Below are 55,389 nucleotides of genomic sequence, written 5' to 3'. Positions count from 1 at the left end.
GCGCAGATCTTCGGCGGCGGCGACTACGCCATGCGTGCCTGGCTGGATCCGGACAAGGTGGCTTCGCGCGGCCTGACCGCCAGCGACGTGGTGCGTGCCATGCGCGAGCAGAACGTGCAGGTCTCGGCCGGCCAGCTCGGTGCCGAACCGTTGCCGAACAGCCAGTTCCTGACCCTGATCAACGCCCAGGGCCGCCTGAAGACCGAAAAGGAATTCGGCGACATCGTGCTCAAGAGCGGCACCGATGGCGAGATCGTGCGCCTGGCCGACGTGGCCCGCCTTGAACTGGGTGCCGGTGACTACACCCTGCGCTCGCAGCTGGATGGCAAGAACGCGGTCGGTATCGGTATCTTCCAGTCGCCCGGTGCGAATGCGCTGGAGATTCGTGACCAGGTCATCTCGACGATGGACGAGATGCAGAAGACCATGCCGGCCGACGTGAAGTACGAAGCGGTGTATGACACCACCATCTTCGTGCGCGACTCGATCAAGGCCGTGGTCTCCACGCTGCTGGAAGCCATCGCCCTGGTGGTGCTGGTGGTGATCCTGTTCCTGCAGACCTGGCGTGCCTCGATCATCCCGTTGATCGCGGTGCCGGTGTCGGTGGTGGGTACCTTCGCCGCGCTGTACCTGCTGGGCTTCTCGATCAACACGCTGAGCCTGTTCGGCCTGGTGCTGGCGATCGGCATCGTGGTCGACGACGCGATCGTGGTGGTGGAGAACGTCGAGCGCAACATCGAGGAAGGCCTGTCACCCACCGCTGCGGCCCACCAGGCCATGCGTGAAGTGTCCGGCCCGATCGTGGCGATCGCGCTGGTGCTGTGTGCCGTGTTTGTGCCGATGGCCTTCCTGTCCGGCGTCACCGGCCAGTTCTACAAGCAGTTCGCAGTCACCATCGCCATCTCCACGGTGATCTCGGCGATCAACTCGCTGACCCTGTCGCCGGCCCTGGCCGCGCGTCTGCTGAAAGCCCATGGTGCTCCGAAGGATGCGCCGAGCCGCCTGATCGACCGCCTGTTCGGCTGGGTGTTCCGTCCGTTCAACCGCTTCTTCAAGTCCAGCTCGGAGAAGTACGAGCGTGGCGTGGCCCGCATCCTCGGCCGTCGTGGCGCGGTGTTCGTGGTCTACGCGATCCTGCTGGTCGGTACCGGCGTGATCTTCAAGCTGGTGCCGCCGGGCTTCATCCCGACCCAGGACAAGCTGTACCTGATCGCCGGTGTAAAGCTGCCGGAAGGTTCGTCGATCGCGCGCACCGATGAAATGCTGCGCAAGGTCGCCAAGATCGCCCAGGAAACCGATGGCGTGGCCCACACCATCTCGTTCCCGGGTCTGAACGCGCTGCAGTTCACCAACACGCCGAACACCGGTGTGGCGTTCATCCCGCTCAAGCCGTTTGCCGAGCGCCATGGCCGCACCGCCGCACAGATCAATGCCGAGATCAACCAGAAGATCGCCGGCCTGCAGGAAGGCTTCGCGTTCGCGATGATGCCGCCGCCGATCCTCGGCCTGGGCAACGGCAACGGCTACCAGATGTTCATCGAGGACCGTGGCAACCTGGGTTACGGCGCGCTGCAGAATGCGGTGCAGGCAATGCAGGGCACCGTTGCGCAGACGCCGGGCATGGCCTTCCCGATCAGCAGCTACCAGGCCAACGTGCCGCAGCTGGATGCCGAAGTGGACCGCGTCAAGGCCAAGGCGCAGGGCGTGCAGCTCACCGAGCTGTTCGACACCCTGCAGACCTACCTGGGTTCGGCCTACGTCAACGACTTCAACCAGTTCGGCCGTACCTGGCAGGTGATCGCCCAGGCCGACGGTCCGTTCCGCGAGACGGTCGAGGACATCGGCAAGCTGCGTACCCGCAACGACCGCGGCGAGATGGTGCCGATCGGTTCGATGGTCACCATCAAGCAGACCTTCGGCCCGGACCCGGTGCTGCGCTTCAATGGCTATCCGGCAGCAGACCTGGCCGGTGAGGCCGACCCGCGCCTGCTGTCCTCGGCCGAGGCGATGAACAAGCTGACCGAGATCGCCGGCAAGGTGCTGCCGGTGGGCATGACCACCGAATGGACCGACCTGAGCTACCAGCAGGCGACCCAGGGCAAGGCGGCCTTCATCGTGTTCCCGGTGGCGATCATGCTGGCCTTCCTGGTGCTGGCCGCGCTGTACGAGAGCTGGTCGCTGCCGCTGGCGGTGATCCTGATCGTGCCGATGACCCTGCTGTCCGCGCTGTTCGGCGTGTGGCTGACCGGTGGCGACAACAACGTGTTCGTGCAGGTCGGCCTGGTGGTGCTGATGGGCCTGGCGTGCAAGAACGCGATCCTGATCGTCGAATTCGCCAGAGAGCTGGAGATGGGCGGCAAGGGCATCGTTGAAGCCGCGCTGGAAGCCTGCCGCCTGCGTCTGCGCCCGATCGTGATGACCTCCATCGCCTTCATCGCCGGTACCGTGCCGCTGGTGCTGTCGCACGGCGCGGGTGCCGAGGTGCGCTCGGTGACCGGTATCACCGTGTTCGCCGGCATGCTGGGCGTGACCCTGTTCGGCCTGTTCCTCACCCCGGTGTTCTACGTGGCCCTGCGCAAGTTCGTCACCCGCAACGGCGGTGGCCAGCTGGTGCAGCACGGCGAGCCGACCATCCACCACTGACATGGAACCCCGTCGCCGCCGGTCACTGGCCGGCGGCGGCTTTCCACCCACAAGGCATGCATCCATGAATACCCATCAGAACAAGATCGCGCTGGTCACCGGCGCCACCCGTGGCATCGGCCTGGAAACCGTGCGCCAGCTGGCCCAGGCAGGTGTGCATACGCTGCTGGCCGGTCGCAAGCGCGATACGGCGGTGGAGCTGGCACTGAAGCTGCAGGCTGAAGGCCTGCCGGTCGAAGCCCTGCAACTGGACGTGACCGACGCGGCCAGCATCGCCGAAGCGGTCGAGCAGGTGCGCCAGCGTCACGGCCGCCTCGACATCCTGGTCAACAATGCCGGCATCATGATCGAGAACCCGGCGCAGGCGCCGTCGGAGCAGTCGCTCGACACCTGGAAGCGCACCTTCGACACCAACGTGTATGCGCTGGTCGCAGTAACCCAGGCATTCCTGCCGCTGGTCAAGCAGGCCAAGTCCGGGCGCATCGTCAACGTGTCGAGCATGCTCGGCTCGCAGACCCTGCACGCGGATCCCTCATCGGGCATCTACCACTTCAAGATTCCCGCCTACAACGCGTCCAAGGCCGCGGTGAACAGTTGGACCCTGAGCCTGGCCTACGAGCTGCGCAACACCCCGATCAAGGTCAATACCGTGCATCCGGGTTACGTGAAGACCGACATGAACGGCGGCAACGGCGAAATCGAAATCGCCGAAGGCGCGCGCTCCAGCGTGCAGATGGCGCTGATCGGCGAATCCGGTGCCAGCGGCAGCTTCACCTACCTGGGCGAGGTGCTGCCATGGTGATCCGCACGTTGGCGATGGCCGTCTCCAGCCTGGTGCTGGCAGGCTGTGTCAGCGTCGGCCCGAACTACAAGGCCCCGGTGCAGGAACCGGTGGTCCTGCAGAGCGCACAGCAGCCGGTCTTCAGCAGCGTTTCGCCGGTGGCCAGCTGGTGGGCGCAGTTCGATGATCCGGTGCTGGAACAGCTGGTGCATGGCGCCCTGTCGGACAACCTGGACCTCCGCGTGGCCGTGGCCCGCGTCAGCCAGGCCCGCGCAGTGTTCGTCGAAAGCCGTTTCGACCAGGCGCCGCACATCACCGCTGGCGGCAGCTACGACCGCCGCAAGCAACCCGATCCGCAGCTGGGTGGGCAGCGGGTGTTCAGTGAAAGCTACCAGCTCGGCTTCGACGCCGGCTGGGAGCTGGATCTGTTCGGCCGCAAGCGCCGTGCCGCTGAGGCCGCACGCGCCGACCTCGGTGCCGAGCAGGCCAACCTGGCCGATGCGCAGGTACTGGTCGCCGCCGAAGTGGCACGCAATTACTTCGAGCTGCGCGGAACGCAGAAGCGCATCGCGGTGGCCCAGCACACGCTGGAAAACCTGCGCGATACGCAGAAGCTGACCGAGGCGCGCTGGGAACTGGGCGCGGGAAGCGAGCTGGATGTGCAGAGCAGCCGCGCCCGCCTGAAGGCGATCGAGGCCGACATCCCGTTGCTGGAAGTGGCCGAGGCGCAGTCGCGCAACCGGCTGGCCGTGCTGCTCGGCCAGCGCCCGGAAGTGCTGACCGACATGCTCGCGCCGCACGACGTGCCGGCCTTCGCCAAGGCGCTGCCGCTGGGCGATACCCGCGAACTGCTGCGCCAGCGCGCCGACGTGCGCGCGGCCGAGCGTCGCCTGGCGGCTGCGACCGCACGCGTGGGCGTGGCCACCGCGGACCTGTTCCCGCGGTTGTCGCTGTCCGGCTTCGTCGGGTTCCTCGGCGGCGATGCCAGTGGCCTGGTCAATGGCAACAACAAGGCCTGGTCGCTGACCCCGTCGCTGAGCTGGGCAGCATTCGACTTCGGTACCGTGCGTGCACGCCTGCGTGCCAGCAAGGCTGAAGCCGAAGGCGTGGCCGCGCAGTACGAGCAGGCCGTGCTGCTGGCGCTGGAAGATACCGAGAACGCGCTGACCCGCTATTCCAAGCAGCAGGCACGGCTGGCGATCGTGGTCGAGCAGGCACAGGCCGCACGGCGTGCCGAATCACTGGCACAGATCCGCTATCGCGAAGGCTCGGAAGACTTCCTGACCCTGCTGGATGCGCAGCGCACGCAGTTGGCGGCCGATGACGCCCTGGCGGCGGCCGAGTCCGAAGTCAATGTCAGCGTGGTGGGCGTGTACAAGGCGCTGGGCGGCTGGGGGCAATCACCGCAGCAACCGAGCGTGGCGCAGGTGCAGTAACCGCAGGGGACGGAGGCAGTGGCTTCCGTCCCCTCCTGCTTTCAGGGCCACTGATTGGCCGGCACCTCGCGCTCGCGCATGCGCACGATGCAGAAGCGATGGCCGGTCGGTGCTTCCATCACCCACCAGCGTTTGACGAAGCCTATCCGGCGCGCGCCGAGCTTCTCCAGGCGATCGGCCTCGGCATCGATGTCGTCGCTCTCGATGTCCAGGTGCACCCGTGACGGGTGATCGACCCGCTGGACTTCCACGTTCAAGCCCGCCGGTGCACCCAGCAGGTCGGCATACTCGGCGCCCCCTTCGACACGCGCCGCCTGTGCCTGCAGGCCGAGCGCGGCGGCCCAGAAGCCGGCACCTGCGTCGGCGGGAAGGTCCTGGCAGTCGATGATGAATCCAGCCAGCCGGCTCTGGTGGGCCATGTCCTGCTCCGCAGTTCGGGGGAGGAGGCAGGGTAACGCGATGCGTTCCGCGTACATCTTCACCTTCGTGACGTTTCTGACTCTGCCGGAATGCCGGCCCGACGTGTAACAAGTGGGTCAGGCACTCGGGAGGACAGGCGATGGCGGATGGAAGGCGGGATACCCAACGGATGTTGTTCGGCGATCCGGGTCCACCCGGTGCGGGTCTGTCAGTGGCGGTCGTGGTGCTGCTGGTGCTGGCGACGATGGCGGCGGCGGTCGGTTTCCTGCGCCTGCAGGATTCGATGTTGGGGCTGGGCCTGATTGGCGTGGCCGTGTTCCTGGCGATCGGGGCCCGCATCTGCCAGGCGCGCGACCAGCATCAGGCGCTGTATCGCCTGCTGTCGCGGCAGCCACCGCCGTAGCGGCGGCTGCCGTGGCTGCTCAGTGCCTGGGCCAGTCCAGTTCGACCACCAGCGGGAAATGATCCGATGGCAGCACGCCACCGATGCGGCGGTCATCGGTCAGGAAGCTGCGCGCATGGAAGCCGCGCACCAGGACCCAGTCCAGCTGCACGGTGGCCTTGCCGGTGAAATCGTGGAAGGTCAGCCGCGGGCCCTGCGGAGCCTTCACCTGGGTACGGGTGTCCTGCAGCACGCGGGTGAATGCCTTGTAGGTGCCGCCGCCGGGTTCGCTGTTGAAGTCGCCGGTCAGCACGACGGGCAGATCGGCCGGCAGGTTGGCCACGCGCTTGCCGATCAGTTCGGCACCCTTGACCCGCCGCGGCTCGTCTTCGTCGCGGTAGGGCAGGTGGGTGTTCATGAAGTAGAAGCGGCGGCCGTCGTCGATGCGGCGGAACAGCGCCCAGGTGACCATGCGTGGATACAGGTTGCCCCAGGTGATGCTGCCGGGCACATCGGGCGTATCGGACAACCAGAAGTTGCCTGATTCCTCGATCGCCAGCACCTTGCTGTCGTAGAACACGCCCATGTGCTCGTCGCCGCTGCCGCCGCGGCGGCCCTCGCCGAACCAACGGTAGCCGGGGAGGTGTCCTGCCAGGTACTCGGCCTGCTCCTGCACCAGTTCCTGGGTGCCGATCACCGCCGGGTGCGCATCGAGGATGACCTTCACCATCGCGTCGCGACGGTCGGGCCAGCGCTTGCCCGGCTCGGTATCGGCCGGGGTGCGCACATTGAACGACATCACCTTCAACGGCGCGGGGGCTGCGGCCCAGGCGCTGGTCGCAGGCAGGGCAAGCGCCAGCAGCGCAGACAGTACAGGGCGACGGAAACGCGACAACATCGTGGAATCCCTCCATTCCATGAAAACGGTTTCATGGAGCATCGCACGGATTGCCTGTTCATGGCTGTGCGCGCGCTGGCGGTATCCGCCGGTCGCCGCGGCGTATTCAGCAGGGCCTTGACAGCGCATTGACCCGCCCGCGCGGGCCTGCGTGCTAGAACGGCGCTGCCGGCCACTGAACCCGGCACCGCAGCAACCATCAACGGAACCACAAGGAGCTGTGCCATGACACGATTGATTCGCGCCCTGCAGGTGTCGCTGAACCTGCGTTCGGACAATTCCACGCAGTGCATCCGTTCCAAGTATCGCTACTGGAATATCTTCTGACCGGAAGGACTCCACGTATTCGATGACATCGCCAGGGAGGGTCGATGATCTTCCCTGGCATTGGAGGCAGGGCATGGATGAGCGTGCAGCGGATGCGGAAGTGGTTTCCATCGACGACCTGCTCGAACGCGTGCGTCGCGAAGGGCCGGTACTGCGCTTCAACAATGATGTTGTCGGCATCTTTGATCCGGCCCTGGCGGTCAGGATCGACAAGGCCAACACCGACCGGCACACCGTACCGGATTCACTGATTGATTTTCTCGGGCTGCGCAGTGGCAGGGACCCTGTTGCGTGGCGCGAGGTGCGGGCGTTGCTGAGCGAGCAGGCCGGGCGGCTGGCCAGTCCCGGCCACATGCGCGACCTCTACACGCGCATGCACGGCTTCCTTGCTCAGCGCGCGGACAGGCCGCATGACCTCAGCGAACTGAGCTGGTGGACGATCTCGCAGTCGCTGTTGCCGATGCTGATCGACGGCCTCAGTCGATCCGACGTCGATGCGCTCATCGGTGAGCAGAAGACCCGATACAACGCCATCGTGCTGCAGAACTTCTCGTTCTGGCGGCGGATCATCGACTTCCATCTTTCCCGCCGCGCGGCGCGCACGGTGTCGCGGCACATCCGGCGTCGTGCGCGCCAGACCGTGCCACGCGAGGACTTCCTGCAATCCCTGCTGCCGCTGGTGCAGCGGGTCGGGGTGGACCGCGTGGCCTATCTGGTGTCGATGGTGCTGGCCGGCATGTCGGGCCTGCCGGGCATCACGGCGGCCAGCCTGCTGTACGCGATGCATCGATTTCCGCACTGGCAGGCGCGCATCCGCGAGGAAACCTCGGCGCTGAGCCTGGAGCAGTTGTATGCGCTGCCGATCAAGTCGCTGCCGTGCACGTCGCGTTTCGTCAAGGAAACCCTGCGGCTGTGGCCGGGACTGTTCGCCCTGCATCGTCCGGCCTCGCACGATATCGACATCGAGGGCGTGTGCATCCGCAAGGGCGGGGCATACGAGTTGTCGTCCTACTTCCAGCATCATTCGCCGGAGTACTGGCAGAACCCGGACAGCTTCGATCCTGATCGCTGGTTGCCGGAGCGACGCCAGGCCAACAAGGGGGCCTACGTGCCCTTCGGATTTTCCTCGCGGGCCTGCATCGGCAGTGCGGTCGGCCACGCGCAGCTGCTGCTGTTCTGCGCATTGGTGACCCGCGATTTCGAGTTGACGGTACAGGATGAGCCCACGCCGTGGATGCAGCTGGAAGGCTTTGCCATTCCGGTCGATTTCATCGGTACGCTGACGCCGCGGCACGCCTGACAGCATCTGTACTGCCTGGCTCAGTCTTCAATCTCGCCACGGCGGCCTGCCGCGCGCACCGCCTGCGCGGTGGTGGCCACGCCGAGCCGTTGTCGCGCTCGCCGCAGATGGTTCTCCACCGTGCGTGCAGACAGCCCCAGCGTGGCCGCGATCTCCGCCTGGCGCCGTCCAGCAGCGACCCAGCGCAGCACCTCGCGTTCGCGTGCGCTCAACGCGCCTGCGGGGATATCCGCAGGCGCCTCGGCGAACTGGCGCGCCGCACGGAAGGCTGACGTTCCGACCATTTCCAGCAGCAGGCGCGCGCTGGCGGATGCATCAATCGAGGTGCCGGCGAAACTGACCGCACCCTCCAGGCCGGTCGGGCCGAACACCGGCACCTGCAACCCATGCAGGCCATCGCCGCGCGGCTGCTTCACCACCTGATAGCGTTCGCCGCGCACGCCCTGGCGCTTGCTCCAGAAGAACGGCGCATTGCCGTCCAGTACATGGCGGTTGACCGGGCAGGCATGCAGGTAGCGGGCAAGTCCGGTATCGCTGCCGTCGCCGAACCAGTCACCCTCGATCCAGTACACGCGCTGCGCGTCGCGTTCCAGCCCGGTCCCGGTGGCAAACACCAGCAGTCGATCGTAGCCCAGGGGTGAGGCGGCGGCGCGCAGCACGCCGCCCACCGCGGGCAGTGACCGCGCCTGTTCCAGTTCCAGCAGCGCGGGCACCAGCGCAGGCATGTGCTCAGCGCCCCGCCAGTGCATCGAGCAGCGTACGCGCGGCCAGCTTGCCCAACGCGTTGCCGGCCAGCGGACTGTCGCCGGTCAGCAGCAGGCGATCCTGCAGCACGCTGCCATCGATGCCCTCATTGACGATCTGCACGCCCTGCTGGGCCAGTCGTTCACCGAAGAACCAACGCAGCTGCCCCGGCATGTAGCCGATCTCCGGTGTCTGCCGGTCCATTGCGTCGGGGAAGGCGCAGATGCGGTAACCACGGAACAGCGAGCCACCGTCGGCTTCGTCGACGCCCGCCGCCAGCAGCGCCGCCGGGCCATGGCAGAGCGTGATGATGTGGCGCTGCCCGGCCATGGCCCACTGCAGCGTGGCCTTCACCGCCGCGCTCTCCGGCAGGCCGATCAGTGCGCCGTGGCCACCGGGAATGAAGATGGCGGCATAGTCCGAATCGGCTCCCAGGCCGGCCACCACCTCATCCAGCTGCAACGGCTGGCGGAAGCGCGCCTCATAGCGTTCGTACAGGGCGCCGATCTCGCGGTCCTCGCGCGGGAAGGCCCACCATTCGAACTTGACGGCGTTGCCGGACAGCGTCGCCACGTCGATGTCGAAGCCGGCCTTGTCCAGGTGGTACATCGGCAGCAGGGTTTCCACCGGATGGTTGCCGGTGGAGAACAGATGGCCATTGGCGGTCGGCAGATAACGCTCGTCGGCGGCGATCATCAGCACCTTCCAGCGGCCGTCGCGGCGTGCATCCGGATAGTCGGCCCCTGACAGGTCGCTCTGGGGCGAGGTGAACTGCGACAGCGAGTACGGCGACGGGAAGAAGGCATCGCGCTCGGCCGGATCGGGGCTGGGCTGGCGGCTGGGCTCTTGCGTGTTCATGCGGACCTCCGTTGGGGAAAATGAGCCCAGCATAGGAGGCCGCGTGCGCAGGCGCGATGAGGGATTCCCCTCAATGGACCACCACCCGGATGCTGCATCGCGCCACCGGCCCGGTTGGACAGCGGGATTATGTCGTGTTATCTAGCCGGTGCCGGGATAATCCCGGCATAACCACACAGCAAGCAAAGGAATGAAAATGAAAAGATTCGCCCGAGCATTGCGCGTCACTCTGAATATCCATCCGAACGAGAAGAGCAGTGTGTGGAATACCTGGCCGCTCTGGGTCGAGTTCTGATCCTGCGGGGCAACCCCGCGATTGAGCGGTAGCAAGACGAAGGGACTCGTCTTTCGAGTCCCTTCCTGCCGGAGACGCACTGCATGCAAGGGATGTCGAATGAAGGCAGCGCCATTGCTGCCGAGCGCCTGGCTGCGCGGGTGGAGCGCGAAGGACCGGTGCTGAAACTGGAAACGGGCGGTATCGGGGTGTTCTGCCCAGAACTGGCCGGCAAGGTCGACAAGGAGAATTCCGAGCACCTGTTCGTGGTCGAGTCGCTGGCCGACCTGTTCCGCCGGCACGAACGCGTGCGCTGGACCGAAGTGCGCAGCCTGATCGCCACGCGCAGTGCTGAGCTTACCGGAGCGCAGACCCTGGAGGCGCTGCAGTCGCGCATGCGGCAGGCGTTGGACGCACTGTGCGGGCGCGAGCTGGATGCCACGCCAGCCGTGTGGAAGGTGATGGCGCATCCGCTGGTGCCACTGGTGATCGACGGGCTCGACGCGCGCGGTACCGAGGCCATCGAACGCGCCCTGCATCTGCGCTACACCACCCAGGTCGAGCAGGTCATCCATCGGCGTCATCTGCTGCGCAACTTCCTCATCGGTCGTGGCGAATCGCGGGCGATCACCGCCGAACTCAGGCGCCGGGTCCGCAGCGGACGTTCGCCGCTGGACTACGCGCAGTCATTGTTGACCCTTCGCGAGCGCATCGGCCTGGACAAGGTCACCTACCTGGTCACCGTGCAGCTGATCGCCATTTCCGGGGTGCCCGGCATGATGGCCGCCTGCCTGCTGCTGGCGATGCAGATGCATCCACACTGGCGCCAGCGCATCGAGGAGGAATTCGCGCCGCTCTCGGATGCGGAGATCCATGCGCTGCCGATGGCCAGGATTCCCTGCACGATGCGCTTCCTGAAGGAAGTGATGCGACTGTATTCCACACCCTTCAACAACCGTCGGGTGGCCGCCTGCGATCTGCAGGTGGAAGGGCAGGCCATCGCCGAGGGCACGGTGTTCGAGCTGAGCTCGTTCATCCAGCATCGCTCGGCGAAATACTGGGATGACCCGCTGCTGTTCGATCCCGATCGCTGGCTGCCCGAAAGGCGCAAGCGCACCGCCGGCATCTATGTGCCTTACGGCTTCCCCACGCGTTCCTGCGTGGGATCGGCGGTCGGCAATGCACAGCTGGTATTGCTGTGCGCGCTGCTGGCGCGCGAATTCCGTTTCACCCCCAGCGCCGACTACCGGCCCGAGGTGCGCATGGAAGGCTTCGCGATTCCCGCGGCGCTGCACGGCACGTTCTCGCGCCATACGGCCGGTGCCTGATCTGCAGGGGCGGGCGGCTTACTTTGCCGTACGCCCGTGTTCCTGCATGTCCTCATGCAGGATCCGCCGCAGCTCGACGATGGCCGGCGTGGCTTCCTGCACGCTGTGACCGGACACGATCACCTTCTCCGAAACGGCGTGTGGCAGGTGCGAGCTCCAGTAGGGCACCAGCCCGTCATCGGTTTTTTCCAGTGGGCCATCGGCCTTGGCGCGGGCGATGATCGAGTGGTAGTGCACCTTCGGTGACATCGGCAGGTCGGCCACGGCGCGGACGAACGGGTCGTCCTTGTCCAGGTTCTGGATGCTGTTCATCTGGTAGCCGTGCTTGCCATCGTTGCGATCGATCTGGCCGTCGTTGGCCAGCGTCGCCACGTCCTCCAGCACGGTCAGCGGCAGCCGTACCAGGCGGCCGATCCAGCGGCCGAGGCGGGTACCGGCCACGTCGGTGCCGCGATGCGGTGTGGCGATGAAAACCACCCGCGATACTTCCGGTTCCGGCAGGAAGGTCAGTACCGGCGCGCCCTTGGTGCGCAGCAGCTCGCGCTGGGCGGGCGACATCTGCGCGGTGGCCAGCAGGGTGTCGACCAGGTGGTCGCCGGAGGAAGAGACCATCAACCGCGTGATCACCCCGCCCATGCTGTGCCCGACCAGCACCATGTCATGCGAGGCCTGCGCCTTGCCGCTGGGGTCGAAGTGCTTGAGCACTTCGGCCAGCGTGTGGCGCATCGCATCGTGGCTCATCGCGATGGGCATGTTGGTCGGGTAGTAGAACTGCCAGACCTGGAAGTCCTGGCGGATCTCGTCGTCGCGCATCAGTTCGTTGGCCACGTTCACCCAGGCCTCGGGACTGCTGGCCAGGCCATGGATCATCAACAGCACGCGGCGGTTCGGGTCGTAGGGCTGCATCATGTACAGATGCGGCGCGTCGATGCCGCCCTTGCCACCAAACAGCGAGCGCAGCGACTGCTGGCTGAAGTTGGAGCGCGCCAGCCACAGTGCGTAGCCCGCAGTGAAGTTGGCCGCCAACGGCACCTGCTGGCCGTGCAGGGTTACTTCCGAGACCTGGTAGGGATCGTGGATCTCCAGTTCCGGCTCGTCGTCGTGCAGCACTTCCCACAGGTTCTTTCCCGAGAAGCGCAGCAGCACCGTCATCGAAGGCGAGGGCATCTCGCTCCAGCTCTGCGCGGCCGTGGTGCTTGCCTGCGCGGCGGGCGTCGCTGCCGAAGGCGGGGTGGCCGTGCTGCCAGCCGGATCGTCCATCACCGCCACCAGCTCGGCACCGAAGCCATCGCGGCGATGCACGCCGCGCAGCGTGCCGGTGAACGACAGCGAGGCCGCCGGTACCAGCTCGGTGGGGGTACGTGTATCCAGCGGCGATGCTTCGCCCGAAGGGGCCAGCACGAAGGTCCAGCGGCCGAGCTGGAAATGGCTGGCCTGGCTGTGCACGCGCCCGGTGGCGTACGCGTTGTACAGCTGCACCGAGGCTTCCTGCACAGCCAGGTTGTAGTAGTCGCGCACCTGGGTCTGGCGGTCCTCGAAACCACGCTGGTTGGCGGTGCGCTCGGTGAAGAACAGATAGGCATAGGCCTGGCGCGCGACCTGCATCCACGCATCGAGGCGCGGCTGGAAGTCGGCATCCAGTTCGGTGATTGCGGTCTTGGCGCGGCCGGATGCCGAGTACTCACGCTTCGGCGCCGGCAGGGTCATCGCATGCTGCAGCCACAGCTCGGCCAGGCTGGAGCGCTTGTCTTCCTCGCGCACCACGATGCTGCTTTCCATGGCCTCGATGCAGGGCAGGCCGGGCTTGGCACAGACGCCCTCATCGAGCCCGGCCACGCGCAGAGTCTCGGTGGTCGCCGCGCTGAGCTTGCCGGAGGTGAGGATGTCACCGCGCTTGAGCGCGATGTACTGGCCGGGCGTGACCGAGGCGACCTGCACCGACGGCCCGAACTGGCGCAGCGTCGCGCAGCCCCCCAGGGTGAGCAGCACGGTGATGATGAGGGTCGTGCGGCCGATGAAGCCCATGCCCGTGGTAGCCATACGATGCTCCTGCGCGGTGGCGTCACTCTAGCGGCCGACCTGTCAAAGCGGAATAGACCGAACGGTCGGTTTGGGCCTGGCCGCCGTAGGCGATTCAGCCATTCCCGTGTGACACTGCGGCGAATGGAAGGGACACGGTGATCGCGATGGCCTGGCTGGAAACCCGCATTCCCCCGCCCGTGGTGATGCTGCTGTTCGCCGCTGCGGGCTTTGCAGCACGCTGGCTGTGGCCGGGTTTCCACCTTCGGGTGCCGGTGCCGGTTCTGCTCGCAGGCGTGACGGTGACGCTGGGTGTCGTGCTCAATCTGCTGCCCAAGCTGTCTTTCCAGCGCGCCGGTACCACCGTCAATCCTCTGCGACCTTCGGCGTCGAGCGCGCTGGTTACCAGCGGAATCTACCGCCGCACGCGCAATCCGATGTATCTGGGCCAGGCGTTGGTCCTGCTTGGCGCCATGGTGTACCTGCAGAACCTGATCGCGCTGCTGGTGGTGCCGCTGTTCCTGGTGTACATCACCCGGCTGCAGATCCTGCCGGAGGAGCGGGCACTGATGGCCCGCTTTCCCGAGGCGTACGCGCAATACCGTCATCGCGTGCCGCGCTGGCTGTAGCGTCGGCTACGCCATCAGCGGCTGATCTGGCACTTCACCGCAGCCGAATAGCCCTCGTAGTCGTCGCCCGCGATCACGTGCAGGGTGTGGCGCTTGTCGATGCGCTTCACGTACGACGGCTCTTCGGTGTTGGCATGCTCGTTGACCTCGGTCACCGACCAGGCCTTGGCCAGGCGCTTGGAATCGACGCCGTTCAAGTACACGAAGAGGCTCTTCTCGCCTTCGGCCACGTTTACATCGGCACTGGTGACCGTGCCGCCAAACAGCGCGACCGGCTTGTCCTCCGGCTCGAAGGTGCCGCCCGGTTTCTTGGCCAGGCCGGCGGCCTGCAGCGCATCGATGGCGTCGGCCGCACTGAAGTTCGAGCCGGCCTTGCAGGCCAGCAGCGCTTCCAGCGTGGCGGTGCCGGGGGGCGCGATGGCCGGCGCTGCAGCGTGCGTGGCTGAGGCTGCGGCGAGAGTGGTGAGGAGCAGGACGAGCGTGGTTGTGGCGGTTTTCATTGCAGATCCTTCTGGCGGCAGCAGGCCGGGGCAATGCAGCGATGGAGCGAAAGCTCCATCCCGATTATGCCCCACGCTTCCCGCACGACGAGCAGGCACAAAAAAGCCGGAACCCCCTCGACGGGAGATCCGGCTTCTTGCGGCCTCGACAGGCCATACAGATGGTGGAGGTGGGCGGAATTGAACCGCCGTCCGAAGGCACTCCATCCCCAGCACTACATGCTTAGCTCACCGTTGGATCTCGTCCCCGAACAGCACGGTGCGCAAAGCGCATCCGGGAACCAGCCTGTTGTGTTCTAGTGCCGGACTGACAGGCAGCCATCCAGCGCGATTCCATGATAGTGACTCTACACCGCGAGCATGGACACAAGCGGTTTCGAGGCTTAGGCCTTAAGCGGCCAGAGCGTAGTTGTCGTCGTTGGCAACTAGAGTTTTGCAGCTGGATTTACGAGGAAAGCTACCCCCTCGGCATGCGCCAGGCGACTTCACAACCCCCGTCGAAACCAATGCACCCCCGGTTTCTTCAAGTTCTGCAAGGTACAAGGCCTGTTTCGTGTCGCCACGGCCAGTGCCTGCCCAACGCTGCCAATGCTACGCCAAAACAGCTGAACAGTCACCGTGGCAATCCACAACATGTTGTAGAGCCAGCGGCATAGCGGATTGGTAACGTCACTGGCACGAATTTGCGACACACTGGCGGCGACCATCCGGGCCAGGACAGACACGGAGACTGTGGGTGACCGATGCAAGCCAACAACGCAGCCTGCGGCAGCTGATCGGGCCGGTCGGTGCCGACTACCAGCGGCGCGCCCTGCCGCCCGGCTGGGTCTGGGCGGTGCTGGCGGTGTTGCTTGCGGCCACCGCACTGACCGAGCTGCCGGCGACTGCGGCCGCGGCATTGGTGGCCAGTGCGGTGGTTGTGCACTGGTCGCAGCGCGGTCGCATCCATTGGCTGGGCTGGCGCCTGCCGGGCCTGGCCGTGTTGGCGGCCCTGCTGTGGGGGCCGGAAGTGCTGTCGCAATGGTTCGAGCACGGGCTGGCCGTGGTCCTGATGTCGCTGGCCAGCCTCAGCATCGGCGTGCATGTATGGCAGGCGCGACAGATGGCGCGGCAGCTCCAGGGCGCGGCCGATTCGCTGGATGACGCCCAGCTGCTGGCCCTGCTGCCGGCCGACGCGGCCCAGCTGGCGCAGCGGTGGCGCGCCGGCGATGACCGGCATGCGCCGGAACTGGCAGTGGTGATGCACCTGGCCGTGATGCACGCAGCGCTGGCGCCGCGCATGCGCGGGCAGGGCGTGCTGGCAGGGTGACCGGTCGGCGTTTCCGCGGCCGCGGTCAGGACCCTGACAATGGCTTGCGCAGGTAGATCCGCTCGTGCCCGGGCGGGCAATCGGGCAGCCGCCCATAGACGGTGTAGCCCTGCCGCAGGTAGAAAGCTTCGGCCTGCCAGTCGAAGGTATCCAGCATCACGTTGCGGGCGCCAAGCTGGCGCGCGGCGGCTTCTGCTTCCGCCAGCAGGCGCTGGCCGATGCCTTGCCCGCGCAGTTCCGGATCCACCCACAGCACATGTACCTGCAGCCAGCCGGCACAGACGTCGGCCAGCACACCACCGCGCAGCGCGCCGTGCTCGTCATGCCAGGCCAGGCGGACTGGAGTCTCATCGAGTGAATCGCCGCCGTGGGCCTGGTTGAAGGCCAGCAGGCGCGCGCACAACGTGCGCGTTTCATCGGCGCTGGCAGTCACCATGGCGCCGATGGGGGCGGTCATGCGTCGCGGTTGCCGCGACGCATCACACGCTGCTTCTCGATCGCCCAGTCGCGGTCCTTGGCGGCATCGCGCTTGTCGTGGGTCTGCTTGCCCTTGGCCAGCGCGACTTCGAGCTTGATCTTGTTCTTGCTCCAGTACATCGCAGTGGGCACGATCGTGTAGCCATCGCGCTCGACCTTGCCGACCAGCTTGTCGATCTCGCTCCGGTGCAGCAGCAGCTTGCGCTCGCGCCGGTCATTGGCCACCACGTGGGTGGAGGCCTGGATCAACGGGGTGATCTGCGCGCCGATCAGGAAGATCTCGCCGTGCTTCACATAGGCGTAGGCGTCGATGATGTTGCCGCGGCCAGCGCGGATCGACTTCACCTCCCAGCCCTGCAGGGCCAGGCCGGCCTGGAAGCGCTCTTCGATGTGGTACTCGTGGCGGGCACGCTTGTTCAACGCGATGGTTTTGTTGGCCGTCGCGCTCTTTGCTTTATCCTTGCCGCTGTTCTTGCTCATTTCCGTATTGTCTCCGATTCGGGCCCGCCCGGTCGATTGCCGAAACGTCCTGTATTCATGCCTACTATCCGCCGCAGCGCCCTGGTCGAACATTCGGCCGCGCGCATGTTCGACCTGGTCAACGACGTCCAGGCCTATCCGCGCCGTTTCCGCTGGTGCTCGGCTGCCCAGATCCTGGAGCAGGGCGAGGACCGCCTGGTGGCGCGCCTGGACCTGGGCCTGGGGTCGTTCAGTACCTGGTTCCAGACTGAAAACACCCTGCAGCGCCCGCACAGCATCGACATGCAGCTGCGCGATGGCCCGTTCAAGCAGCTGCACGGCCGCTGGGAATTCCATGCGCTGGCCGAGGATGCGTGCAAGGTCACCCTGACCCTGGAGTTCGAACCCAGCTCGCGCCTGCTCGGTCCGGCCCTGGCGATCGGCTTCCAGGGACTGGCCGATCGCATGGTCAATGATTTCGTCCGCGTCGCCGACGAGGGCTGAGCGATGATCGAGGTCGAGGTGGTGCTGGCCTGGCCGGAGCGCGTGCTGTCGCGCCACCTGCAGCTGGAAGAGGGAGCGACCGTGGCCGACGCCATCGCCGCCGCTGCGCTGGAAGGTAGTGCCGACTGTCCGGCCGCCGCGGTGCATGGCGTGCTGGCCCGTCCACAGCAGGCGCTGCTGGACGGGGACCGCGTCGAGCTGCTGCGCCCGCTGCTGGCCGACCCCAAGGACAACCGCCGGCGTCGCGCGCTCGGCGGTTGATCCCGGCAACCCGTCCCTGCGGACGGGCAGGCCTCAGCGGCCCTTCTTCTTCTTGTCCTTCGGCAGGTTGCGGCCGAACTGGCGCACCGTCTGCTGGGCCAGGGCCTTGTCGTTGCCCGGGAAGTAGTCGCCTTCCCAGCGGGTAACGGCGTCATTCTCGAAGAACACCACGAAGTTCTTCACTTCGGTGCGGCCGAGGCGGTTCACGCGCTGGCTGGAGGTGTAGTCCCAGCGCTGGGCGTGGAACGGGTCGGGGATGGACGGGGTGCCCAGCAGCGCGGTGACCTGCTGCTTGCTCTGCCCGACCTGCAGCTTGGCCACGGCATCTTCCCGGATCAGGTTGCCCTGATAGATGGGTTGCTTGTAGATGATGCCGCACCCGGTGGTGGACAGGGCGACGGCGGCGACCAACAGGAGATTGCGCATCGGGACTGGCGGTTGGGGAAATCAAACCGATGATACACTCCCGGCGTGCCACCGCGACCCAATCCGAGGCAGCTGGCGCTAAATCGCCAATGAACGGAGACCTATGGAAACCCACGACCTGCGTAAAGTCGGCCTGAAGGTGACCCATCCGCGGATGCGGATCCTGGCGCTGCTCGAACAGCGCAATGCCCAGCACCACCAGCACCACATGACCGCCGAGGACATCTACCGCCAGCTGCTCGAGCATGGCGACGAGATCGGCCTGGCGACGGTCTACCGGGTGCTGACCCAGTTCGAGGCCGCCGGCCTCGTGCTCAAGCACAATTTCGAGGGTGGCCAGGCCGTTTACGAGCTGGACCGTGGTGGCCACCACGACCATATGGTCGACGTGGACAGCGGCAAGATCATCGAATTCGAAAGCCATGAGATCGAGGAGCTGCAGCGCAAGATCGCGGCCGATCACGGCTACGAGCTGGAAGAACACTCGCTGGTGCTCTACGTGCGCAAGAAGCGCAAGTAGGCCGTTCCGGCCAGCCGCTAGCGACGAAACCCCGGGCTTGCCCGGGGTTTTTCGTTGCCGGGGTCAGGGCCCTTTCCCTCCAGGAAAGGGGGCCGGCCCCGGGCGCTCTGCGGGGTAGGATCCCTTTGCGCCAGCAAAGGGCTCTGACCCCTTGCAACCGAGCAGGATCTCCAGGTCCACCGCCTCGGCCATCGCCCGGTTGCCGGCATCCCCCGGGTGGAGGTGGTCGCCGGAGTCGTAGGCGGCGGCCATCCGTGACGGATCGGCCGGGTCGCGCAGCGCCGCGTCCAGGTCGATCACCGCGTCGAACGGGCTGTTGCTGCGCAGCCATGCATTGAGCTGTTGGCGCAGGGCCTCCTTGTCCGGGTGGTAGTAGTCGTCCAGCGGCGTGCCGGGCAGGGCGCCCGCGAACGGCATCAGGGTGGCGCCGAATATGCGTAGACCCCGCCGGTGGGCCTGTTCGGCCAGGGCACGATAGCCGGCCTGCAGCTCGGGCAGGCTGGGCCGGGGCTGCGCGCGGGCGAAGGCAGTACCGGGCCAGCTGATGTCGTTGATGCCGATCAGCACGATGACGCTGGCGACGCCGGGCTGATCCAGTGCGTCACGCCGCAGGCGGGCCAGAACCGACTCGCCCATGCCGTCGCTCAGCAGCCGATTGCCGGAAATGCCCGCGTTGACCACCGCGACGCCGCGCGGTGCCAGACGCGCGGCCAGATGGTCGGTCCAGCGCTGGTCCTGGTCGAGGCTGGCGGTGGCGCCGTCGGTGATCGAGTCGCCAATCACCACCACGCTACGCGCACTGGCGGCGGCCTCGACCTCGATCCCGGTGAGGAACAGGCGTGCGGTAGTGGAACTGGCACCCTGCAGGTCGCGCGCCCGGGCCTGATTGCCGCCGGCGATCCAGCTGGTCTGGCGGCCGTCCCAATGGAACGTCTGCACCGGCGTCGGCCCCGGCACGAAGACGCTGACCTGCAGCGCCTGGTGGTCTTCCGTGGCCACCGCCAGCGGATCGCTCAGCCGTTCCTGACCGGCACCGATCAACACCCCGGGCTGGCCGTCGAAGCTGAGCGGTTGCGGGGTGGCGCCCGCGGCCACGCTGGCCGCCCCGATCCGCAGCGGCTGGGTGCCGTAGGCATTGCTCAGCCGCACCCGCAGCCGGGACCCGCCCAGGCTGATGCGCGCGGTCTGGCGGAAGGTCTGGTCCTGCAGCGCGGCCGGAACCAGGGTCGGGAACAGGAAATCCGCGTCCCAGACCGGTTGCGGGCTGGCCTGCCAGCTGGCGACCCAGTGCGGGGCGGATGCGGCACTGGCGACGCCGGACAGGGCGAGCAGGGCGGTGGCGGTGAGCTGGCTCAAGCGGTTCATCGGGCAATCCAAGGGGGAGGGAACGCCATGGTGATTCCGGGGTTATCTGTGAACTAGACTGCGCATGGACAATCATCTGTGAACTGGATTCATCGTCATGGCGCGACCCGACATCAACCGATCCGGCGAACTGGAAGTGTTCGTGCGGGTGATCGAGACCGGTGGCTTCTCCGCCGCCGCACGCACCCTGGACATGACGCCGTCAGCAGTGAGCAAGCTGGTGGCCCGGCTGGAGCAGCGGCTGGGTACGCGCCTGCTGCAACGCTCCACCCGCCAGCTGCAGCTGACCCCGGAAGGCTGCGCGTTCTACGAGCGCGGCCTGCGCGTGCTGGCCGACCTGGAGGAGGCCGAGCGCTGTGCCAGTGCCCATGCCGAGCCGCGCGGACGGCTGCGGGTCAACTCCAACGTGCCGTTCGGCCAGCATTTCCTGCTGCCGCTGCTGCCGGCATTCCTCGAACGCAACCCGCAGGTAGGCGTGGACCTGACCCTCAATGACGAGGTGATCGACCTGCTTGAGCAGCGCACCGACGTGGCGGTGCGGGCCGGTCCACTGAAGAGCTCCAGCCTGGTGGCGCGGCGGCTGGGTGCGACGCGGATGATGATCGTGGCTGCACCGGCCTACGCGCAGCGGCACGGGCTGCCACGCACTGCCGAGGAGCTGCAGTCGCACAACCGGTTGGATATCGGCCATGCGCGCGCGATGCAGGGCTGGCCATTGTTGCAGGACGGGCGCGAACGCATGCTGCTGCCCAGTGGCAACGCGCGCGCCAGCAACGGCGATGCGCTGCGCCAGCTGGTGCTGGGTGGGCTGGGCATGGCGCGGCTGGCAGCATTCCAGGTGCAGCCGGACATTGCCGCCGGGCGCTTGCTGCCGGTGCTGGAGGACGCCAATCCCGGTGACCTGGAAGAGGTGCACGCGGTGTTCCTGGGGCAGGGCGGCTACCTGCCGCTGCGGGTGCGCGCATTTCTTGATTTCCTGGTGGAGAACGTCGATCTGACGCAGCCACAGGGGTAGTGCCGGCCGCTGGCCGGCAACCTCATGATCTTCATCCACCCGCATCGGGGTGCCGGCCAGCGGCCGGCACTACCGTGCGGAAGCCGAGCCAATGCTCGGCTCGGCCGGCGTTACACCTGCAGCAGCTTGCGTGCGGCGGCGCGCGCTTCCTTGCTCACTTCCACGCCGCCGAGCATGCGCGCCAGTTCTTCCTCGCGCGCCTTGCTGTCCAGCTTTTCCACTGCGCTCTGGGTCATGCCTTCCACCGGGGCCTTGCTGACCCGGTAATGGGCATGGCCCTTCGAGGCGACCTGCGGCAGGTGGGTCACGCACAGCACCTGGCGCTTCTCGCCAAGGGCGCGCAGCTTCTGGCCGACGATGTCCGCCACCGCGCCACCGATGCCGGAGTCGACTTCGTCGAACACCATGGTCGGCACTGCATCCAGGTCCAGCGCGGCCACTTCGATGGCCAGCGAGATGCGCGACAGTTCGCCACCCGAGGCCACCTTGCGCAGGGCACGCGGTGGCTGCCCGGCATTGGCCGCCACCAGGAATTCCACGCGCTCGGCACCCTGCGGGTCGGGCTTGCCGGCGTCCTGCGGTTCCAGCTCGATCAGGAACTGGCCGCCGCCCATGCCCAGCTCGGCGATGATGCCGGTGGTGGTGGCCGACAGCTCGGCAGCGGCGGCGCGGCGGCTGGCGGTCAGCAGCCCGGCCTGCACGCGCCACGCCGCAGCGGCCTTGTCGATCTCGCCGGCGAGGCGCTGCAGGCGTTCGTCAGCACCACGCAGCTGTTCCACTTCGGCGTGCATGCGCTCGCGCTGCGCGCCCAGCTCGTCCATCGGCACACGGTGCTTGCGGGCCAAGTCGTGCAGGCGGCCGAGGCGACGCTCGTTCTCCTCGAACTGTTCCGGGTCGGCGTCGAGGTCGTCATGCACGCGGTCCAGCAGCGACAGGGCTTCGTGCAGCTGGATCGAGGCGTTTTCGATCAGGCCGTCGACCTCGCCCAGGCGCGGGTCGTGTTCGATCAGGCGCGACAGCTCGTGGCGCACCTGCTGCAGCAGGTCCAGCGCGGAACTGCCGTCGTCGCCATTGAGCTGGTTGCTGGCCGCCTGGCAGGCACTCAGCAGGGCACTGGCATGGGCCTGGCGGCGGTGGCTGGCGCCCAGCGCGGCAATCGACTCCGGTTCCAGGTCTTCGCGGTCCAGTTCGCGCAGCTGGTGCTCCAGGAAGCCGATCCGGTCACTGACGTCGCCCTGCTGCGACAGCGCCAGCGATTCATCGACCAGCGCCTGCCAGGCCGCAGCGGCGCGGCGCACCTGGCGGCGCTCGTCCTCGTTGCCGGCATAGGCGTCCAGCAGGGCCAGCTGCGACGGGCGCGTCAGCAGGGCCTGCTGTTCGTGCTGGCCGTGGATCTCCACCAGCAACGAGGCCAGGTCGCCCAGCTGGGCCAGGGTCACCGGGCGGCCGTTGATCCAGGCCCGCGAGCCGCCATCGGCACGGATCACGCGGCGCAGCTGGCACTGCTCCTCGTCGTCCAGCTCGTTGTCGGCCAGCCACTGGCGCGCGGCCTGCAGCTGGTCCAGCGCGAACTCGGCCGACAGCTCGGCGCGCGCGGCGCCGTGGCGGACCACGCCGCTGTCGGCGCGCAGGCCGGACAGGAAGCCCAGCGCGTCGACCATCAGTGACTTGCCGGCGCCGGTCTCGCCTGAAACCACGGTCATGCCTGGCCCGAACTCCAGTTCGGTGGCGCGGACGACGGCGAAATCCTTGATCGAAAGATGTCTGAGCATGGGTAAGGGGGTGTCAGCAGCCGCGCAACGCTAGCACGCGGGCGCGGGAGGTCCAATGACTTGCCAAGGTGATCCGCCGCCATTATCTAGTGTCCGTGTCTCACAGGTTGATTCCATGCACGGTTCTCCCGACCAGCTTGCCCCGCGTGCGCGCCATCTGCTGCGCACGCTGATCGCGCGTTACATCCAGGACGGTGAGCCGGTCGGCTCGCAGACGCTGGCGCGCGTGGCCGGGCTGGAGGTCAGTCCGGCCACCATCCGCAACATCCTGGGTGACCTGGAAGACCTGGGGCTGCTGGCTTCGCCGCACACCTCGGCCGGGCGCGTCCCGACCGCACATGGCTACCGGGTGTTCGTCGACAGCCTGCTGCAGATGCAGCCGCCGGGCGAAGGCGAGCTGGCCCGGCTGCGCCAGGAACTGGCCGGCGGCGGCAGCACCCAGGCCCTGCTTGGCAGCGCCTCGGAGCTGCTGTCGGCGATGAGCCACTTCGTCGGCGTGGTCAGCGCCCCGCGGCGCGAGCAGTTCGCGTTCCGCCAGATCGATTTCGTGGCGCTGGACGGGCGCCGGGTGCTGGCGATCCTGGTGTTCGCCGACAACGAGGTGCAGAACCGGGTCATCGAGACCCGCCAGGAGTTCGCGCCGGGCCAGCTGGAACAGGTCGCCAACTACCTCAACGCGCATTTCGCCGGCCTGCCGATGGCCGAGATCCGCACCCGCCTGCTGCTGGAACTGCGTGATGCCCGTTCGGAGCTGGAGCAGCTGCTGGCGCACAGCATCGAGCTGGCCGAGCAGGCCCTGCAGCCGGCGGCCGACGACATGCTGGTGGCCGGGCAGACCCGTCTGATGGGGGTGCAGGACCTGTCCGACCTGGAGCGGCTGCGCGAGCTGTTCGAGCTGTTCTCCAGCAAGCGGGAGATCCTGCAGCTGCTGGAGCGGACCATCCAGGCGCCCGGCGTGCGCATCTTCATCGGCGAGGAGACCGGGATGATGCCGCTGCAGGGCGTCTCGCTGGTCACTGCCCCTTACACGGCCAATGGCCAGGTGCTGGGCGTGCTGGGCGTGATCGGCCCCAAGCGGATGGCCTACGACCGGATGATCCCGCTGGTCCAGGCTACTGCCGATGTACTCGGCGCGGCGTTTTCGCCAGCCGGGCGCACTCCTGGAACATCCGACGCTTGAAACGCAGCATCCCGCCCACACTAGGGTGGGTGGAGGCGGAGACTGACCGCCAGGGACCCAGACATGAACCACGAACATCCAGATATCGAATCCCAGCAGACTGCCGCCGATGCGGCCGCCGCCGCCGGCGTCAACGACGAAGTGGAGCGCCTGCGCGCCGAGGTCGAGCAGATCAAGGCCGATGCGCTGCGTGAGCGCGCCGACCTCGAGAACCAGCGCAAGCGCGTTGCCCGTGACATCGAGCAGGCCCGCAAGTTCGCCAACGAGAAGCTGCTGGGCGAGCTGCTGCCGGTGTTCGACAGCCTGGATGCCGGCTTGAAGGCGGCCGGCGATGACCCGCATCCGCTGCGCGAGGGCCTGGAGCTGACCTACAAGCAGCTGCTGAAGGTTGCCGCCGACAACGGGCTGGTCCTGCTGGACCCGATCGGCCAGCCGTTCAACCCGGAACACCACCAGGCCATCAGCCAGGTGCCGGCCCCAGACGCCGCCCCGGGCAGCGTGGTGACCGTGTTCCAGAAGGGTTACCTGCTCAACGAGCGCCTGCTGCGGCCGGCGCTGGTGGTGGTGGCCGCCGACTGACCCCTCCAGGGCCGGAAGGCGGGAATGTCCCGTCACCCGGCCCGACGCTGAACGCGCCGGGCGACCGGAAACACAGCGTTCGGGAGATGGCTTGAATGTTCCACGAGCCTCCCCCACATCGTATTCATCCACCGGCCGAACGGCCGGACTGACCCCAACAAGCATCCTCAGGAGTCTCCCCCATGGGCAAGATCATTGGTATCGACCTCGGCACCACCAACTCGTGCGTGGCGATCATGGACGGCGGCAAGGCCCGCGTCATCGAGAATTCGGAAGGCGATCGCACCACCCCGTCGATCGTCGCCTACACCAAGGACGGCGAAGTCCTGGTGGGCGCCTCGGCCAAGCGCCAGGCCGTCACCAACCCGAAGAACACCTTCTATGCGGTGAAGCGCCTGATCGGCCGCAAGTTCACCGACGCCGAAGTGCAGAAGGACATCGCCCACGTCCCGTACAGCATCCTGGCCCATGACAACGGCGATGCCTGGGTGGCCACCAGCGACGGCAAGAAGATGGCGCCGCAGGAAATCTCGGCCAAGGTGCTGGAAAAGATGAAGAAGACCGCCGAGGACTTCCTCGGTGAGAAGGTCACCGAAGCGGTCATCACCGTGCCGGCCTACTTCAACGACAGCCAGCGCCAGGCGACCAAGGACGCCGGCCGCATCGCCGGCCTGGACGTCAAGCGCATCATCAACGAGCCGACCGCGGCCGCGCTGGCCTATGGCCTGGACAAGGGCGACAACAAGGATCGCAAGATCGTGGTGTACGACCTGGGCGGCGGCACCTTCGACGTCTCGGTGATCGAGATCGCCAACGTTGACGGCGAGAAGCAGTTCGAAGTGCTGGCCACCAACGGCGACACCTTCCTGGGCGGCGAAGACTTCGACAACCGCGTCATCGAGTACCTGGTTGAAGAATTCAACAAGGACCAGGGCATCGACCTGCGCAAGGATCCGCTGGCCCTGCAGCGCCTGAAGGACGCTGCCGAGCGCGCCAAGATCGAGCTGTCCAGCGCCCAGCAGACCGAAGTGAACCTGCCGTACGTCACCGCTGACGCCTCGGGTCCGAAGCACCTGAACATCAAGCTGACCCGCGCCAAGCTGGAAGCGCTGGTGGAAGACCTGATCAAGAAGTCGATCGAGCCGTGCCGCGTCGCCCTGAACGATGCCGGCCTGCGTTCGAGCGACATCAGCGAAGTGATCCTGGTCGGTGGCCAGACCCGCATGCCGAAGGTGCAGCAGGCGGTGACCGAATTCTTCGGCAAGGAACCGCGCAAGGACGTCAACCCGGACGAAGCCGTGGCACTGGGCGCTGCGATCCAGGGCGGCGTGCTGGGCGGCGACGTCAAGGACGTGCTGCTGCTGGACGTGACCCCGCTGTCGCTGGGTATCGAAACCATGGGCGGCGTGTTCACCAAGATCATCGAGAAGAACACCACCATCCCGACCAAGGCCTCGCAGGTGTTCTCCACCGCCGAGGACAACCAGTCGGCCGTGACCGTGCACGTGCTGCAGGGTGAGCGCGAGCAGGCCCGCTTCAACAAGTCGCTGGCCAAGTTCGACCTGTCCGGCATCGAGCCGGCTCCGCGTGGCCTGCCGCAGGTGGAAGTGTCCTTCGACATCGACGCCAACGGCATCCTGCACGTGTCGGCCAAGGACAAGAAGACCAACAAGGAACAGAAGGTCGAGATCAAGGCCGGTTCGGGTCTGTCCGAGGAAGAGATCGCACGCATGGTCGCCGACGCGGAAGCCAACCGCGAAGAAGACAAGAAGTTCCAGGAGCTGGTGCAGGCCCGCAATCAGGCCGATGCCCTGATCCACGGCACCCGCAGTGCCATCACCGAGCACGGCAGCAAGGTCGGCGGCGATGTCATCGGCAAGGTCGAGGCGGCCCTGGCCGACCTGGAAACCGCGATGAAGGGTGACGACAAGGCACAGATCGAAGCCAAGTCGAAGGTGCTGGAGGAAGCCGGCCAGTCGCTGTTCGCCGCTGCTTCGGCCGACCAGGGCGGTGCCCCGGGTGCCGACGCCGGCAACGCCGGCAAGGCGCAGGACGACGTGGTCGACGCCGAGTTCACCGAAGTCAAGGACGACAAGAAGTCCTGATCCGGACCGACACGGGACGCTGGCCATCAGCGTCCCGTTGTCGCATCAGGGTCCTGACCGCCCACCGGCGTGTCGGGGCGCCCGACGCAAGAGCGGACCTGGTTCCGCTCTTCCGCTTTGACGAATCCCGACTTTCCGGAACCAGATTCACCATATGAGCAAGCGCGATTACTACGAAGTGCTGGGCGTTGCCCGCACCGCCACCGACGACGAGCTGAAGAAGGCCTACCGTCGCTGTGCGATGAAGTTCCACCCGGACCGCAACCCGGGTGATGCGGCGGCCGAAGCCTCCTTCAAGGAGTGCAAGGAAGCCTACGAAGTGCTGTCCGATGGCAACAAGCGCCGCATGTACGACAGCCACGGCCACGCCGCGTTCGAGCACGGCATGGGCGGTGGTGGTCCGGGCGGCCCGGACATGAACGATATCTTCGGCGATATCTTCGGCAACATTTTTGGCGGGGGCGGCGGTGGGCCGCGCCAGGCCCGTCGCGGCGCCGACATCGGCTACGTGATGGAGCTGGACCTGGAAGAAGCGGTACGCGGCGTCGAGCGCCGCATCGAGATCCCGACCCTGGCCGAGTGCGGCGACTGCGATGGCAGTGGCTCCGAAGACGGCAAGGTCGAAACCTGCAATGTGTGCCATGGCCGCGGCCAGGTGCGCATCCAGCGCGGCATCTTCGCCATGCAGCAGGCCTGCCACAACTGCGGCGGCCGTGGGCAGATCATCGCCAAGCCCTGCAAGACCTGCCACGGCAACGGCCGTGTCGAGGAAGACAAGGTGCTGTCGGTGAAGGTGCCGGCGGGCGTCGATACCGGCGACCGCATCCGCTTGCAGGGTGAAGGTGAGGCGGGTCCGGCCGGTACGCCGCCGGGTGACCTGTACGTGGAAGTGCGCGTGCGCGAGCATGCGATCTTCCAGCGCGATGGCGACGACCTGCACTGCGAAGTGCCGATCCGCATCTCGCAGGCAGCGCTGGGCGACACCGTACGCGTGGCGACCCTCGGCGGCGAAGCGGAAATCCGCATCCCGGCCGAGACCCAGACCGGCAAGCTGTTCCGCCTGCGCGGCAAGGGCGTGCGTTCGGTGCGCAGCCGCAGCGAGGGCGACCTGTACTGCCGCGTGGTGGTGGAGACCCCGGTCAACCTCACCAACGAACAGCGCAAGCTGCTGGAGCAGTTCGAAGCCACCTTTGTCGGCGAGGAAGCACGCAAGCATTCGCCGAAGTCGGCGACGTTCATGGATGGCGTGAAGGGCTTCTGGGACCGGATGACGTCCTGAGTTTTTCAACCGAAGCGTTGAGCGGTAGCGCCGGGCCATGCCCGGCGTTTTCGTTTGCGATCAGCGGAAAAACGCCGCGGGCGTCTGCCCCAGTTGGCGCTTGAACATGCTGGTGAACGCGCTGGGGCTGTCGTAGCCCATCGCCAGCGCCACATCGATGACCTTGTCGCCGACTGCCAGCCGCTCCAGGGCGGCCAGCAGGCGCGCCTGCTGCCGCCACTGCCCGAAGGTCATGCCCAGTTCGCCGGCGAAATGGCGCTGGATGGTCTTCACGTCCACCTGCAGCGCCTGGGCCCAGTCCTGCAGCGTGGCGGCGTCGGCGGGATGCTTCTGGATGTGCTGGCAGATCCTCTGCAGGCGCGGGTCGGTGGGCGAGGGCAGGTGCAGCGGCAGCACGTCCATGCGGTGCAGCTCGTCCAGCAGCAGGCGCACCACGCGACCGTCGCGGCTGTCGTCCACGTGCGCGGACTCGATCAGGCTGGCCGCCAGCAGTAGTTCGCGCAGCAGCGGCGCCACCTGTACTGCGAACGCCCCATCCGGCAGTTGCGGCGCGAAGTCCGGTTCCACGTACAGGCTGCGCATGTGCACCTCGGCGATGCAGTCCACCGCATGCGCCATGCCGGCCGGAACCCAGATCGCGCGGGTGGAGGGCACGACCCAGCGGCCACCGTCCGCGCGCACCACCATCAGGCCGGACATGGCGAAGACCAGTTGGTGACGGCGATGCCGGTGCGGCGCGATGTGGGTACCGGGCGGGTAGTGCCGGGCGCGGCTGGTGACCGGGCGGTGTACCGGCACTTCGTTCCACGGCGCGGTCTCGCGGATCGGGCAGGGAGTGTCCTTTTTGCGATATGCCATGACCCGAACGCGGCAGAAGGGAGTGGGGGCCCACCGTAGCATGCGTGGCTCACCCCCAACCTGACTGTGTCCATGTCGACCCTGGCTTCTCCCGCAACGACCTCACGCCCGGTGGCTCCCGGCGTGCTGGCCGCCATCTCCACCTCGCATGTCGTCAATGACATGATGCAGTCCCTGATCCTGGCCATCTATCCGGTGATCAAGGGCGGCTTCAACCTCAGCTTCACCCAGATCGGCCTGATCACGCTGACCTACCAGCTCACCGCGTCGATCTTCCAGCCGTTGATCGGCATGGCCACCGACCGCCGCCCGGCACCGTACTCGCTGCCGATCGGTATGGCCTCGACCCTGTGCGGCATGCTGCTGCTCGGCTTTGCGCCGAACTACGCGGTGGTGCTGATGGCTGCGGCGATGGTCGGCATTGGTTCGGCCATCTTCCACCCGGAGGCCTCGCGCATCGCCCGGCTGGCCTCGGGCGGTCGCCATGGCTTCGCGCAGTCGGTGTTCCAGGTGGGTGGCAACTTCGGTACCGCGCTGGGGCCGTTGATCGCTGCGGCCGTGATCGTGCCGTATGGCCAGCGTGCCGCATCATGGTTTGCCGGCGCCGCGCTGATCGGCATCGCGCTGCTGACCTATGTTGGCCGCTGGTATGCACTGCACCTGGGCACACCGCGTCCGGCCAGCACCGCGTCTATGGCCCCGCGGCATTCGTCGCGCACCGTGGCCAAGGTGCTGGCGATCCTGCTGGTGCTGATCTTCAGCAAGTACTTCTACATGGCCAGCATCGGCAGCTACTTCACCTTCTACCTGATCCACCACTTCGGCATTCCGGTGGCACAGGCGCAACTGCATCTGTTCGCGTTCCTGGTGGCGTCTGCCGCCGGTGGTTTCCTCGGCGGCCCGCTGGGTGACCGCATCGGCCGCAAGCCGATCATCTGGACCTCGATCCTCGGCGTGGCCCCGTTCGCGCTGATGCTGCCGCACGCCGATCTGCTATGGACCACAGTGCTGGCAGTGCTGATCGGCTTCGTGCTCTCCTCGGCGTTCTCGGCCATCGTGGTGTACGCGCAGGAGATGATGCCGCACCGCATCGGCATGGTGTCCGGCCTGTTCTTCGGCTTTGCATTCGGCATGGGCGGGCTTGGCGCGGCCGTGCTGGGCATGCTGGCAGACAGGACCAGCATTGAATTCGTCTATCAGCTGACCGCGTTCCTGCCGCTGCTCGGTATCGTCGCAGCGTGGCTGCCACCGTCGCGGCCTGCTGCTCACTGAGGGGGTTGGGTTGCAGGGCTTGCAGCCCTGCACCTGCCGAAGCAACGTCAACAGCAGAAGCGGGCCATCCGTGGGTTGGCGGGGTGGGTTCGGTTGCAGGGGACGCCGTAAACCCATCCCTGGGGGCTTGGCCGCGGCATCCATGCCGCGGACACCCCTGCAACCGGACCCACCCCGCTTTCGACTGTTTTCCGCGATCTGTCGGAACAGCTCGTGGGGTCAGATCCGTTTTCCGAAGGAAAACGGATCTGACCCCGATTTATTTCGGTATCCCACAGATGTGCCGACCAACGGTCGGCACCCACCAAAAGTCGCGGGAATCTGTCAGAGGCGGGGCGGTGTGGGTGGGCAGGACCGTTGGCGCCATGGATGGCGCCATCGAGCCCCCATGGGTGAGGGCGCTTCGCTTGCGAAGCACTGCTTCGCAAGCGCCCGAACGCACAGCCGCCAGCGGCTGGGCCGGACCCCGGAGGGGGGTTTACGGCGTGTCCTGACCACCCACACCGCCCCGCCATCCCACGGAATGCGGCTCTTGATCTTGCTTCGGCTTCGCCTTCGGCAGGTGCAGGGCTGCAAGCCCTGCCGAAAACTCCCTTGGGCGTAGAATGCGGCCATGAGCGAATCCCTTGATAACCACCTGGTCCACGGCCGCCGCCAGCGGCCGGATGGGCCGTCGCCGATCGATGTCATCTCGGTCCAGTCGCAACTTGTGTACGGCCACGCCGGCAACAGTGCCGCCGTCCCGCCGATGTGCGCACTGGGCGTGCGCGTCGCCGAAATCCCGACCGTGCTGCTGAGCAATGCGCCGTTCTACGACACTACGCGGGGCCGCGTGCTGCCCGCCGACTGGTTTGCCGACCTGCTGCTGGGTACCCACGAGCGTGGCCTGCCGCAGCGGGCGAAGATGCTGGTGTCCGGCTACTTCGGCAGCACCGCCAACGGTGCGGCCTTCGCCGACTGGCTGGACAACATCCTGCCGGCCTGCCCACAGCTGCGTTACTGCCTGGACCCGGTGATCGGTGATACCCATACCGGACCCTACGTGGAACCGGGCCTGGAAGCGATCTTCGCCGAGCGCCTGCTGCCCCACGCCTGGCTGGTGACGCCCAATGCCTTCGAACTGAATCGCCTGACCGGCATGCCGGCACTGGCCGAGGCCGATGCCATCGCCGCCGCGCGCACGCTGCTGGATCGTGGCCCGCACTGGGTGATCGCGCACAGCGTAGGCGGCAACCCGGGTGAGCTGGTCACCCTGGCGGTCGGGCACGAGGAAACCTGGCGCTGGACCTCACCGCTGCTGCCGGTGGACGTGGCCGGTACCGGTGACGTGCTGATGTCGCTGGTGGTGTCGTTCCTGCTGCGCGGTGAGTCGATGCAGCAGGCGATTTCGCGCGCGATTGCCGGCACCCATGCGGCGCTGGAGGCGACCCTGGACAACGGCTTCGAGGAGTTCGACGTGATCGCTGCCGCGCCGGCGGCGCTGGCCGAAGGAACGCGCTTCCGCGCTGAACGCGTGGCATGAGCGGCCTGGATCCACGCACGCCGCGCACGGTCGGCATCGTCGGCAGTGCTGGTGCCTATGGGCGCTGGCTGTGCCGCTTCTTCCAGCAGCACCTGCAGCTGCAGGTGATCGGCCATGACCCGGCCGACCCGGACTCGCACACGCCGGAACACCTGCTGGCGCAGGCCGATGTACTGGTGTTCTCGGCACCGATCCGGCACACGCCGGCGTTGATCGCCGAGTACGTGCGGCAATCGGCGGGCCGCGAGCAGGGCAGGCTGTGGCTGGATGTGACCTCGGTAAAGGAGGCACCGGTGCAGGCGATGCTGGCCTCGCAGGCCGAAGTGGTCGGACTGCACCCGATGACCGCGCCACCCAAGGCGCCGACCCTGAAGGGGCGGGTGATGGTGGTCTGCGAAGCGCGGCTGCAGCACTGGCGGGCATGGGTCGATACGCTGTGCACCGCGCTGCAGGCCGAGTGCGTGCGCGCGACGCCGCAGCACCACGACCAGATGATGGCGCTGGTGCAGGCGATGGTGCATGCCACCCACCTGGCGCAGGCAGGCGTGCTGCGCCAGTACCAGCCGCAGCTGGGCGATCTGGCCGCGATGATGCCGTACCGTTCGGCGTCGTTCGAGCTGGGCACGGCGATCATCTCGCGCATCCTGTCGCTGAATCCGGCGATCTACGAAGACATCCAGTTCGGCAACCCGTACGTGGCGCCGATGCTGGAGCGGCTGGTGGGGCAGCTGCAGGCCCTGCAGGTGCAGGTCGGACAGGGCGACGACGGCGCACGGGCTGCATTCCGTGAGCAGCTGCTGTCAGCCAATCGCAGTGCCTTCGGCGAGCAGGCCCTGGCGGATGGCAACTACACGTTCGAACGCGTGGGGTATCTGCTGGCCGATCTGACCGAGCGCAACGCGCTGTCGGTGCACCTGCCGGAGGACCGGCCTGGCTCGCTGCGCGAGCTCTTGAACGTGTTCGAGCAGCATGGCATCAGCTTGGCTTCGATCCATTCCTCGCGCACGCCCGGCGGTGAAGTGCACTTCCGCATCGGATTCGTGGCCGGCAGCGATCCGGCGGCGATCACCCGGGCCGCGGCCGACGTGGACGCCAGCGGCATCGGACGGGTGCTGGGCTGAATTCATCCACAGGCGGTGTGGATGGTTTCTGAGCAAACGTGTGGATAACCCTGCGCAGCCCTTGTCAGGCAAGGCTGTCAAGATGCTTGGTGAAAAATTGATCACGCCTTCTTGTGGAGTCGAGCCTTGCTCGACTGCCCTTGGCAAAGCGCGTGTCGACCGAGGTCGACACCTACCAGAGCAGGGTGACACGGCCAGTGCCCACCAAGGTGGGCAGCGCTAGATCATCAACCGCAGTTCGCCACCGCTGGTGGTGAATTCGCGGCCATTGCGAACCAGATGACGCCCGTCATCCAGCTCGTAACGCGGCGTGGATTCAGAGTGATGCCCGCTGCCATTCGCCTCGGGCTTGAACTCGATGATGATGTGGCTTTCGCCATTGCTGTCGACTGCAGGGAACTGACGGAACGACATCGCGTACCTCCTTCAGCGGATGCTGCTGATGCGAGGCCAGCTTGGTCCGGCCGATGTTAGCCGGCCGTCATCAATCGATGAACTGCAGTCGTGCCAGTTCAGCGTACAGTCCGCCTTCGGCCAGAAGCTGGGCATGGGTACCTTCGGCCACGATGCGGCCCCGGTCCATCACCACGATGCGGTCGGCCTTGAGCACGGTGGCCAGGCGGTGGGCGATGACCAGCGTGGTGCGACCGGCCATCAGCCGCTCCAGCGCCTGCTGCACGCTGTGCTCGCTCTGTGCGTCCAGCGCGCTGGTGGCTTCATCGAGCAGCAGGATCGGCGCGTCCTTCAGCAGTGCGCGGGCAATCGCCACGCGCTGCTGCTGGCCACCGGACAGGCGCGCACCGCGTTCGCCCAACTCACTGTCGTAGCCCTGCGGCAACGCGCGCAGGAAGCCATCGGCCTCGGCCGCACGCGCGGCAGCTTCGACCTCGGCGTCACTGGCCTGCAGGCGGCCATAGCGGATGTTGTCGCGCGCACTGGCCGCGAACAGCGTCGGCTGCTGCGGCACCAGCGCCAGCTGCGCGCGCAGCTCGGCCGGATCGACCTGGCGAACGTCGATGCCATCCACGCAGATGCGGCCGCTGGCCGGATCGTGGAAGCGCAGCAGCATCGACAGCACCGTGCTCTTGCCCGCGCCCGACGGGCCGACCAGGGCCACCGTCTCGCCCGGGCGGACATGCAGGTTGAAGTGGTCCAGCGCGGCCTGGTCCGGACGTTGCGGATAGTGGAACACCACGTCGTCGAACTGGATTTCGCCGCGCAATGGTTGCGGCAGAACGTGCGGCTGCGCCGGCGCACGGATCTCGATGTCTTCCTGCAGCAGCTCGCCAATGCGGCCCATGCCACCGGCTGCACGCTGCAGTTCGTTCCACACTTCGGCCAGCGCGCCCACCGAGCCGCCGCCGATCAGCGCGTACAGCACGAACTGCCCCAGCGTGCCGGCACTGAGGCGCCCGTCGATGACATCGTGCGCGCCCAGCCACAGCACGCCAACGATGGCGCCGAACACCAGCAGGATGGCGCTGGCGGTGACCAGCGACTGCGCACCGATGCGTCGGCGCGCGGCGCCGATGGCATCGCCCAGTGCCTTGTCGAAGCGTCCGCGCTCGTAAGGCTCGCGTGCATGTGCCTGCACCGTGCGCACGGCGCCCAGCGTCTCGCTGGCCAGGCTGTTGGCATCGGCGATGCGGTCCTGGCTGCTGCGTGCAACCGTGCGCAGCTTGCGCGCGCCGATGATGATCGGCAGTACCGCCAGTGGGATGCCGAGCAGCGACCATGCCGCCAGCCTGGGGCTGGTGACGAACAGCATGGCCAGGCTGCCGACCACGGTGACGCTGCTGCGCAGGGCGACCGACATGGTCGAGCCGACCACGCTGCGCAGCAGTTCGCTGTCAGCGGTCAGGCGCGAGACCAGTTCGCCGCTACGGCTGCGGTCATGGAAACCGGCACCGAGCTGGATCAGGTGTGCGTACAGGCGGCTGCGCAGGTCGGCCACGACTTTTTCGCCAAGCAGCGACACGAAGAAGAACCGTGCGGCCGTTGCCAGTGCCAGCACCACCGCCACCAGCATCAGCAGGGCGAAGGCACGGTTGATCTGGCCACCGCTGGTGAAGCCGTGGTCGATCATCTGCTTCACGGCGGGGGGCAGGCTCAGCGTGGCGGCCGAAGAGACCGCCAGCGCCAGCAGCCAGGCGGTGAACAGCCCGCTGTGGCGGCGCACGAACGGCCACAGCGTCCTCAGGCTGCCGAGGCGGCGCAGCGGTGGGGCCGAGGCGGGGGCGTCGTCCTTGTCAGTCATCCTGGTCGTCGTCTTGTATGCGGATACGGTCACGGGTGGCGTCGCGCAGGCGGATTTTCAATGCATCGACCTGATCGGCCGGCAATTCGACCCGCAGGCACACGCCGTTGGCATCGAACTCTTCATCGCGCTTCACGGCGCCGAAGCTGGGAAGGGTGGCATGCAGGGTGCCCAGATCCTCGAAGCCGGCCAACAGCTGCAGCCGGGCCATCGCCACCAGCGGCAAGCGCGGGGCGGTACGCAGGCATTCGGCGGCGGCGCCACCGTAGGCGCGCACCAGTCCACCGGCGCCCAGCTTGATGCCGCCGAACCAGCGCGTCACGACCACCATCACCCGGTCGAAGCCCTGGCCGTCGATCGCAGCCAGGATCGGCCGCCCAGCGGTGCCGGCGGGCTCGCCATCGTCACTGGAGCGGTAGTCCTGGCCGTGCCGGTAGGCCCAGCAGTTGTGGGTTGCGTCGGCTACGGCCACCTGTTGCAGGAACGCCAATGCTGCCGCGGCGCCATCGATCGGCGCGGCATGGGCAATGAAGCGGCTGTGTTTGACTTCCAGCGTGTGGCTTACCGGCTGGGCGAGGGTATCGGGCATTCCCGCCATTCTACGGGGTCGCCGGAGGTCACTGCCCGCTTCAGTCGTCCAGCAGCGGGCGCAGGTCGCGCGGCAGGCGCGCTTCCGGATACTGCTGCACATAGCGCTCCAGGCTGGCGCGGGCCAGGTCGCGCTGGCCGTCATCGCGGCGCGCGCGGATCTTCTGTAGCCACTGCCGTCGCGGCAGCTGTGCATCGGCGTCCACCTCGGCCTGCACGGCATCCGCACTGAGCCGCGCGTCGGCGCCGCGGCGCATGACGCCGGGCGCGGAGCGGCTCGGGGCCTGCCGCTTCATCGAGGTGATCTCTACCCGATCCAGTGCCTGCGCCCGTTCTGCATCGGCAGCGTTGGCCACTGGCGCCTCGGCGGTGCGTGCTTTCAGCGCCCCTGCCGGGGCCGGCGCCAATGCCGGTGCAGGTGCCGAATAGGCAGCCGGTGCGGGAGGCGCGGGCGGTGCCGCTGCCGGTGCGGTGGCCAGACCAGGCGGGAGCGCCGCAAAGGACGTATCGGCGGCCGCATCCGCTGCCATCGATCGTGCAGCCTGGGCCGGAGCTTCAGCAGTCTCGGTCGGCGCAGGCTTGGCTACCCGCGCGACGGACGGCGCCGGGGGAGCGGCAACAGGGGCCGCCTCGGGTGCTGCAGGTTCGGTGGCCGTTTCCGATGCGGCAACCGCGCTGTCGGCTGGACTGCTCCCAGCGGCCTGATCGGCGGCCGCGACGTCTGCCGCAGCGGGCGCCGCGGCAACAGCGGCCTCGCCTGCCGGAACCGGCGGCGGTTCCGGGCGCAGCTGCCAGGCGATGCCGATGGCGAACACCATCGAGGCGGCGATGCCGAACACCGCCGGCCAACGCGGACGTGTGCGCTGCCTGCGCGGCGCCTCGGCGGAGACAGCAGCATCGGCCGCCGGTGCGTGCACGGCAGCGCGCGCCGCGGCCAGGATGGTGGCGTCCAGCGCGGCCGGCGGGGCCTGTTCGACGCGACGGCCGAGCAGGCGCGCCAGCTCGCGTTCTTCCGGCGTCAGCGGTTCGTCTCGGTTCATGCGTTCAATCCCGCACGCAGCTTGTCCATCGCATAGCGCAGCCGCGATTTCACGGTTTCCCGGCCTACGCCGGTGATCTGGCCGATCTCCTCCAGGCTCAGTTCCTGATCCAGCCGCAGCTGCAGCACTTCGCGCTGCTCGGGCGGCAGTTGCTCCATCGCCAGCTGGATGCGGCGACGTTGTTCGAATTCGGAAAGCTCGGCTTCCGGGGTCTGCCCGTCCTCGATCGCGGCCAGGCGCAGGTCGGCGTCGGCCGGTGCGGCAGGGCGATGGCGAGCGGCCCGCCAGTGGTCGTTCAGGCGGTTGTGGGCGATGCGGAACAGCCAGGTGCTGAATGCAGCGTCAGGCTGCCAGCCCGCGCGCGCGCTGATCACCCGCTGCCAGACATCCTGGAAGATCTCCTCGGCCAACGCGTTGTCGCGCAGTTGCCGCAGCAGGAAGCCGAACAGGCGCTTGCGATGGCGTGCATACAGGCTTTCGAACGCGCGCAGGTCGCCACCGGCCCAGGCCAGCATCAAGGCTTCATCGGTTGGCAGTGCGCTGGCTTCCACGGCGTACAGGGTAAGGCCTGCAGGCGGTGGCGCATAGCCGGTGACGGGGGCGGGCAGGGCGAGGTTCATGGCGTGGAAGCGGCTACGGGCAGGAGGAAAAACGTACGGGCGCACGATTCGGGGTTTACGGGCTTCCATTGCCCCCCGGGTGGCGCGCTATGCTCGGCGGCTCAGGGGAGGCGACGCACAGACGGCGCCGAGAGATTGTCATTTGTCCACGCACGTTGAACCGGCGGAAGAGCCACCACACGAGGCCGTGCTGAGCACGGCGCTGGTGCGCGCATTGCATGCGCTGCTGCCGGACTCGGCCGTGGTCCGCGTTGGCTGGGATGACCCGCAGCTGGGCCGCGGACAGGGCGGCTGGCCGGCTGTCGCGGCGGCCGACGCGTTGACGGTGCCCGGCGTGGGCAACGGTTGCCATGGCTGGGAATATGACGGTGCCCGCCTGCAGTTGTCGGTCGAAGGTGCCGTGCCTTCAGCGGCGTGGTGGGGGCTGGCCCGGCAGGCCATGGAGCTGGCGCTGCAGCGCGGTCGCCAGGCCGGGCAGATCAAGGCGCTGGAAGAAGCTGAACGGCTGCAGCAGGCGCTGTTCCAGATCGCCGATCTGGCTGGCGCCGACCTCGAGATGTCGGAGATGCTGCGTCACGTGCACGGCGTGCTTGGCACGCTGATGTACGCGGAAAACTGCTACATCGTCGAGTACGACGATGTCCGCGACCAGATCCGCTTCCTGTACTTCGCCGACCAGGTCGATGACTTCGTCGCCGATCCGTCGCAGAGCCATGACGCCGATGAGATGCCGCGCAGCCTGACCGTGGCGTTGCTGCGCCACGGCAAGCCGCTCAGCGGCCCCTCGCGCGAGTTGCTGGCGCGCGTGGTCGAGCAGGAGCACGACCCGCAGCGTGGACCGGAGAGCCTGGACTGGCTGGGCGTGCCGATGCTGCGCGATGGCCGGGTATGCGGCGCCATCGTGGTGCAGAGCTATGAGCTGGCGGCCCGTTATGGCGAGGCCGAGCGGGCGCTGCTGGGTTTTGTCGCGCAGCACGTGCAGACCGCGATGGACCGGCGCCAGGCGCAGGTCCGGCTGGAACAGCAGGTGGAGCGGCGCACGCTGGAGCTGCAGCGTGCCAACCACAGCCTGCAGGATGAAGTGGCCGAGCGCCGCCGCGCAGAGCAGCTGCAGACCGCGCTGTACAACATCGCCGAGATGGCGATGTCGGCCGACAGCCTGGCCCAGTTCTACGGGCAGGTGCATGGCGTGGTCGGGCGCCTGCTTGACGCGCGCAATTTCTATATCGCGCTGGTGAACGGGGCCGGCAGCGGCCTGGACTTCGTCTACTCGGTGGACGAGCACAACGCCAGCCGTGCGCCACGCCCGTTCAGCCGCGGCCTGACCGAGTACGTGGTGCGCAACCGGCGTCCGTTGCTGGCTTCGCGGCAGCAGATCGACGCACTGCTGGCCAGCGGTGAAGTGCGCGAATCGGGCGCACGTTCGCATTGCTGGCTGGGTGTGCCGCTGCTTCGCGATGACGAGGTGGTCGGCGCGATCGTGGTGCAGAGCTACAGCGAGAACAGCACGTTCAGCGTGCACGATCAGCGCTTGTTGACCTTCGTTGCACAGAACATCGGAACCGGGCTGGCGCGCCAGCGCGACCAGCAGCAGCTGCGTTCGGCGCATGCCGAGCTGGAAAAGCGCGTGGAGGAACGTACCCGCGAGCTGGCCGAGGTCAACGAGAAGCTGCTCGGGCAGATCGGCGAGCGCCTGCGTGCCGAGCAGCGCCTGACCCATCAGGCCATGCACGATGCGCTGACCGGCCTGCCCAACCGCCTGCACCTGCTTGATCGCCTGCAGGATGCGCTGGCGCTGGCCAAGCGCGAGGGTGGGCCGGTGTTCGCCGTGCTGTTCCTCGACCTGGACCGCTTCAAGCTGGTCAACGACAGCATCGGCCACGCTGCCGGCGATCGCATGCTGGTGGAGGTGGCCAAGCGCATCGTATCGATGGCCGGCACCGATGACGTGGTGGCGCGGCTGGGCGGCGATGAGTTCGCGGTGCTGCTGCAGTGTCCGCAGGGGCTGGCACAGGCGCTGGAGTTCGGCCAGCGCCTGTTGCTGGTACTGCAGGAATCGATGTGGATCGCCGGGCGCGAACTGTTCCCGTCCGGCAGCCTGGGCATCGCCTTGTGGAACCCGCGCTACCGGACCGGTGAAGAACTGCTGCGCGACGCAGACGCGGCGATGTACCGGGCCAAGGCGCAGGGTCATGACCGCTGCGCGATCTTCGACGAAGACATGCGCGAAGAAGCGATGCGCAGCCTGGACCTGGAAGCGGATCTGCGGCGTGCGATCAACAACCGCGACTTCGTGCCGTTCTACCAGCCGATCGTGCGCCTGTCCGATGGCGAAGTGGTGGGGCACGAGGCCTTGCTGCGCTGGCGCCACGAGCGTCGTGGCCTGTTGCTGCCCGGGGCGTTCCTGGAGCTGGGCGAGGAAAGCGGCCTGATCGAGCAGGTCGACTGGCTGATCTACGAACAGGTCATCGTGGGACTGGCCGAAGGCGGCCACGGCTATGTCTCGGTGAACGTATCGCCACGCCATTTCCGCTCGGCCGAGTTCAGTGGCCGCCTGTTCGGTCTGCTCGATGCATGCGGTGCCGACCCGCGCCGGCTGCGCCTGGAGATTACCGAGGTGGCGCTGCTGGATGATGGCCCGCACACGCTGCGCATCCTGCAGGGCCTGCGCGAGCGTGGCATCCAGGTGCAGCTGGACGATTTCGGTACCGGCTTCTCGGCGCTGTCCTACCTGCACCGCTTCCCGATCAGCACGTTGAAGATCGACCAGAGCTTCATCGCCGGCCTGCATGGGCCGGAAGTGCAGAGCACGCGCGCGCTGGTCGAGGGCGTGCTGTCACTGGCCCGCACCTTGGGCATCGAAACCATCGGCGAAGGCATCGAGACCGAAGCGCAGCGGCAGACGCTGCGCGAACTTGGTTGCGACTACGGCCAGGGCTACCTGCTGGGCCGCCCGGCGCCGTGGGACGGCGCGGTGGCCTGAGCCACCGCGCCGGGTCGCCTCAGCGCAGGGCGGAGCGACGCTTCTCGTCGATCCACTTGGAAGCCTGGGCCGGCTGATAGTTCTGCATCCACTCCAGCATTTCCTCGATGTCCGAGCCGTACCACAGGTCCTGGCGCTGGTCCGGATGCAGGAAGCGCTCTTCCACCATGCGATCGATCATGCCGATCAGCGGGGCGTAGAAGCCTTCCACGTCGAGGAAGGCGCATGGCTTGTTGCCGATGCCCAGCTGGCGCCAGGTCAGCATCTCGAAGATCTCTTCCATGGTGCCGAAGCCGCCGGGCAGGGCGACGAAGCCATCGGCGAGGTCGAACATGCGCGACTTGCGCTCATGCATCGAACCGACGATCTCCAGTTCGGTCAGGCCGCGGTGGGCCACTTCCCAGTCGGCCAGCTGGCGCGGGATCACGCCGGTCACCTCCCCGCCGGCGGCGAGCACGGCATTGGCCACGGTTCCCATCAGGCCGACGTTGCCGCCGCCATACACCAGGCGCAGGCCGTCACGGGCGATGCGATCACCCAGGGCAATGGCGCGTTCGGTGTAGGCCGGCTTGCTGCCAGCGTTGGAACCACAGTACACACAGATCGATTTCATGGATCTTCCTGTCTCTTGGCCGGAAACGAAAACGCCCCGTCGCCAACCGCAGGGCGGTCAGGGACGGGGTGTCGGTGGATTATGAGGCCTTGACAGGCCTTCTGTAGAACCGAGCCACGCTCGGCTGCGCTTCGTTCAGATCGCGGCAAAGGCTGAGTCGAGCATGGCTCGACTCTACAAACGCCAAGCAGGCTTACGCGGCAGCCGCCTGTTCGCGACGCGGGCCTTCACGCAGGGCGCGGCCCACCATGCCGACCAGCAGGTCCAGCTCATCGCTGTCCATGCCGAAGTGCGGGGTGAAGCGCAGCGAATTCTCGCCGCCGTGGATCACGTTGATGCCGTGCTGGCGCAGCCATTCCTCGGTGGAATTGGCGCCGTAGCACTTGAACTGCGGGGCCAGCTCGCAGGAGAACAGCAGGCCGGTGCCCTGCACCTTGGTGATCAGGCCACCCAGTTCGCTCTTGAGCTGTTCCAGCTTGCGCACGGCCTCGGCACCGCGCTCGGCGATGTTGGCACGCACCTGCGGGGTCAGCTGCGCCAGGGTGGCACAGGCCACGTCCAGCGCGCGTGGGTTGCTGGTCATGGTGTTGCCGTAGATGCCCTTGCGGTACAGCTGCGCGGCGTGCTCGGTCACCGCCAGCACCGACAGCGGGTACTGCGCGGCGTTGAGCGCCTTGGAGTAGGTCTCCATGTCCGGCGGATCCAGGCCTTCGAAGCCCGGGTAATCGACCACCGACAGCACGCCATGCGCGCGCAGGCCAGCCTGGATCGAGTCCAGCAGCAGCAGGCTGCCGTGCGCACGGGTCAGCTCACGGGCCACGGCATAGAACGCCGGCGGCACCGAACGGCCCGGGTCGCCTTCGCCCATTACCGGTTCCAGGAACACCGCCTCGATGAACCACTGGTTGCGTGCGGCGTCCTCGAACACATTGCGCAGGCCGGCCTCGTCGTACGGCGCCACGGTGATCACCGAATCCTCGCCGCGGTAGCTGGCCAGGTGCTGCATGTAGCTCTTGCGGCTGGAATCGGAATACAGGGCAGGGCGGTCGGTACGGCCATGGAAGCTGCCCTTGACCACCACGCGCTTGATCGTGGCACCGGCGTGGCGCGCGCCCGGGTCGGTCTGCAGCTTGGCGTTGACGTCGGCGATGCGCGCGGCCAGGCCCACCGCCTCGGAGCCGGAATTCAGGCACATGAAGCGCGCGAACGGGCAGCCGCCACGGCGGTGGCCGATCTCGGCGCGCAGGGCCGTGATGAAGCGCTGCTGCGACAGGCTGGGGGTCATGATGTTGGCCATCACCTGCGGGCGTGCCATCGCCTCCAGCACGGCATCCGGGGTGTGCCCGAAGCCGAGCATGCCGTAGCCGCCGGCGTCGTACAGCACCGCGCCCTTCAGGGTGACCACCCAGGGGCCACGCGCGGCCAGCGCCACGTACGGGGTCACTGCATCATCGGCGTAGAAATTGACGAAGCCGTCCTGCATCGCGTCGATCTGCGCCTGTTCGTCCCGCGCCAGCAGCGGCCCCAGGTCGGCCTGCACGCGCGCGAACTCCTCGGCGGCGGCATCCACTGCGGCGATCAGCTGCGGGTGGCGGACGGACAGGGCGGTCAGGGTGGCGTCGTCCAGGCCGGTGGTGAGGCGGGTGCCGGGCTGGGTGCGCAGGGGGGCGAGGCGTTCGATGAAGCTCATTGCAGATCTCCTGAAACGATGGGTCGCACGGGCCTTCAAAAGCAAAACGCGCGTCAACGCGCGCTTGGGGGCAGGCTCGTGCAGCGGACTTCCGACTCGATGCTAGCACTTGTTTTTTTGCGCGATAACCCCGCAAAAACCTGCTGCATAGCAGCATTTTGCGCGACGTTCGCCGCGAAGCACGCCGGCTCGCAGACGCTGGACGTACAATGCGCGCCATTGTCGACCTGTTGCCGCCCACTGCCTTGAAGAAGTCCGATTTCAACTACGACCTGCCGGCCGAACTGATCGCGCAGGCGCCCCTGGCCGAGCGTTCCGCCAGCCGCCTGCTGCTGGTGCCGCAAGCCCCCGCCGCGTTCACCGACCTGCAGGTGCGTGACCTTCCGTCGCTGCTGCAGCCGGGCGACCTGCTGGTGTTCAACGACACCCGGGTGATCCCGGCGCGCCTGTTCGGGCAGAAGGCCAGCGGCGGCCGCGTGGAGATCCTGATCGAGCGCTTGCTCGGCGGCCAGCAGGCCCGTGCCCAGGTCGGCGCCAGCAAGTCGCCGAAGGCCGGCAGCCGCATCGCGCTGGATGCCGGTGGCGAAGCCGAGGTGCTGGGCCGCGATGGCGAGTTCTACGTGCTGCAGTTCCACGTGCCCGAGTCGCTGGAGCAGTGGCTGCTGCATGCCGGCCGCCTGCCGCTGCCGCCGTACATCCAGCGCGAGCCGGGCGTGGACGACCGCGAGCGCTACCAGACCGTGTTCGCGCGTGAAGTGGGCGCGGTGGCGGCACCGACCGCGGGCCTGCATTTCGACGAACCGTTGCTGGCCGCACTGAAGGAAAAGGGCGTGGAGTTCGGCCACGTCACCCTGCACGTGGGCGCGGGCACCTTCCAGCCGGTGCGTGCCGAAGACCTGAAGGACCACGTGATGCACCGCGAGTGGCTGAATGTCGGTGCCGAACTGGTGCAGCAGGTGCGGCGCACGCGCGCCGCCGGCGGCCGCGTGATCGGCGTCGGCACCACCGTGGTGCGCGCGCTGGAAAGCGCGATGCGCGATGGCGAGCTGCTGCCGTTCGCCGGCGAGACGCAGATCTTCATCACCCCCGGCTACCGCATCCGCAGCGTGGACGCGATGGTGACCAACTTCCACCTGCCGGAAAGCACGCTGCTGATGATGATCTCCGCGTTTGCCGGCAAGGAGCGCGTGTTCGAGGCCTACCAGCACGCGATCGAGCAGCGCTACCGCTTCTTCAGCTACGGCGACGCGATGCTGCTGTTCCCGCAGGCGGGGTAGCGCGCCCCGGGAGGGCAGGATCCCCCTGTGGGTGCGCACCTTGGTGTGCACGCCTTCTTGGGAGACAATAGGCAACTATTTGCCCCAATGACCGCTCCATGTCCCGACTGCAGTTCCAGCTCCAGACCCGCGACGGCCGTGCCCGCCGTGGCCGCCTGACCTTCCCGCGTGGCACGGTGGAAACGCCGGCCTTCATGCCGGTGGGGACCTATGGCTCGGTCAAGGGCATCCTGCCGGACCAGGTGCGCGCGCTGGGCGCCGAGATCATCCTCGGCAATACCTTCCACCTGTACCTGCGCCCGGGCCTGGACATCATCGCCGACCACGGCGGCCTGCACGGCTTCTGCCGCTGGGATGGCCCGATCCTGACCGACTCCGGCGGCTTCCAGGTGTTCTCGCTGGCGCACCGCCGCAAGATCACCGAGCAGGGCGTGACCTTCGCCTCGCCGACCGACGGCGCACGGGTCTTCCTCGGTCCCGAGGAGAGCATGAAGATCCAGAAGGTGCTCGATTCGGACATCGTGATGATCTTCGACGAATGCACCCCGTACCCGGCCACCGAGGACGTTGCCCGCCGTTCGATGGAGCTGAGCCTGCGCTGGGCGCAGCGCAGCCGCAACGCGCATGACGAACTGGGCAACGACGCGGCCCTGTTCGGCATCGTCCAGGGCGGCGTGCATACCGACCTGCGCAGCCGCTCGGCCGATGCCCTGCAGGCGATCGGCTTCGACGGCTACGCCATCGGCGGCCTGGCCGTGGGCGAGCCGGAGCACGAGCGCAACGCCATGCTCGACCACCTGGACCCGGAGCTGCCGGGCGACCGCCCGCGCTACCTGATGGGCGTGGGCCGGCCGGAGGACCTGGTCGAGGGTGTCGCACGTGGCGTGGACATGTTCGATTGCGTGATGCCGACCCGCAACGCCCGCAACGGCCACTATTTCACCTCGTTCGGCACCGTCCGCATCCGCAACTCCCAGTACGCGCGCGACATGGACCCGATCGAGCCGGGTTGTGGCTGCGTGGCCTGCACCGGCGGCTACACCCGTTCCTACCTGCGCCACCTGGACCGCTGCAACGAGATGCTGGCGCCGATGCTGGGCACCCTGCACAACCTGTTCTACTACGAAAAGCTGATGGCCGACATCCGCGCGGCGATCGAGGCGGGAACCTTCCTGGCCTTCCGTGAGTCCTTCTACGCGGCACGCGGGGCGGTGGCCCCGCCGCTGTAACCCGAACGCCCCCTGCCAAACGGCCCAAGGACGAACGCCCGGGGCCGTGGCATACTCCAAGGCTGACCCAGATCCGCGGTCGACACCCCCGTCCCTGAAGGGACGGGAGCGCCGCCCAACCAAAGGACCAACGATGAACCTGCTTGCTTTCCTGATTCCCGCCGCCCACGCCCAGGCCGCCGGCGGCCAACCGCAGGGCATGGGCCTGACCACGCTGCTGTTCCCGATCGTCCTGATCGCCATCATGTACTTCCTGATGATCCGCCCGCAGATGAAGCGGCAGAAGGAACACAAGTCCATGCTGGAGAAGATCAAGCGTGGCGACGAAGTGCTGACCAACGGTGGCATCGCCGGCAAGGTCACCGACATCGGCGACAACTTCATCACCATCGAAGTGGCCGAGAACGTGCGCATCCGCGTGCAGAAGGGCGCTGTCGGCAGCGTGCTGCCGACCGGCACCCTGGATTCGGCCAAGTAAGCCACTCCCTTTCCGAAGCACAACCGCGGCGCCGGGGATGGCGCCGCGCGGGACCCAAGCAATGCTCGAATTTCCACGCTGGAAGTACGTCGTCATCCTGATCGTACTGGCGCTCAGTGCGCTGTACGCGCTGCCCAACATCTACCAGAAGGACCCGGCCCTCCAGATCACCGCCAACCGTGGCGGGCAGATCGACGATGCGCTGCGCGACCGTGTGCTGGCCGACCTGAAGAAGGCCGGGGTCACTGCCATCGGTGCCGAAAAGGAAGGGGAAAGCCTGATCGTCCGTCTGCCGGACCTGAAGTCGCAGTCTGCGGCCAGCGATGCCCTGCGCGACACCGTCGGCGAGAAGTACACGGTGGCCCTGAACCTGGCCTCGACCGTGCCGGACTGGCTGGCCCGGCTGGGCGGTCGCCCGATGGTGCTCGGCCTGGACCTTCAGGGTGGCGTGCACTTCGTGCTGCAGGTCGACCAGAAGGCCGCCCTCGACAAGCGCCTGGATGCCTACACCGAAGACGTGCGCAGCACCCTGCGTGACGCCCGCATCGCCTACCAGTCGGTGGAGCGCCGTGCGGACAACAGCATCGTGGCCAACCTGAGCCCGTCCGCCGGTGACGACGCCGCGCAGCGTGCCCGTGCCGCCCTGGTCAAGGCACAGCCGACGCTCGGCTATGACGTCAGCGGCAACCGCATTACGGTCACCGTGCCGGAGACCGAGATCACGCAGATCGCCAACGGCGCCATCGAGCAGAACATCAACACCCTGCGCAACCGCGTGAACCAGCTCGGCGTGGCCGAGCCGATCATCCAGCGCCAGGGTGCCGACCGTGTGGTCGTGCAGCTGCCGGGCGTGCAGGACACCGCCGAAGCCAAGCGCATGATCGGCGCCACCGCCACCCTGGAGTACCGCGCGGTGGTCGAGGGCAATGCGCAGGACGCCATCAATTCCGGCCGCATCCCGCCGGAAGCGAAGGTCTACCAGCAGCGTGATGGCCGCGGCCCGATCCTGCTGAACAAGCGCGTGATCGTCACCGGTGACCAGATGGTCGGCGCGCAGGCGGTGACCGATTCGAATAGTGGCTCCCCGGCCGTCAGCGTGACGCTGAACAATGTCGGCGGCCAGCGCATGTTCGACTTCACCAGCGCCAACGTGAACAAGCCGATGGCGGTGGTCTACACCGAACGCGTGCCGACCGTGACCGTCGTCGACGGCCAGGAAGTGCGTGGCTTCAAGGTCAACGAGGAAGTGATCTCGGTGGCCAACATCAACGGCGTGTTCGGCAAGAACTTCCAGACCACCGGCCTGCAGAAGAAGGAAGCCGAGGACCTGGCCAAGCTGCTGAAGTCCGGCTCGCTGGCCGCGCCGATGGACTTCGTCGAAGAGCGCGTGGTCGGCCCGAGCCTGGGCGCCGAGAACGTCAAGAACGGCATGCGCGCGGTGGTGTTCGCGTTCCTGTTCACCCTGGTGTTCTTCAGCATCTACTACCGCATGTTCGGTGTGATCACCTCGGCGGCGATGCTGTTCAACCTGCTGATCGTGGTGGCGGTGATGTCGCTGTTCGGCGCCACCATGACCCTGCCGGGCTTCGCCGGCCTGGCGTTGTCGGTGGGCCTGTCGGTGGACGCCAACGTGCTGATCAACGAGCGTATCCGTGAAGAACTGCGCGCCGGCGTGCCGGGCAAGACCGCGATCGTGACCGGTTACGAGCGTGCCTCGGGCACCATCCTCGACGCCAACCTGACCGGCCTGATCGTCGGCGTGGCGCTGTTCGCATTCGGTACCGGTCCGCTGAAGGGCTTCGCGCTGACCATGATCATCGGTATTTTCGCCTCCATGTTCACTGCGATCACCGTGTCGCGTGCGCTGGCGACGCTGATCTACGGCCGTCGCAAGAAGCTCCAGAACGTGGCCATCTGACGGGACGACACGCACAATGAAACTGTTTCCGCTGCACATCCTCCCGAACGACACCAAGATCGACTTCATGCGCTGGCGCCATGTCGCCATGGCAGTCACCATCGTGGTGTTCCTGGCCTCGGTCGCCATCATCGGCATCAAGGGCTTCAACTACGCACTGGACTTCACCGGCGGCACCCTGATCGAAACGCGTTTCGAGAAGGCCGTGGACGTCGAGCAGGTCCGCGCCAAGCTGGAGCAGAACGGCTTCGACGGTGCCCAGGTGCAGAGCGTCGGTGGCAATACCGACCTGCTGATCCGCCTGGCGCCGCACGGCGAGCATGCGCCGGGCACCGGTGATGCCGCTGCCGAGGACAAGGCCACCGCCGCGGCCGTGGTGAAGGTGCTGTCCAGCGCCGACAACCAGGCCACGGTGATGAGTACCGCATTCGTCGGCCCGCAGATCGGCAAGGACCTGGCGAAGAACGGCCTGTACGCCACCATCTTCATGCTGGCCGGCTTCCTGATCTACATCGCGGTGCGCTTCGAATGGAAGTTCGCGGTCACCGCCAGCATCGTGGCGATGTTCGACCTGATCGTGACGGTCGCCTACGTGTCCCTGCTGGGCCGTGAGTTCGACCTGACCGTGCTGGCCGGCCTGCTGTCGGTGATGGGCTTTGCGATCAACGACATCATCGTGGTGTTCGACCGCGTCCGCGAGAACTTCCGCAGCCTGCGCGTGGACTCGATGGAGGTGCTGAACCGTTCGATCAACCAGACGCTGTCGCGTACGGTGATCACCGCGGTGATGTTCTTCCTGTCGGCGCTTGCCCTGTACCTGTACGGCGGTGCGTCGATGGAAGGCCTGGCCGAGACGCACATGATCGGTGCGGTGATCGTGGTGCTGTCCTCGATCCTGGTCGCGGTGCCGATGCTGACGATCGGCTTCCTGCGCGTCAGCAAGCAGGACCTGCTGCCGAAGGCGAAGGACGTCGAGGCCCTGGCCCGTCGCCCGTAAGCATCTGCTGCATGCGGCACACAGAGAACCCCGCGCAAGCGGGGTTTTTTGTGTGCAGGGCTTGCAGCCCTGCACCTGCGGTAGTGCCGGCCGCTGGCCGGCAACAGCAACAGCAACAGCAACAGAGTGCATTCCGTGGTTGGGCGGGACGGTGTCGGAGTGCGGGGACGCCGCAAGTACGTCCGTGTAGGCTCGGTCGCCGCATCCATGCGGCTGACACCCCGCACTCCGACACCGCCCCGCCTCTGACAGATTCCTGCGGCTGTTGGTAGGTGTCGACCTTGGTCGACACATCTGTCAGATATCGATAATCAAACTGGAATCAGATCTACCGTGTCGACCAAGGTCGACACCCACCAGAGAAGAATGCTGTCCCGACAGGTCGCGGAAATCTGTCGAAGGCGGGGTGGGTCCGGTTGCGGGGCGTGAGCCGCATGGATGCGGCGACCGAGCTTACATGGACGTACTTGCAGCGCCCCCCCGCAACCGGATCCACCCCGCCAACCCACAGGAACCCCGCTTTTGACGCTGCTGTTGAGGTTGCCGGCCAGCGGCCGGCACTACCGCGTGTGCAGGGTGCAACCCTGCAAAGAGAAACCCCACCCTACGCCAGCGTCGGTTGTGCAATCGTCCCCCGCGCACTACGATCCTGCGGTTCGCGCGCGCAGGCGCGCGCCCGTATTCCTGCTGAGCGCCCCGTGCGCCGCATCTGCCAACCCGAGGTATCCATGGTCATCAAACCGCGCGTCCGCGGCTTCATCTGCGTCACCACCCACCCGACCGGCTGCGAGGCCGCGGTCAAGCAGCAGATCGACTACATCCGCGCGCGCCCACCGATCCAGAACGGTCCCAAGCGGGTGCTGGTGATCGGTGCCTCGACCGGCTACGGCCTGGCCGCGCGCATCACCGCTGCCTTTGGCAGTGGCGCCGCCACCCTCGGCATCTTCTTCGAACGGCCGGGCAGCGAGACCAAGCCGGGCACGGCGGGCTGGTACAACTCGGCTGCGTTCCACAAGTACGCCGACGAAGCCGGCCTGTATGCCAAGAGCATCAACGGCGATGCCTTCTCCGATGAAGTGAAGGCGAAGACCATCGAAATGATCAAGGCCGATCTCGGCCAGGTCGACCAGGTTGTCTACAGCCTGGCGGCGCCGCGCCGCAAGCATCCGAAGACCGGCGAGATCATCAGCTCCTCGCTGAAGCCGATCGGCGAGCCGATCACCCTGCGTGGCCTGGATACCGACAAGGAAGTGCTGACCGAGACCCACCTGCAGCCGGCTACCCCGGAAGAGATCGCCGGTACCGTCGCGGTGATGGGCGGCGAAGACTGGCAGATGTGGGTCGACGCGCTCGCCGATGCCGGCGTGCTGGCCAACGGCTGCACCACCACCGCCTTCACCTACGTGGGCGAAGAGATCACCCAGGCGATCTACTGGAATGGCTCGATCGGTGCGGCCAAGAAGGACCTGGACACCAAGGTGCTGGGCCTGCGCGAGAAGCTGGCCAAGATCGGTGGCGATGCACGCGTATCGGTGCTGAAGGCGGTGGTGACCCAGGCCAGCTCGGCCATTCCGACCATGCCGCTGTACCTGTCGCTGCTGTTCAAGGTGATGAAGGAAAAGGGCACCCACGAAGGCTGCATCGAACAGCTGGACGTGCTGTACGACATCCTCTACGGCGGCAAGGCCGAGGGCGTGGCGATCGATCGCCTGCGCCACGACCTGGTCGATGGCGATGGCCGCACCGTTGCGCTGATCGACGAGGAAGGCCGCCTGCGCGCCGATTACAAGGAAATGGCCGCAGATGTGCAGGGCAGGGTGGTCGCGCTGTGGCCGCAGGTGACCAACGAGAACCTGTACGAGATCAGCGATCTGGCCGGCTACAAGGCCGACTTCCTGCGCCTGTTCGGCTTCGGCGTGGAGGGCGTGGATTACGAGGCCGACGTCAATCCGGACGTGAAGATCGAAAATCTGGTCGACATGACCTGATCAACGAAAAGGCCGGCGAACGCCGGCCTTCTCGTTTGTGTAGAGCCGAGCCATGCTCGGCTGCTCTTCGCTTGAGTCCCGCAGCCGAGCGTGGCTCGGCTCTACAGAGAGGCGTCACCCGAACTCGAAGCCCATCTCCGGCAGCGCCGGGCCGACGAAGTCGCCCTGCACGTAATCCACGCCGGCACTGAACAGCAGCGTCATCGAGTTGGCATCGCTGACGAACTCGGCAATGGTGCGGATACCCGCTTCCTGTGCGCGCGCGGTGATCTGGCTGATGCGGTCGATGTTCTCGCGCGTGGCGGCCAGGTCGCTGGTGAAGCCCCGGTCCAGCTTGAGGAACTGCGGCTGGAAGTGGGCCAGCAGCTGGAATGAATCCAGCCCCGAACCGAACTGCTCCAGGCCGATGCGGCAGCCCAGCGGCGCCACTTCGGCTAGGAACTGCTGCGCACTGCGCAGGTGGGTGAAAACCTTCGCTTCCGGCGCATGCAGCCACAGCCGTTCGCCGGGCACGCCCTGTGCCTGCAGTTCGCGGCGCAGCGTGGCGATCATCTGCGGGTCCTCGAACGATTCCGGCGTCACCTTCACCAGCACCTGGGTGGCGTTGCCTTCGCGTGCCCGCTGGCCGAGCACCGCGATGGCCTGCGAGACCACCCAGCGATTGATGTCGGCCAGCAGGCCGTGTTCCTCGGCGATGCCCAGGAACGCGGTCGGGCTCAGCAGCTCGCCATTGTTCTCCAGGCGCAGGTAGGCCTCGTACAGCTCCAGTGGCTCGCCCTGCAGGTTCAGCACCGGCTGGTAGTGCAGCTGGAAGCCGTCGCCGGCCAGCGCCTCGCGGATGCGCGCAACCCAGCGCTGTACGCGTTCTTCCTCGACACGGTCGGCGGCAGCCGGGTCGAAGATGCGGCAGGTGTTGCCCAGTTCGGCGGCGGCCTGGGTGCAGTCGCTGGCGCGCGCCAGCACCTGGCCGATGCTGGCGATCTTCTCGCCCACCTGCACGCCACCGATGCTGACCGTCACCGTGGCCGAGCGTGCGCCGATGCTGAAGACATGTGCGGCATAGGCTTCGCGGATGCGCTCGGCCAGCGCCACGGTCTGCGCGTAGGGCCCGGCCTGCAGCACGGCGAAATTGTGTTCGCCGAAGCGGGCCAGTTGCGCGTCCTCGCCGACCACCTCGGCCAGCAGGGCGGCGAGAGCGCCGATCAGGATGTCGGCCGACGCCAGGCCGATATCCGGCAGCAGGCGCGCGTAGTGGTCAGGCTCGATCAGCAGCAGGCCGAACTGACCCTCGCTGCGCCCGGCCTGGGCCACCGCGCTTTCCAGCTGCAGCATGAAGGTCGGGCGATTGAGCAGGCCGGTGACCTGGTCGCGCTGGCGCAGGTCCTCGACCTCGCGTGCCAGCTCGGGGTCGAACTCCATGCGGCGGCGGAGCACCACCTGCAGGCAGGACTCGCCCTCGTAGGTGGCCGCGGCAAATTCCATCGTCGCCGGGAAGGAACTGCCGTCCTCGTGGCGCGCGTCGAGCTGGTACTGCGGCGGCGGCGCCTCGCCACGGCTGAGGCCTTTGAGCAGCTGTTTGAAGCCCTCCACGTGCTGGGCGGCGACCATGTCCAGCAGCGAAATGCCTTCGATGTCCTCGAAATGATCGTAGCCGAACATCTCCAGATAGGCGTCGTTGGCGCGGATGTGCATGCCTTCATGCACATAGGCGATGGGGTCGCGCGAGGAGGCGATCAGCGCGTCGCAGCGGCGCTCGGTCTCGCGCATCTGCGCCTCGATCCGGCGCAGGCCGCGACGCGCCTGCAGGTCGACCCACTGGTCGCGGACCACGGCGAGCAGATGCTCGGGGCGCTGGCGCAGGGCGAGGGCGCGGATGCCATGGCTGCTGGCCTGCACCAGTTCGTCCTCGTCGATGCGCTCGGCCAGCAGCACCAGCGGGATGTCCTTGCCGCTGGCGGCGATGTGCTGGGCCGCCAGCTGCAGCGGGATGCCCTGCGAAGGCGAGGCCAGCACCAGGTCGATGGCCTGGCTGGCCAGCACCTGGGCCAGCTCGGCCGCATCCTGCGGGCGCCACGGGCGTACCGCGATGCCGCTGTTGCGCAGGGTGCTGACGATGGCTTCGGCATTCTCGCCGCTGTCATCGACGATCAGCAGGCGGATGGTGATGTCGTTCGCGTTCTGCATGCACTGCTCCCCAATCTGCGAATCTAGATACACGATGCGCGGCGAACCGTCCATGCGCGCACCCCTGGCGCGCGTCGAACGGCGAAGTGGTTCACACCACGCCGCCCGCTGCGTGGCCGCTGGCCCAGGCCCATTGGAAGTTGTAGCCGCCCAGCCAGCCGGTCACGTCCAGCACCTCGCCAACGAAGTGCAGGCCGGGCACGCGCTTGGATTCCATCGTCGAGGATGACACTTCGGCGGTGTCCACGCCGCCCAGGGTGACCTCGGCGGTGCGGTAGCCTTCGGTGCCGCTGGCCACCAGCGGGAATGCGCCCAGCAGCTGCGCGGCCTGGCGCAGCACCGGCTCGTCCAGCTGGCGCACGGGCCGGTCGGGCAGCCAGTGCTCGCACAGGCGTTGCGCCAGCCGCTTCGGCAGTACCTCGCCCAGCACCGTGCGCAGCTCGGCGGCCGGGCGGTCGCGCTTCATTTGGCGCAACCACTCGCCGGCATCCTGGCCCGGCAACAGGTCCAGCTCCAGCGCATCGCCGGGCTGCCAGAACGACGAAATCTGCAGGATGGCCGGGCCGCTTACGCCACGGTGGGTCAGCAGCATGAAGTTCTGGAAACTCTTTCCGTTGCAGCGCGCCTCGATCGGCAGTGCGACGCCGCTGAGGTCGGCCAGCCGCTCCTGGTGCTTGCCGCTGAGGGTCAGCGGCACCAGCCCGGCGCGGGTCGGCAGTACCTGGTGGCCGAACTGGCGGGCCACCTCATAGCCAAAGCCGCTGGCCCCCATGCTGGGAATCGACAGGCCACCGGTGGCAACCACCAGCGAGGCGCAATGGAACAGGCCCTGGGTGGTGTGCACGCGGAAACCATCGCTGCCGTGCTCGATGCGCTGCACGCTGCACTCGGTACGGATCTGTACGCCGGCCGCCTGGCACTCGTCCACCAGCATCTTCACGATCTGCTTGGACGAGATATCGCAGAACAGCTGCCCCAGTTCCTTTTCGTGATAGGCGATGCCGTGCTTGTGCACCAGCTCGATGAAATGCCAGGGCGTGTAGCGGGCCAGCGCCGACTTGCAGAAGTGCGGGTTGGCCGACAGGAAGTTGGCCGGGGTGGTGCCGGTGTTGGTGAAGTTGCAGCGGCCACCGCCGGACATCAGGATCTTCTTGCCGACCTTGTTGGCATGGTCGATCACCTGCACCTGGCGGCCGCGCTGGCCGGCAGTGATCGCGGTCATCAGCCCGGCTGCGCCGGCACCGATGACCACCACATCGCAACGGATGGTGCTCATGCCTTGGCGCGCTTGCGCCAGTCCGGGATCACGTCGAGCTGGATCTGGTCGTTGAGCAGCTGCACTTCGCCGTCCTGGATCAGCACGCTCCAACGCATGGCACGCTGGATCTGCTGGCCCCAGCGCTCGACGAATTCGCCGTCCAGAGCGACCACCGAAAGATTGTCGAAGCGCGCCAGGCCCTTGCCCTGCTTGCTCCACCAGATCTCCGAGGCGTTGCCGCCGTAGTTGACCACCTGCACCTGGCGGCTGCGATTGCTGGCCTTGCGGATGCGCGATTCGTCCGGATGGCCCAGGTCGATCCACTGCAGGATGTCGCCGGTGTAGTCGTGTTCCCACAGATCGGGCTCGTCATCGGTACTCAGGCCGCGGCCGAACTCCAGGCGATCGCCGGCGTTCAGCGCGAAGGCGAGCAGGCGCACCATCAGGCGCTCGTCGGTCTCGGACGGATGCTGGGCCAAGGTCAGGTTGTGGGTCGCGTAGTAGCCGCGATCCATGTCGCTGATCTGCAGTTCGGCCTTGCGGATGGTGGCGGTAAGAGCCATGGGGGATCCGTGGACTAAAGAGGACAATGATAGAGGTTTGCTCCGGGGGTGTCCGTGGCCGGACTGTCTGCGCACCGTCAACGGTGGCACTCTTGCGCTCTTTCCCGTGGCCGGAGTGGACGCCATGATCTTGCCCAGCCGGCTGCAGCTGCCGCCCGGCCCCTGGATCAGCCTGCTCGATGGCCTGTGTGCGCGATTCCCGCGCATCGCGCGCGCGCAATGGCAGGATCGCTTCGCGCGCGGCCGCGTGCTGGACGCACAGGGCAGGGCGCTCACTGCGGACATGCCCTGGCAGGTCGGGCTGGACATCCAGTACTTCCGCGAGGTGGCCGACGAACCGGTGATCCCCTTCACCGAAACCATCGTCCATCTGGATGCGCACCTGCTGGTGGCCGACAAGCCGCATTTCCTGCCGGTGACACCGGCGGGCGGGCATGTACGCGAGACGCTGCTGGCGCGGCTGGTCGCCCGCACCGGCAATGCCGATCTGGTGCCGCTGCACCGGCTGGATCGGCTGACGGCCGGGTTGGTGCTGTTCTCGACCCAGCGTGCGTCGCGCGATGCTTACCAGCGCCTGTTCCGTGAGCGGCGCATCGAAAAGACCTATGAGGCCTTGGCACCGGCGCTGCCGGGGCGGGAGTTTCCGCTGCAGCGGTACAGCCGCCTGGTGCCGGGCGAGCCGTTCTTCCGCATGGCCGAAGTGCCCGGCGAGGCCAATGCGCGCAGCCGGATCGAGCTGATCGAGGCCGAAGGGCCGATCTGGCGCTACCGGCTGCTGCCGGAAACCGGCCGCAAGCATCAGCTGCGCGTGCACATGGCCATGCTGGGGGCGCCGATCATGGGTGACGACCTGTACCCGCAGCTTCGGCAACGGGCACCGGACGTAGCCGAGGCGCCGCTGCAGCTGCTGGCGCGGGCCCTGGCTTTCGATGACCCGTTGAGTGGTGCACGACGGATGTTCAGCAGCGGCTGCAGCCTGAGCCTTCCGGCTTAGGGCGGCCAGGCGCTCAGCGGGCCGGGCGTCGCGCCAGCCAGCGGTCCAGCTCGGCGGCGAACAGCTGCCGGTCGCGGGGGCCCAGGGGCGGCGGTCCGCCGGTCTGGACCCCGGCGCCGCGCAGTTCCTCCATGAAATTGCGCATCGAC

The 55,389-nt window shown here is 67.2% G+C and carries 50 protein-coding genes and 1 other RNA gene (2 of these 51 cut by a window edge); 27 read left to right on the top strand and 24 right to left on the bottom strand.

Annotation, left to right across the window (positions count from 1 at the left end):
- The 3 genes from AC5P6H_RS08690 to AC5P6H_RS08680 all read left to right on the top strand — a co-directional run.
- Window positions 1–2,643: the 3' portion of an efflux RND transporter permease subunit gene (locus AC5P6H_RS08690; protein WP_053495139.1), read on the top strand. The gene continues 528 nt to the left of window position 1, outside the view; the window shows 2,643 of its 3,171 coding nt (coding positions 529–3,171); its start codon lies beyond the left edge, outside the window; the stop codon is at window positions 2,641–2,643.
- A gap of 64 nt (window positions 2,644–2,707) precedes the next feature.
- Window positions 2,708–3,445 carry an SDR family oxidoreductase gene (locus AC5P6H_RS08685; protein ID WP_049439198.1) on the top strand — a complete coding sequence of 246 codons (738 nt, stop codon included), beginning with the start codon at window positions 2,708–2,710 and terminating at the stop codon, window positions 3,443–3,445.
- Entirely contained in the window at window positions 3,439–4,860 is a 1,422-nt protein-coding gene (locus AC5P6H_RS08680) for an efflux transporter outer membrane subunit (protein WP_049404691.1), read from the top strand. Before AC5P6H_RS08685 ends, AC5P6H_RS08680 begins: the two co-directional genes overlap by 7 nt.
- A 41-nt stretch (window positions 4,861–4,901) precedes the next feature.
- Here AC5P6H_RS08680 and AC5P6H_RS08675 read toward each other — a convergent pair whose 3' ends face one another.
- Complete coding sequence (locus AC5P6H_RS08675; RefSeq protein ID WP_014646791.1) at window positions 4,902–5,279, bottom strand: VOC family protein; 378 nt, start codon at window positions 5,277–5,279, stop codon at window positions 4,902–4,904.
- A gap of 140 nt (window positions 5,280–5,419) precedes the next feature.
- Between AC5P6H_RS08675 and AC5P6H_RS08670 the strand changes: the two genes are divergently transcribed.
- Window positions 5,420–5,683 (top strand): hypothetical protein, encoded by a 264-nt coding sequence (locus AC5P6H_RS08670; RefSeq protein WP_032959134.1) that lies wholly within the window; start codon window positions 5,420–5,422, stop codon window positions 5,681–5,683.
- Between the two features lie 19 nt (window positions 5,684–5,702).
- On the opposite strand, the gene AC5P6H_RS08665 is transcribed toward AC5P6H_RS08670, so the two are convergent.
- The gene (locus AC5P6H_RS08665; protein ID WP_262224636.1) at window positions 5,703–6,560 is read right to left on the bottom strand and encodes an endonuclease/exonuclease/phosphatase family protein; all 858 of its coding nucleotides are present in this window, start codon (window positions 6,558–6,560) and stop codon (window positions 5,703–5,705) included.
- Between the two features lie 400 nt (window positions 6,561–6,960).
- Between AC5P6H_RS08665 and AC5P6H_RS08660 the strand changes: the two genes are divergently transcribed.
- Window positions 6,961–8,187, top strand: coding sequence for a cytochrome P450 (locus tag AC5P6H_RS08660; protein WP_049439203.1), 1,227 nt, complete (start codon window positions 6,961–6,963; stop codon window positions 8,185–8,187).
- A 20-nt stretch (window positions 8,188–8,207) separates the two neighbouring features.
- Here the strand turns inward: AC5P6H_RS08660 and AC5P6H_RS08655 are convergent, their stop codons facing one another.
- Together AC5P6H_RS08655 and hchA are read right to left on the bottom strand one after the other, a co-directional pair.
- A complete protein-coding gene (locus AC5P6H_RS08655) occupies window positions 8,208–8,912 on the bottom strand; it encodes a PA1136 family autoinducer-binding transcriptional regulator (protein WP_032959129.1) in 705 nt (234 codons plus the stop codon).
- 4 nt (window positions 8,913–8,916) lie between these two features.
- Window positions 8,917–9,789 (bottom strand): glyoxalase III HchA, encoded by an 873-nt coding sequence (gene hchA, locus AC5P6H_RS08650; protein WP_049404683.1) that lies wholly within the window; start codon window positions 9,787–9,789, stop codon window positions 8,917–8,919.
- A gap of 378 nt (window positions 9,790–10,167) precedes the next feature.
- Between hchA and AC5P6H_RS08645 the strand changes: the two genes are divergently transcribed.
- A complete protein-coding gene (locus AC5P6H_RS08645; protein ID WP_329768637.1) occupies window positions 10,168–11,391 on the top strand; it encodes a cytochrome P450 in 1,224 nt (407 codons plus the stop codon).
- A gap of 18 nt (window positions 11,392–11,409) precedes the next feature.
- Here AC5P6H_RS08645 and AC5P6H_RS08640 read toward each other — a convergent pair whose 3' ends face one another.
- Window positions 11,410–13,431 (bottom strand): esterase/lipase family protein, encoded by a 2,022-nt coding sequence (locus AC5P6H_RS08640; RefSeq protein ID WP_495202530.1) that lies wholly within the window; start codon window positions 13,429–13,431, stop codon window positions 11,410–11,412.
- Between the two features lie 146 nt (window positions 13,432–13,577).
- Here AC5P6H_RS08640 and AC5P6H_RS08635 point away from each other — a divergent pair, with 146 nt between their 5' ends.
- The gene (locus AC5P6H_RS08635) at window positions 13,578–14,039 is read left to right on the top strand and encodes a methyltransferase family protein (protein WP_134966513.1); all 462 of its coding nucleotides are present in this window, start codon (window positions 13,578–13,580) and stop codon (window positions 14,037–14,039) included.
- A 14-nt stretch (window positions 14,040–14,053) separates the two neighbouring features.
- Here the strand turns inward: AC5P6H_RS08635 and AC5P6H_RS08630 are convergent, their stop codons facing one another.
- Together AC5P6H_RS08630 and ssrA are read right to left on the bottom strand one after the other, a co-directional pair.
- Window positions 14,054–14,539, bottom strand: coding sequence for a hypothetical protein (locus tag AC5P6H_RS08630; protein ID WP_032959123.1), 486 nt, complete (start codon window positions 14,537–14,539; stop codon window positions 14,054–14,056).
- 162 nt (window positions 14,540–14,701) lie between these two features.
- Window positions 14,702–15,055, bottom strand: a transfer-messenger RNA (tmRNA) gene (gene ssrA, locus AC5P6H_RS08625).
- A gap of 220 nt (window positions 15,056–15,275) precedes the next feature.
- Here ssrA and AC5P6H_RS08620 point away from each other — a divergent pair.
- Entirely contained in the window at window positions 15,276–15,848 is a 573-nt protein-coding gene (locus tag AC5P6H_RS08620; protein WP_014646803.1) for a hypothetical protein, read from the top strand.
- 25 nt (window positions 15,849–15,873) lie between these two features.
- Here AC5P6H_RS08620 and AC5P6H_RS08615 read toward each other — a convergent pair whose 3' ends face one another.
- Window positions 15,874–16,305 carry a GNAT family N-acetyltransferase gene (locus tag AC5P6H_RS08615; RefSeq protein ID WP_014646804.1) on the bottom strand — a complete coding sequence of 144 codons (432 nt, stop codon included), beginning with the start codon at window positions 16,303–16,305 and terminating at the stop codon, window positions 15,874–15,876.
- Window positions 16,302–16,805: an SsrA-binding protein SmpB gene (smpB, locus tag AC5P6H_RS08610; protein WP_495202529.1), complete on the bottom strand. Its 504-nt coding sequence runs from the start codon at window positions 16,803–16,805 to the stop codon at window positions 16,302–16,304. The genes AC5P6H_RS08615 and smpB overlap by 4 nt, the downstream gene beginning before the upstream one ends.
- Before the next feature lie 57 nt (window positions 16,806–16,862).
- Between smpB and AC5P6H_RS08605 the strand changes: the two genes are divergently transcribed.
- Both AC5P6H_RS08605 and AC5P6H_RS08600 read left to right on the top strand, forming a co-directional pair.
- A complete protein-coding gene (locus AC5P6H_RS08605) occupies window positions 16,863–17,288 on the top strand; it encodes a type II toxin-antitoxin system RatA family toxin (RefSeq protein ID WP_032959119.1) in 426 nt (141 codons plus the stop codon).
- A gap of 3 nt (window positions 17,289–17,291) precedes the next feature.
- On the top strand, window positions 17,292–17,549 hold the full coding sequence (locus tag AC5P6H_RS08600) for an RnfH family protein (protein WP_495202528.1): 258 nt from the start codon (window positions 17,292–17,294) through the stop codon (window positions 17,547–17,549).
- A 33-nt stretch (window positions 17,550–17,582) separates the two neighbouring features.
- Here AC5P6H_RS08600 and AC5P6H_RS08595 read toward each other — a convergent pair whose 3' ends face one another.
- On the bottom strand, window positions 17,583–17,975 hold the full coding sequence (locus tag AC5P6H_RS08595; RefSeq protein WP_014036847.1) for an outer membrane protein assembly factor BamE: 393 nt from the start codon (window positions 17,973–17,975) through the stop codon (window positions 17,583–17,585).
- A gap of 103 nt (window positions 17,976–18,078) precedes the next feature.
- Between AC5P6H_RS08595 and fur the strand changes: the two genes are divergently transcribed.
- The gene (gene fur / locus AC5P6H_RS08590) at window positions 18,079–18,495 is read left to right on the top strand and encodes a ferric iron uptake transcriptional regulator (protein WP_014646807.1); all 417 of its coding nucleotides are present in this window, start codon (window positions 18,079–18,081) and stop codon (window positions 18,493–18,495) included.
- Between the two features lie 63 nt (window positions 18,496–18,558).
- On the opposite strand, the gene AC5P6H_RS08585 is transcribed toward fur, so the two are convergent.
- On the bottom strand, window positions 18,559–19,860 hold the full coding sequence (locus tag AC5P6H_RS08585; protein WP_495202527.1) for an SGNH/GDSL hydrolase family protein: 1,302 nt from the start codon (window positions 19,858–19,860) through the stop codon (window positions 18,559–18,561).
- Between the two features lie 97 nt (window positions 19,861–19,957).
- Between AC5P6H_RS08585 and AC5P6H_RS08580 the strand changes: the two genes are divergently transcribed.
- Window positions 19,958–20,875, top strand: coding sequence for a LysR family transcriptional regulator (locus tag AC5P6H_RS08580; RefSeq protein ID WP_495202526.1), 918 nt, complete (start codon window positions 19,958–19,960; stop codon window positions 20,873–20,875).
- A gap of 110 nt (window positions 20,876–20,985) precedes the next feature.
- Here AC5P6H_RS08580 and recN read toward each other — a convergent pair whose 3' ends face one another.
- The gene (gene recN, locus AC5P6H_RS08575; protein WP_014646810.1) at window positions 20,986–22,647 is read right to left on the bottom strand and encodes a DNA repair protein RecN; all 1,662 of its coding nucleotides are present in this window, start codon (window positions 22,645–22,647) and stop codon (window positions 20,986–20,988) included.
- A gap of 115 nt (window positions 22,648–22,762) precedes the next feature.
- On the opposite strand from recN, the gene hrcA reads away from it, so the two are divergent.
- From hrcA to dnaJ, 4 genes are all read left to right on the top strand, one after another.
- Window positions 22,763–23,827: a heat-inducible transcriptional repressor HrcA gene (hrcA, locus tag AC5P6H_RS08570; protein ID WP_010484463.1), complete on the top strand. Its 1,065-nt coding sequence runs from the start codon at window positions 22,763–22,765 to the stop codon at window positions 23,825–23,827.
- 63 nt (window positions 23,828–23,890) lie between these two features.
- Complete coding sequence (gene grpE, locus AC5P6H_RS08565; RefSeq protein ID WP_014646812.1) at window positions 23,891–24,406, top strand: nucleotide exchange factor GrpE; 516 nt, start codon at window positions 23,891–23,893, stop codon at window positions 24,404–24,406.
- Between the two features lie 182 nt (window positions 24,407–24,588).
- Window positions 24,589–26,511: a molecular chaperone DnaK gene (gene dnaK, locus AC5P6H_RS08560; protein ID WP_032959111.1), complete on the top strand. Its 1,923-nt coding sequence runs from the start codon at window positions 24,589–24,591 to the stop codon at window positions 26,509–26,511.
- 154 nt (window positions 26,512–26,665) lie between these two features.
- The gene (gene dnaJ / locus AC5P6H_RS08555; protein ID WP_014036853.1) at window positions 26,666–27,790 is read left to right on the top strand and encodes a molecular chaperone DnaJ; all 1,125 of its coding nucleotides are present in this window, start codon (window positions 26,666–26,668) and stop codon (window positions 27,788–27,790) included.
- A 60-nt stretch (window positions 27,791–27,850) separates the two neighbouring features.
- Here dnaJ and AC5P6H_RS08550 read toward each other — a convergent pair whose 3' ends face one another.
- Entirely contained in the window at window positions 27,851–28,648 is a 798-nt protein-coding gene (locus AC5P6H_RS08550) for an AraC family transcriptional regulator (RefSeq protein ID WP_495202525.1), read from the bottom strand.
- 72 nt (window positions 28,649–28,720) lie between these two features.
- Between AC5P6H_RS08550 and AC5P6H_RS08545 the strand changes: the two genes are divergently transcribed.
- The 3 genes from AC5P6H_RS08545 to AC5P6H_RS08535 all read left to right on the top strand — a co-directional run bounded on the left by AC5P6H_RS08545 (window position 28,721) and on the right by AC5P6H_RS08535 (window position 32,563).
- Window positions 28,721–29,920, top strand: a complete 1,200-nt coding sequence (locus AC5P6H_RS08545) for an MFS transporter (protein ID WP_041863321.1) — start codon at window positions 28,721–28,723, stop codon at window positions 29,918–29,920.
- A 613-nt stretch (window positions 29,921–30,533) separates the two neighbouring features.
- A complete protein-coding gene (pdxY, locus tag AC5P6H_RS08540; RefSeq protein ID WP_049441901.1) occupies window positions 30,534–31,442 on the top strand; it encodes a pyridoxal kinase in 909 nt (302 codons plus the stop codon).
- Window positions 31,439–32,563: a prephenate dehydrogenase gene (locus AC5P6H_RS08535; protein ID WP_049441899.1), complete on the top strand. Its 1,125-nt coding sequence runs from the start codon at window positions 31,439–31,441 to the stop codon at window positions 32,561–32,563. Before pdxY ends, AC5P6H_RS08535 begins: the two co-directional genes overlap by 4 nt.
- Window positions 32,564–32,782: 219 nt before the next feature.
- On the opposite strand, the gene AC5P6H_RS08530 is transcribed toward AC5P6H_RS08535, so the two are convergent.
- The 5 genes from AC5P6H_RS08530 to AC5P6H_RS08510 all read right to left on the bottom strand — a co-directional run bounded on the left by AC5P6H_RS08530 (window position 32,783) and on the right by AC5P6H_RS08510 (window position 36,963).
- Complete coding sequence (locus AC5P6H_RS08530; protein ID WP_014646818.1) at window positions 32,783–32,977, bottom strand: hypothetical protein; 195 nt, start codon at window positions 32,975–32,977, stop codon at window positions 32,783–32,785.
- 70 nt (window positions 32,978–33,047) lie between these two features.
- Window positions 33,048–34,820, bottom strand: a complete 1,773-nt coding sequence (locus AC5P6H_RS08525; protein ID WP_495202524.1) for an ABC transporter transmembrane domain-containing protein — start codon at window positions 34,818–34,820, stop codon at window positions 33,048–33,050.
- Window positions 34,813–35,409 carry an IMPACT family protein gene (locus AC5P6H_RS08520; protein WP_495202523.1) on the bottom strand — a complete coding sequence of 199 codons (597 nt, stop codon included), beginning with the start codon at window positions 35,407–35,409 and terminating at the stop codon, window positions 34,813–34,815. Before AC5P6H_RS08520 ends, AC5P6H_RS08525 begins: the two co-directional genes overlap by 8 nt.
- A gap of 40 nt (window positions 35,410–35,449) precedes the next feature.
- On the bottom strand, window positions 35,450–36,448 hold the full coding sequence (locus AC5P6H_RS08515) for a hypothetical protein (protein ID WP_495202522.1): 999 nt from the start codon (window positions 36,446–36,448) through the stop codon (window positions 35,450–35,452).
- Window positions 36,445–36,963 carry an RNA polymerase sigma factor gene (locus AC5P6H_RS08510; protein ID WP_229653773.1) on the bottom strand — a complete coding sequence of 173 codons (519 nt, stop codon included), beginning with the start codon at window positions 36,961–36,963 and terminating at the stop codon, window positions 36,445–36,447. Before AC5P6H_RS08510 ends, AC5P6H_RS08515 begins: the two co-directional genes overlap by 4 nt.
- A 247-nt stretch (window positions 36,964–37,210) precedes the next feature.
- On the opposite strand from AC5P6H_RS08510, the gene AC5P6H_RS08505 reads away from it, so the two are divergent.
- Window positions 37,211–40,051: a bifunctional diguanylate cyclase/phosphodiesterase gene (locus tag AC5P6H_RS08505; RefSeq protein WP_495202521.1), complete on the top strand. Its 2,841-nt coding sequence runs from the start codon at window positions 37,211–37,213 to the stop codon at window positions 40,049–40,051.
- A gap of 19 nt (window positions 40,052–40,070) precedes the next feature.
- Here the strand turns inward: AC5P6H_RS08505 and AC5P6H_RS08500 are convergent, their stop codons facing one another.
- Both AC5P6H_RS08500 and AC5P6H_RS08495 read right to left on the bottom strand, forming a co-directional pair.
- A complete protein-coding gene (locus AC5P6H_RS08500) occupies window positions 40,071–40,664 on the bottom strand; it encodes an LOG family protein (protein WP_014036864.1) in 594 nt (197 codons plus the stop codon).
- A 193-nt stretch (window positions 40,665–40,857) separates the two neighbouring features.
- Window positions 40,858–42,354, bottom strand: coding sequence for an aminotransferase class III-fold pyridoxal phosphate-dependent enzyme (locus tag AC5P6H_RS08495; RefSeq protein ID WP_495202520.1), 1,497 nt, complete (start codon window positions 42,352–42,354; stop codon window positions 40,858–40,860).
- A 209-nt stretch (window positions 42,355–42,563) separates the two neighbouring features.
- Here AC5P6H_RS08495 and queA point away from each other — a divergent pair, with 209 nt between their 5' ends.
- The 6 genes from queA (at window position 42,564) to fabV (ending at window position 50,241) form a co-directional block, all read left to right on the top strand.
- The gene (queA, locus tag AC5P6H_RS08490; protein WP_014646825.1) at window positions 42,564–43,631 is read left to right on the top strand and encodes a tRNA preQ1(34) S-adenosylmethionine ribosyltransferase-isomerase QueA; all 1,068 of its coding nucleotides are present in this window, start codon (window positions 42,564–42,566) and stop codon (window positions 43,629–43,631) included.
- A 98-nt stretch (window positions 43,632–43,729) separates the two neighbouring features.
- Window positions 43,730–44,860: a tRNA guanosine(34) transglycosylase Tgt gene (gene tgt / locus AC5P6H_RS08485; RefSeq protein WP_014646826.1), complete on the top strand. Its 1,131-nt coding sequence runs from the start codon at window positions 43,730–43,732 to the stop codon at window positions 44,858–44,860.
- 133 nt (window positions 44,861–44,993) lie between these two features.
- Window positions 44,994–45,338: a preprotein translocase subunit YajC gene (yajC, locus tag AC5P6H_RS08480; protein ID WP_495202519.1), complete on the top strand. Its 345-nt coding sequence runs from the start codon at window positions 44,994–44,996 to the stop codon at window positions 45,336–45,338.
- 61 nt (window positions 45,339–45,399) lie between these two features.
- A complete protein-coding gene (gene secD / locus AC5P6H_RS08475; RefSeq protein ID WP_075077178.1) occupies window positions 45,400–47,256 on the top strand; it encodes a protein translocase subunit SecD in 1,857 nt (618 codons plus the stop codon).
- Between the two features lie 16 nt (window positions 47,257–47,272).
- On the top strand, window positions 47,273–48,253 hold the full coding sequence (gene secF / locus AC5P6H_RS08470; protein ID WP_014646828.1) for a protein translocase subunit SecF: 981 nt from the start codon (window positions 47,273–47,275) through the stop codon (window positions 48,251–48,253).
- 728 nt (window positions 48,254–48,981) lie between these two features.
- Entirely contained in the window at window positions 48,982–50,241 is a 1,260-nt protein-coding gene (gene fabV / locus AC5P6H_RS08465) for an enoyl-ACP reductase FabV (RefSeq protein WP_495202518.1), read from the top strand.
- Between the two features lie 114 nt (window positions 50,242–50,355).
- Here the strand turns inward: fabV and AC5P6H_RS08460 are convergent, their stop codons facing one another.
- The 3 genes from AC5P6H_RS08460 to AC5P6H_RS08450 form a co-directional block, all read right to left on the bottom strand.
- On the bottom strand, window positions 50,356–52,425 hold the full coding sequence (locus tag AC5P6H_RS08460) for an EAL domain-containing response regulator (protein ID WP_049441903.1): 2,070 nt from the start codon (window positions 52,423–52,425) through the stop codon (window positions 50,356–50,358).
- Window positions 52,426–52,516: 91 nt separating this feature from the next.
- Complete coding sequence (locus tag AC5P6H_RS08455; protein WP_032960467.1) at window positions 52,517–53,701, bottom strand: BaiN/RdsA family NAD(P)/FAD-dependent oxidoreductase; 1,185 nt, start codon at window positions 53,699–53,701, stop codon at window positions 52,517–52,519.
- Complete coding sequence (locus AC5P6H_RS08450; protein WP_014646832.1) at window positions 53,698–54,246, bottom strand: YaeQ family protein; 549 nt, start codon at window positions 54,244–54,246, stop codon at window positions 53,698–53,700. The genes AC5P6H_RS08455 and AC5P6H_RS08450 overlap by 4 nt, the downstream gene beginning before the upstream one ends.
- A 124-nt stretch (window positions 54,247–54,370) precedes the next feature.
- Between AC5P6H_RS08450 and AC5P6H_RS08445 the strand changes: the two genes are divergently transcribed.
- Window positions 54,371–55,240 carry a pseudouridine synthase gene (locus AC5P6H_RS08445; protein WP_495202517.1) on the top strand — a complete coding sequence of 290 codons (870 nt, stop codon included), beginning with the start codon at window positions 54,371–54,373 and terminating at the stop codon, window positions 55,238–55,240.
- Between the two features lie 13 nt (window positions 55,241–55,253).
- Here AC5P6H_RS08445 and AC5P6H_RS08440 read toward each other — a convergent pair whose 3' ends face one another.
- A protein-coding gene (locus AC5P6H_RS08440; protein WP_014646834.1) for a YaiI/YqxD family protein crosses the window boundary here: on the bottom strand, window positions 55,254–55,389 show its 3' portion. 353 nt of this gene lie beyond the right edge of the window; only the last 136 of its 489 coding nucleotides appear in the window; its start codon lies off the right edge, out of view; the stop codon is at window positions 55,254–55,256.

It is taken from the genome of Stenotrophomonas sp. YJH_SMC_110, assembly GCF_059369255.1.
The sequence above is the reverse complement of the archived record's forward strand: the minus strand, read 5'-3'. Positions and strand labels throughout refer to the sequence as shown.

What these genes read in the sequence shown, in the direction of transcription:
- AC5P6H_RS08450 (WP_014646832.1), bottom strand. Translation starts at nt 54,246, where the DNA reads ATGGCTCTTACCGCCACCATCCGCAAGGCCGAACTGCAGATCAGCGAC.
- AC5P6H_RS08645 (WP_329768637.1), top strand. Translation starts at nt 10,168, where the DNA reads ATGCAAGGGATGTCGAATGAAGGCAGCGCCATTGCTGCCGAGCGCCTG.
- AC5P6H_RS08530 (WP_014646818.1), bottom strand. Translation starts at nt 32,977, where the DNA reads ATGTCGTTCCGTCAGTTCCCTGCAGTCGACAGCAATGGCGAAAGCCAC.
- dnaK (WP_032959111.1), top strand. Translation starts at nt 24,589, where the DNA reads ATGGGCAAGATCATTGGTATCGACCTCGGCACCACCAACTCGTGCGTG.
- AC5P6H_RS08510 (WP_229653773.1), bottom strand. Translation starts at nt 36,963, where the DNA reads ATGCTGGCCTGGGCCGGTGGCGACCTGCGCGCGTTCGAAAGCCTGTAT.
- AC5P6H_RS08520 (WP_495202523.1), bottom strand. Translation starts at nt 35,409, where the DNA reads ATGCCCGATACCCTCGCCCAGCCGGTAAGCCACACGCTGGAAGTCAAA.
- smpB (WP_495202529.1), bottom strand. Translation starts at nt 16,805, where the DNA reads ATGAGCAAGAACAGCGGCAAGGATAAAGCAAAGAGCGCGACGGCCAAC.
- AC5P6H_RS08665 (WP_262224636.1), bottom strand. Translation starts at nt 6,560, where the DNA reads ATGTTGTCGCGTTTCCGTCGCCCTGTACTGTCTGCGCTGCTGGCGCTT.
- AC5P6H_RS08600 (WP_495202528.1), top strand. Translation starts at nt 17,292, where the DNA reads ATGATCGAGGTCGAGGTGGTGCTGGCCTGGCCGGAGCGCGTGCTGTCG.
- AC5P6H_RS08615 (WP_014646804.1), bottom strand. Translation starts at nt 16,305, where the DNA reads ATGACCGCCCCCATCGGCGCCATGGTGACTGCCAGCGCCGATGAAACG.
- fur (WP_014646807.1), top strand. Translation starts at nt 18,079, where the DNA reads ATGGAAACCCACGACCTGCGTAAAGTCGGCCTGAAGGTGACCCATCCG.
- AC5P6H_RS08580 (WP_495202526.1), top strand. Translation starts at nt 19,958, where the DNA reads ATGGCGCGACCCGACATCAACCGATCCGGCGAACTGGAAGTGTTCGTG.
- AC5P6H_RS08460 (WP_049441903.1), bottom strand. Translation starts at nt 52,425, where the DNA reads ATGCAGAACGCGAACGACATCACCATCCGCCTGCTGATCGTCGATGAC.
- yajC (WP_495202519.1), top strand. Translation starts at nt 44,994, where the DNA reads ATGAACCTGCTTGCTTTCCTGATTCCCGCCGCCCACGCCCAGGCCGCC.
- AC5P6H_RS08495 (WP_495202520.1), bottom strand. Translation starts at nt 42,354, where the DNA reads ATGAGCTTCATCGAACGCCTCGCCCCCCTGCGCACCCAGCCCGGCACC.
- grpE (WP_014646812.1), top strand. Translation starts at nt 23,891, where the DNA reads ATGAACCACGAACATCCAGATATCGAATCCCAGCAGACTGCCGCCGAT.
- hchA (WP_049404683.1), bottom strand. Translation starts at nt 9,789, where the DNA reads ATGAACACGCAAGAGCCCAGCCGCCAGCCCAGCCCCGATCCGGCCGAG.
- AC5P6H_RS08535 (WP_049441899.1), top strand. Translation starts at nt 31,439, where the DNA reads ATGAGCGGCCTGGATCCACGCACGCCGCGCACGGTCGGCATCGTCGGC.
- AC5P6H_RS08655 (WP_032959129.1), bottom strand. Translation starts at nt 8,912, where the DNA reads ATGCCTGCGCTGGTGCCCGCGCTGCTGGAACTGGAACAGGCGCGGTCA.
- AC5P6H_RS08605 (WP_032959119.1), top strand. Translation starts at nt 16,863, where the DNA reads ATGCCTACTATCCGCCGCAGCGCCCTGGTCGAACATTCGGCCGCGCGC.
- fabV (WP_495202518.1), top strand. Translation starts at nt 48,982, where the DNA reads ATGGTCATCAAACCGCGCGTCCGCGGCTTCATCTGCGTCACCACCCAC.
- AC5P6H_RS08455 (WP_032960467.1), bottom strand. Translation starts at nt 53,701, where the DNA reads ATGAGCACCATCCGTTGCGATGTGGTGGTCATCGGTGCCGGCGCAGCC.
- AC5P6H_RS08550 (WP_495202525.1), bottom strand. Translation starts at nt 28,648, where the DNA reads ATGGCATATCGCAAAAAGGACACTCCCTGCCCGATCCGCGAGACCGCG.
- AC5P6H_RS08635 (WP_134966513.1), top strand. Translation starts at nt 13,578, where the DNA reads ATGGCCTGGCTGGAAACCCGCATTCCCCCGCCCGTGGTGATGCTGCTG.
- secD (WP_075077178.1), top strand. Translation starts at nt 45,400, where the DNA reads ATGCTCGAATTTCCACGCTGGAAGTACGTCGTCATCCTGATCGTACTG.
- AC5P6H_RS08585 (WP_495202527.1), bottom strand. Translation starts at nt 19,860, where the DNA reads ATGAACCGCTTGAGCCAGCTCACCGCCACCGCCCTGCTCGCCCTGTCC.
- AC5P6H_RS08500 (WP_014036864.1), bottom strand. Translation starts at nt 40,664, where the DNA reads ATGAAATCGATCTGTGTGTACTGTGGTTCCAACGCTGGCAGCAAGCCG.
- queA (WP_014646825.1), top strand. Translation starts at nt 42,564, where the DNA reads ATGCGCGCCATTGTCGACCTGTTGCCGCCCACTGCCTTGAAGAAGTCC.
- AC5P6H_RS08670 (WP_032959134.1), top strand. Translation starts at nt 5,420, where the DNA reads ATGGCGGATGGAAGGCGGGATACCCAACGGATGTTGTTCGGCGATCCG.
- pdxY (WP_049441901.1), top strand. Translation starts at nt 30,534, where the DNA reads ATGAGCGAATCCCTTGATAACCACCTGGTCCACGGCCGCCGCCAGCGG.
- AC5P6H_RS08545 (WP_041863321.1), top strand. Translation starts at nt 28,721, where the DNA reads ATGTCGACCCTGGCTTCTCCCGCAACGACCTCACGCCCGGTGGCTCCC.
- hrcA (WP_010484463.1), top strand. Translation starts at nt 22,763, where the DNA reads ATGCACGGTTCTCCCGACCAGCTTGCCCCGCGTGCGCGCCATCTGCTG.
- AC5P6H_RS08660 (WP_049439203.1), top strand. Translation starts at nt 6,961, where the DNA reads ATGGATGAGCGTGCAGCGGATGCGGAAGTGGTTTCCATCGACGACCTG.
- AC5P6H_RS08675 (WP_014646791.1), bottom strand. Translation starts at nt 5,279, where the DNA reads ATGGCCCACCAGAGCCGGCTGGCTGGATTCATCATCGACTGCCAGGAC.
- tgt (WP_014646826.1), top strand. Translation starts at nt 43,730, where the DNA reads ATGTCCCGACTGCAGTTCCAGCTCCAGACCCGCGACGGCCGTGCCCGC.
- AC5P6H_RS08595 (WP_014036847.1), bottom strand. Translation starts at nt 17,975, where the DNA reads ATGCGCAATCTCCTGTTGGTCGCCGCCGTCGCCCTGTCCACCACCGGG.
- AC5P6H_RS08640 (WP_495202530.1), bottom strand. Translation starts at nt 13,431, where the DNA reads ATGGCTACCACGGGCATGGGCTTCATCGGCCGCACGACCCTCATCATC.
- AC5P6H_RS08680 (WP_049404691.1), top strand. Translation starts at nt 3,439, where the DNA reads ATGGTGATCCGCACGTTGGCGATGGCCGTCTCCAGCCTGGTGCTGGCA.
- recN (WP_014646810.1), bottom strand. Translation starts at nt 22,647, where the DNA reads ATGCTCAGACATCTTTCGATCAAGGATTTCGCCGTCGTCCGCGCCACC.
- AC5P6H_RS08525 (WP_495202524.1), bottom strand. Translation starts at nt 34,820, where the DNA reads ATGACTGACAAGGACGACGCCCCCGCCTCGGCCCCACCGCTGCGCCGC.
- AC5P6H_RS08515 (WP_495202522.1), bottom strand. Translation starts at nt 36,448, where the DNA reads ATGAACCGAGACGAACCGCTGACGCCGGAAGAACGCGAGCTGGCGCGC.
- AC5P6H_RS08630 (WP_032959123.1), bottom strand. Translation starts at nt 14,539, where the DNA reads ATGAAAACCGCCACAACCACGCTCGTCCTGCTCCTCACCACTCTCGCC.
- secF (WP_014646828.1), top strand. Translation starts at nt 47,273, where the DNA reads ATGAAACTGTTTCCGCTGCACATCCTCCCGAACGACACCAAGATCGAC.
- AC5P6H_RS08445 (WP_495202517.1), top strand. Translation starts at nt 54,371, where the DNA reads ATGATCTTGCCCAGCCGGCTGCAGCTGCCGCCCGGCCCCTGGATCAGC.
- dnaJ (WP_014036853.1), top strand. Translation starts at nt 26,666, where the DNA reads ATGAGCAAGCGCGATTACTACGAAGTGCTGGGCGTTGCCCGCACCGCC.
- AC5P6H_RS08685 (WP_049439198.1), top strand. Translation starts at nt 2,708, where the DNA reads ATGAATACCCATCAGAACAAGATCGCGCTGGTCACCGGCGCCACCCGT.